The organism is Halobacillus sp. HZG1 (assembly GCF_035818575.1).
Lineage (GTDB): Bacteria > Bacillota > Bacilli > Bacillales > Halobacillaceae > Halobacillus > Halobacillus litoralis.
Genome location: NZ_JAYLVQ010000062.1, coordinates 115,343 through 173,013, shown reverse-complemented (window position 1 = coordinate 173,013; position 57,671 = coordinate 115,343). Strand labels below are relative to the sequence as shown.

At 43.7% G+C, this 57,671-nt stretch carries 58 protein-coding genes, 2 tRNA genes and 1 other annotated feature; of the genes, 27 read left to right on the top strand and 33 right to left on the bottom strand.

The genetic code is table 11. The annotated features are described in order from the left end of the window. Nucleotides 1–22: 22 nt before the first annotated feature. The gene (gene acsA, locus VKA52_RS11570) at nt 23–1,732 is read right to left on the bottom strand and encodes an acetate--CoA ligase (RefSeq protein ID WP_326315757.1); all 1,710 of its coding nucleotides are present in this window, start codon (nt 1,730–1,732) and stop codon (nt 23–25) included. Between the two features lie 367 nt (nt 1,733–2,099). Between acsA and queF the strand changes: the two genes are divergently transcribed. After that, nucleotides 2,100–2,594: a preQ(1) synthase gene (gene queF / locus VKA52_RS11565; protein WP_160910455.1), complete on the top strand. Its 495-nt coding sequence runs from the start codon at nt 2,100–2,102 to the stop codon at nt 2,592–2,594. A gap of 38 nt (nt 2,595–2,632) precedes the next feature. On the opposite strand, the gene aldA is transcribed toward queF, so the two are convergent. The 4 genes from aldA to VKA52_RS11545 all read right to left on the bottom strand — a co-directional run bounded on the left by aldA (nt 2,633) and on the right by VKA52_RS11545 (nt 5,797). Further along, a complete protein-coding gene (gene aldA, locus VKA52_RS11560; RefSeq protein ID WP_326315756.1) occupies nt 2,633–4,084 on the bottom strand; it encodes an aldehyde dehydrogenase in 1,452 nt (483 codons plus the stop codon). A 480-nt stretch (nt 4,085–4,564) separates the two neighbouring features. Beyond that, entirely contained in the window at nt 4,565–4,816 is a 252-nt protein-coding gene (locus tag VKA52_RS11555) for a hypothetical protein (protein ID WP_160910457.1), read from the bottom strand. A 109-nt stretch (nt 4,817–4,925) separates the two neighbouring features. Continuing rightward, a complete protein-coding gene (locus tag VKA52_RS11550) occupies nt 4,926–5,036 on the bottom strand; it encodes a YjcZ family sporulation protein (RefSeq protein ID WP_089650761.1) in 111 nt (36 codons plus the stop codon). Nucleotides 5,037–5,140: 104 nt separating this feature from the next. Further along, nucleotides 5,141–5,797: a M50 family metallopeptidase gene (locus VKA52_RS11545; protein WP_160910458.1), complete on the bottom strand. Its 657-nt coding sequence runs from the start codon at nt 5,795–5,797 to the stop codon at nt 5,141–5,143. A 95-nt stretch (nt 5,798–5,892) separates the two neighbouring features. Between VKA52_RS11545 and modA the strand changes: the two genes are divergently transcribed. Further along, complete coding sequence (modA, locus tag VKA52_RS11540; RefSeq protein ID WP_326315755.1) at nt 5,893–6,669, top strand: molybdate ABC transporter substrate-binding protein; 777 nt, start codon at nt 5,893–5,895, stop codon at nt 6,667–6,669. 4 nt (nt 6,670–6,673) lie between these two features. Next, nucleotides 6,674–7,348 (top strand): molybdate ABC transporter permease subunit, encoded by a 675-nt coding sequence (modB, locus tag VKA52_RS11535; protein WP_160910460.1) that lies wholly within the window; start codon nt 6,674–6,676, stop codon nt 7,346–7,348. A gap of 32 nt (nt 7,349–7,380) precedes the next feature. Here the strand turns inward: modB and VKA52_RS11530 are convergent. Next, a tRNA-Arg gene (locus VKA52_RS11530) sits at nt 7,381–7,453 on the bottom strand. Between the two features lie 194 nt (nt 7,454–7,647). Between VKA52_RS11530 and VKA52_RS11525 the strand changes: the two genes are divergently transcribed. Then, nucleotides 7,648–8,289 (top strand): deoxynucleoside kinase, encoded by a 642-nt coding sequence (locus VKA52_RS11525; RefSeq protein WP_160910467.1) that lies wholly within the window; start codon nt 7,648–7,650, stop codon nt 8,287–8,289. Then, the gene (locus VKA52_RS11520; protein ID WP_160910468.1) at nt 8,286–8,969 is read left to right on the top strand and encodes a deoxynucleoside kinase; all 684 of its coding nucleotides are present in this window, start codon (nt 8,286–8,288) and stop codon (nt 8,967–8,969) included. Before VKA52_RS11525 ends, VKA52_RS11520 begins: the two co-directional genes overlap by 4 nt. A 23-nt stretch (nt 8,970–8,992) precedes the next feature. Here the strand turns inward: VKA52_RS11520 and VKA52_RS11515 are convergent, their stop codons facing one another. Both VKA52_RS11515 and VKA52_RS11510 read right to left on the bottom strand, forming a co-directional pair. After that, nucleotides 8,993–9,457 (bottom strand): NUDIX hydrolase, encoded by a 465-nt coding sequence (locus tag VKA52_RS11515; RefSeq protein ID WP_160910469.1) that lies wholly within the window; start codon nt 9,455–9,457, stop codon nt 8,993–8,995. 78 nt (nt 9,458–9,535) lie between these two features. Continuing rightward, nucleotides 9,536–10,759, bottom strand: a complete 1,224-nt coding sequence (locus VKA52_RS11510) for an MFS transporter (protein WP_442788847.1) — start codon at nt 10,757–10,759, stop codon at nt 9,536–9,538. A gap of 259 nt (nt 10,760–11,018) precedes the next feature. On the opposite strand from VKA52_RS11510, the gene VKA52_RS11505 reads away from it, so the two are divergent. Beyond that, nucleotides 11,019–11,363, top strand: a complete 345-nt coding sequence (locus tag VKA52_RS11505) for a winged helix-turn-helix transcriptional regulator (RefSeq protein WP_160910471.1) — start codon at nt 11,019–11,021, stop codon at nt 11,361–11,363. Between the two features lie 149 nt (nt 11,364–11,512). On the opposite strand, the gene VKA52_RS11500 is transcribed toward VKA52_RS11505, so the two are convergent. From VKA52_RS11500 to guaB, 6 genes are all read right to left on the bottom strand, one after another. Further along, nucleotides 11,513–11,605, bottom strand: a tRNA-Ser gene (locus VKA52_RS11500). A 245-nt stretch (nt 11,606–11,850) separates the two neighbouring features. Next, nucleotides 11,851–13,125 carry a serine--tRNA ligase gene (gene serS / locus VKA52_RS11495; protein WP_326315753.1) on the bottom strand — a complete coding sequence of 425 codons (1,275 nt, stop codon included), beginning with the start codon at nt 13,123–13,125 and terminating at the stop codon, nt 11,851–11,853. Between the two features lie 67 nt (nt 13,126–13,192). Then, nucleotides 13,193–13,414, bottom strand: a binding site (T-box leader). A 37-nt stretch (nt 13,415–13,451) separates the two neighbouring features. Then, entirely contained in the window at nt 13,452–14,042 is a 591-nt protein-coding gene (gene pdxT, locus VKA52_RS11490) for a pyridoxal 5'-phosphate synthase glutaminase subunit PdxT (RefSeq protein ID WP_326315752.1), read from the bottom strand. 17 nt (nt 14,043–14,059) lie between these two features. Then, nucleotides 14,060–14,944, bottom strand: coding sequence for a pyridoxal 5'-phosphate synthase lyase subunit PdxS (gene pdxS / locus VKA52_RS11485; protein ID WP_160910474.1), 885 nt, complete (start codon nt 14,942–14,944; stop codon nt 14,060–14,062). 119 nt (nt 14,945–15,063) lie between these two features. Then, nucleotides 15,064–16,395 (bottom strand): serine hydrolase, encoded by a 1,332-nt coding sequence (locus tag VKA52_RS11480; RefSeq protein ID WP_442788846.1) that lies wholly within the window; start codon nt 16,393–16,395, stop codon nt 15,064–15,066. A 104-nt stretch (nt 16,396–16,499) separates the two neighbouring features. Further along, a complete protein-coding gene (gene guaB / locus VKA52_RS11475) occupies nt 16,500–17,969 on the bottom strand; it encodes an IMP dehydrogenase (protein ID WP_326315751.1) in 1,470 nt (489 codons plus the stop codon). Between the two features lie 173 nt (nt 17,970–18,142). On the opposite strand from guaB, the gene VKA52_RS11470 reads away from it, so the two are divergent. After that, a complete protein-coding gene (locus tag VKA52_RS11470) occupies nt 18,143–18,859 on the top strand; it encodes a YaaC family protein (RefSeq protein WP_326315750.1) in 717 nt (238 codons plus the stop codon). A gap of 17 nt (nt 18,860–18,876) precedes the next feature. Here the strand turns inward: VKA52_RS11470 and VKA52_RS11465 are convergent, their stop codons facing one another. The 8 genes from VKA52_RS11465 to dnaA all read right to left on the bottom strand — a co-directional run bounded on the left by VKA52_RS11465 (nt 18,877) and on the right by dnaA (nt 29,603). Beyond that, complete coding sequence (locus VKA52_RS11465) at nt 18,877–19,971, bottom strand: HD-GYP domain-containing protein (protein ID WP_326315749.1); 1,095 nt, start codon at nt 19,969–19,971, stop codon at nt 18,877–18,879. Between the two features lie 345 nt (nt 19,972–20,316). Continuing rightward, nucleotides 20,317–22,869 carry a DNA gyrase subunit A gene (gyrA, locus tag VKA52_RS11460; RefSeq protein ID WP_326315748.1) on the bottom strand — a complete coding sequence of 851 codons (2,553 nt, stop codon included), beginning with the start codon at nt 22,867–22,869 and terminating at the stop codon, nt 20,317–20,319. Between the two features lie 80 nt (nt 22,870–22,949). Continuing rightward, nucleotides 22,950–24,872, bottom strand: coding sequence for a DNA topoisomerase (ATP-hydrolyzing) subunit B (gene gyrB / locus VKA52_RS11455; RefSeq protein WP_160910479.1), 1,923 nt, complete (start codon nt 24,870–24,872; stop codon nt 22,950–22,952). Between the two features lie 65 nt (nt 24,873–24,937). Further along, entirely contained in the window at nt 24,938–25,222 is a 285-nt protein-coding gene (remB, locus tag VKA52_RS11450; RefSeq protein WP_089650744.1) for an extracellular matrix regulator RemB, read from the bottom strand. A 9-nt stretch (nt 25,223–25,231) separates the two neighbouring features. Next, nucleotides 25,232–26,350, bottom strand: coding sequence for a DNA replication/repair protein RecF (recF, locus tag VKA52_RS11445; RefSeq protein WP_326315747.1), 1,119 nt, complete (start codon nt 26,348–26,350; stop codon nt 25,232–25,234). A 9-nt stretch (nt 26,351–26,359) separates the two neighbouring features. Then, the gene (gene yaaA / locus VKA52_RS11440) at nt 26,360–26,581 is read right to left on the bottom strand and encodes a S4 domain-containing protein YaaA (protein ID WP_160910481.1); all 222 of its coding nucleotides are present in this window, start codon (nt 26,579–26,581) and stop codon (nt 26,360–26,362) included. A 351-nt stretch (nt 26,582–26,932) separates the two neighbouring features. After that, nucleotides 26,933–28,072: a DNA polymerase III subunit beta gene (gene dnaN / locus VKA52_RS11435; protein WP_326315746.1), complete on the bottom strand. Its 1,140-nt coding sequence runs from the start codon at nt 28,070–28,072 to the stop codon at nt 26,933–26,935. 175 nt (nt 28,073–28,247) lie between these two features. Next, complete coding sequence (dnaA, locus tag VKA52_RS11430) at nt 28,248–29,603, bottom strand: chromosomal replication initiator protein DnaA (protein WP_146814498.1); 1,356 nt, start codon at nt 29,601–29,603, stop codon at nt 28,248–28,250. A gap of 672 nt (nt 29,604–30,275) precedes the next feature. Here dnaA and rpmH point away from each other — a divergent pair. From rpmH to VKA52_RS11385, 9 genes are all read left to right on the top strand, one after another. Next, nucleotides 30,276–30,413, top strand: coding sequence for a 50S ribosomal protein L34 (gene rpmH / locus VKA52_RS11425; protein WP_160910483.1), 138 nt, complete (start codon nt 30,276–30,278; stop codon nt 30,411–30,413). Between the two features lie 264 nt (nt 30,414–30,677). After that, nucleotides 30,678–31,031, top strand: a complete 354-nt coding sequence (gene rnpA, locus VKA52_RS11420) for a ribonuclease P protein component (protein WP_326315745.1) — start codon at nt 30,678–30,680, stop codon at nt 31,029–31,031. A gap of 113 nt (nt 31,032–31,144) precedes the next feature. Continuing rightward, nucleotides 31,145–31,903: a YidC family membrane integrase SpoIIIJ gene (spoIIIJ, locus tag VKA52_RS11415; RefSeq protein ID WP_206946334.1), complete on the top strand. Its 759-nt coding sequence runs from the start codon at nt 31,145–31,147 to the stop codon at nt 31,901–31,903. Next, nucleotides 31,903–32,517: an RNA-binding cell elongation regulator Jag/EloR gene (gene jag, locus VKA52_RS11410; RefSeq protein ID WP_160910486.1), complete on the top strand. Its 615-nt coding sequence runs from the start codon at nt 31,903–31,905 to the stop codon at nt 32,515–32,517. Before spoIIIJ ends, jag begins: the two co-directional genes overlap by 1 nt. A gap of 372 nt (nt 32,518–32,889) precedes the next feature. After that, nucleotides 32,890–34,266: a tRNA uridine-5-carboxymethylaminomethyl(34) synthesis GTPase MnmE gene (gene mnmE, locus VKA52_RS11405; protein WP_326315744.1), complete on the top strand. Its 1,377-nt coding sequence runs from the start codon at nt 32,890–32,892 to the stop codon at nt 34,264–34,266. Between the two features lie 51 nt (nt 34,267–34,317). Then, the gene (gene mnmG, locus VKA52_RS11400; protein WP_206946336.1) at nt 34,318–36,207 is read left to right on the top strand and encodes a tRNA uridine-5-carboxymethylaminomethyl(34) synthesis enzyme MnmG; all 1,890 of its coding nucleotides are present in this window, start codon (nt 34,318–34,320) and stop codon (nt 36,205–36,207) included. A 17-nt stretch (nt 36,208–36,224) separates the two neighbouring features. Continuing rightward, nucleotides 36,225–36,941: a 16S rRNA (guanine(527)-N(7))-methyltransferase RsmG gene (gene rsmG, locus VKA52_RS11395; RefSeq protein WP_326315743.1), complete on the top strand. Its 717-nt coding sequence runs from the start codon at nt 36,225–36,227 to the stop codon at nt 36,939–36,941. 71 nt (nt 36,942–37,012) lie between these two features. Continuing rightward, on the top strand, nt 37,013–37,504 hold the full coding sequence (locus VKA52_RS11390) for a metallophosphoesterase family protein (RefSeq protein ID WP_326315742.1): 492 nt from the start codon (nt 37,013–37,015) through the stop codon (nt 37,502–37,504). Nucleotides 37,505–37,618: 114 nt separating this feature from the next. Beyond that, nucleotides 37,619–38,380, top strand: coding sequence for an SDR family oxidoreductase (locus tag VKA52_RS11385; RefSeq protein ID WP_160910490.1), 762 nt, complete (start codon nt 37,619–37,621; stop codon nt 38,378–38,380). Between the two features lie 17 nt (nt 38,381–38,397). Here VKA52_RS11385 and nei read toward each other — a convergent pair whose 3' ends face one another. The 5 genes from nei to VKA52_RS11360 form a co-directional block, all read right to left on the bottom strand. Further along, nucleotides 38,398–39,231, bottom strand: coding sequence for an endonuclease VIII (gene nei / locus VKA52_RS11380; RefSeq protein WP_326315741.1), 834 nt, complete (start codon nt 39,229–39,231; stop codon nt 38,398–38,400). An 18-nt stretch (nt 39,232–39,249) separates the two neighbouring features. After that, nucleotides 39,250–40,119, bottom strand: coding sequence for an SDR family oxidoreductase (locus tag VKA52_RS11375; RefSeq protein ID WP_326315740.1), 870 nt, complete (start codon nt 40,117–40,119; stop codon nt 39,250–39,252). A 94-nt stretch (nt 40,120–40,213) separates the two neighbouring features. Next, a complete protein-coding gene (locus VKA52_RS11370) occupies nt 40,214–40,681 on the bottom strand; it encodes a hypothetical protein (RefSeq protein WP_160910493.1) in 468 nt (155 codons plus the stop codon). A gap of 23 nt (nt 40,682–40,704) precedes the next feature. Next, complete coding sequence (locus tag VKA52_RS11365) at nt 40,705–41,691, bottom strand: DUF3231 family protein (RefSeq protein ID WP_326315739.1); 987 nt, start codon at nt 41,689–41,691, stop codon at nt 40,705–40,707. Beyond that, entirely contained in the window at nt 41,663–41,893 is a 231-nt protein-coding gene (locus VKA52_RS11360) for a hypothetical protein (RefSeq protein ID WP_326315738.1), read from the bottom strand. The genes VKA52_RS11365 and VKA52_RS11360 overlap by 29 nt, the downstream gene beginning before the upstream one ends. Before the next feature lie 106 nt (nt 41,894–41,999). Here VKA52_RS11360 and VKA52_RS11355 point away from each other — a divergent pair, with 106 nt between their 5' ends. The 3 genes from VKA52_RS11355 to VKA52_RS11345 are packed head-to-tail and all read left to right on the top strand — an operon-like array spanning nt 42,000 to nt 45,692. Then, nucleotides 42,000–43,511, top strand: a complete 1,512-nt coding sequence (locus VKA52_RS11355) for a spore germination protein (RefSeq protein WP_326315737.1) — start codon at nt 42,000–42,002, stop codon at nt 43,509–43,511. Beyond that, the gene (locus VKA52_RS11350) at nt 43,504–44,613 is read left to right on the top strand and encodes a GerAB/ArcD/ProY family transporter (protein WP_326315736.1); all 1,110 of its coding nucleotides are present in this window, start codon (nt 43,504–43,506) and stop codon (nt 44,611–44,613) included. The genes VKA52_RS11355 and VKA52_RS11350 overlap by 8 nt, the downstream gene beginning before the upstream one ends. Continuing rightward, entirely contained in the window at nt 44,610–45,692 is a 1,083-nt protein-coding gene (locus VKA52_RS11345) for a Ger(x)C family spore germination protein (protein ID WP_326315735.1), read from the top strand. The genes VKA52_RS11350 and VKA52_RS11345 overlap by 4 nt, the downstream gene beginning before the upstream one ends. 113 nt (nt 45,693–45,805) lie before the next feature. Here VKA52_RS11345 and VKA52_RS11340 read toward each other — a convergent pair whose 3' ends face one another. The 4 genes from VKA52_RS11340 to VKA52_RS11325 form a co-directional block, all read right to left on the bottom strand. After that, nucleotides 45,806–46,309: a hypothetical protein gene (locus VKA52_RS11340; protein WP_326315734.1), complete on the bottom strand. Its 504-nt coding sequence runs from the start codon at nt 46,307–46,309 to the stop codon at nt 45,806–45,808. Next, nucleotides 46,306–46,779 (bottom strand): hypothetical protein, encoded by a 474-nt coding sequence (locus tag VKA52_RS11335; RefSeq protein WP_326315733.1) that lies wholly within the window; start codon nt 46,777–46,779, stop codon nt 46,306–46,308. Before VKA52_RS11335 ends, VKA52_RS11340 begins: the two co-directional genes overlap by 4 nt. A gap of 151 nt (nt 46,780–46,930) precedes the next feature. After that, a complete protein-coding gene (gene splB / locus VKA52_RS11330; RefSeq protein ID WP_160910501.1) occupies nt 46,931–47,959 on the bottom strand; it encodes a spore photoproduct lyase in 1,029 nt (342 codons plus the stop codon). Then, a complete protein-coding gene (locus tag VKA52_RS11325) occupies nt 47,953–48,213 on the bottom strand; it encodes a transcriptional regulator SplA domain-containing protein (RefSeq protein WP_160910502.1) in 261 nt (86 codons plus the stop codon). Before VKA52_RS11325 ends, splB begins: the two co-directional genes overlap by 7 nt. 169 nt (nt 48,214–48,382) lie before the next feature. On the opposite strand from VKA52_RS11325, the gene VKA52_RS11320 reads away from it, so the two are divergent. Further along, entirely contained in the window at nt 48,383–48,907 is a 525-nt protein-coding gene (locus VKA52_RS11320) for a GNAT family N-acetyltransferase (RefSeq protein ID WP_326315732.1), read from the top strand. Between the two features lie 60 nt (nt 48,908–48,967). Here VKA52_RS11320 and VKA52_RS11315 read toward each other — a convergent pair whose 3' ends face one another. After that, on the bottom strand, nt 48,968–50,152 hold the full coding sequence (locus VKA52_RS11315) for an MFS transporter (protein WP_326315731.1): 1,185 nt from the start codon (nt 50,150–50,152) through the stop codon (nt 48,968–48,970). Between the two features lie 881 nt (nt 50,153–51,033). Here VKA52_RS11315 and noc point away from each other — a divergent pair. From noc to VKA52_RS11295, 4 genes are all read left to right on the top strand, one after another. Beyond that, the gene (noc, locus tag VKA52_RS11310) at nt 51,034–51,900 is read left to right on the top strand and encodes a nucleoid occlusion protein (RefSeq protein WP_206946352.1); all 867 of its coding nucleotides are present in this window, start codon (nt 51,034–51,036) and stop codon (nt 51,898–51,900) included. A gap of 117 nt (nt 51,901–52,017) precedes the next feature. Then, on the top strand, nt 52,018–52,791 hold the full coding sequence (locus VKA52_RS11305; RefSeq protein ID WP_326315730.1) for a ParA family protein: 774 nt from the start codon (nt 52,018–52,020) through the stop codon (nt 52,789–52,791). Then, nucleotides 52,772–53,620, top strand: a complete 849-nt coding sequence (locus tag VKA52_RS11300) for a ParB/RepB/Spo0J family partition protein (RefSeq protein WP_326315729.1) — start codon at nt 52,772–52,774, stop codon at nt 53,618–53,620. Before VKA52_RS11305 ends, VKA52_RS11300 begins: the two co-directional genes overlap by 20 nt. A gap of 76 nt (nt 53,621–53,696) precedes the next feature. Continuing rightward, nucleotides 53,697–54,401 carry a DUF554 domain-containing protein gene (locus VKA52_RS11295; protein ID WP_206946355.1) on the top strand — a complete coding sequence of 235 codons (705 nt, stop codon included), beginning with the start codon at nt 53,697–53,699 and terminating at the stop codon, nt 54,399–54,401. A 3-nt stretch (nt 54,402–54,404) separates the two neighbouring features. Here the strand turns inward: VKA52_RS11295 and yyaC are convergent, their stop codons facing one another. Then, nucleotides 54,405–55,031, bottom strand: coding sequence for a spore protease YyaC (gene yyaC, locus VKA52_RS11290; RefSeq protein WP_326315728.1), 627 nt, complete (start codon nt 55,029–55,031; stop codon nt 54,405–54,407). Between the two features lie 89 nt (nt 55,032–55,120). Between yyaC and VKA52_RS11285 the strand changes: the two genes are divergently transcribed. Genes VKA52_RS11285 through VKA52_RS11275 form a run of 3 tightly spaced genes read left to right on the top strand, consistent with a single transcriptional unit; the run spans nt 55,121 to nt 57,331 of the window. After that, on the top strand, nt 55,121–56,140 hold the full coding sequence (locus VKA52_RS11285) for a YkvI family membrane protein (RefSeq protein WP_326315727.1): 1,020 nt from the start codon (nt 55,121–55,123) through the stop codon (nt 56,138–56,140). A gap of 52 nt (nt 56,141–56,192) precedes the next feature. Then, on the top strand, nt 56,193–57,137 hold the full coding sequence (locus tag VKA52_RS11280; protein WP_442788845.1) for a mechanosensitive ion channel family protein: 945 nt from the start codon (nt 56,193–56,195) through the stop codon (nt 57,135–57,137). Further along, on the top strand, nt 57,137–57,331 hold the full coding sequence (locus VKA52_RS11275; protein ID WP_202412322.1) for a DUF951 domain-containing protein: 195 nt from the start codon (nt 57,137–57,139) through the stop codon (nt 57,329–57,331). Before VKA52_RS11280 ends, VKA52_RS11275 begins: the two co-directional genes overlap by 1 nt. The last annotated feature ends 340 nt before the right edge of the window (nt 57,332–57,671 follow it).

Sequence of the window (57,671 nt, the reverse complement as noted above, 5' to 3'; positions counted from 1 at the left end):
ATACGGGCTGTGCTTTCATCAATTACTCTTCGAGTGTAGAGGTATCCCCAGTCGGTAAACCAAGCTCCCAAGACTTCAGAAGACGTCTCATGATTTTACCACTACGGGTTTTAGGAATCGTGTCCTTGATTTCAATTTCTCTTGGAGCAGCGTGAGCGCTCAATCCCTTTTTAACGAATTGACGGATATCTTCAAGCAGTTCATCGGATTCTTCATGCCCTTCCCTGAGGGTAATGAATGCTTTAATGATCTCTCCTCGTTCAGGGTCCGGTTTACCGATGACTCCTGCTTCTGCTACCGCTTCATGTTCAATCAATTTACTCTCCACTTCAAATGGTCCAACACGTTCACCAGATGTGTTGATGACATCATCAAGACGTCCCTGGAACCAGAAATAACCGTCTTCATCCTGGTAAGCACTATCACCAGAAACATACCAGCCATTTAAGAAATAACTTTCATATTTCCCGGGGTTCTTCCATACCGCACGCATCATGGACGGCCATCCCTGTTTAATCGCAAGGTTCCCCATTTGATTAGCAGGGAGTTCATTCCCTTCATTATCGACAATAGCCGCTTCGATGCCAGGGAAAGGTTTACCCATTGATCCCGGACGCATATCCATCGCAGGATAGTTACAAATCAACATGCCGCCTGTTTCCGTCATCCACCATGTATCGTGGATACGCAAATCAAAGGCTGAAAGTCCCCATGTTACGACTTCAGGATTCAACGGCTCTCCTACACTTAATACGTGACGAAGTGAAGATAAGTCATGCTTTTTCGCAACTCCCTCTCCAGCGCTCAACAGTTTACGGAAAGCAGTCGGAGCGGAATACCAGACCGACACATTTTTCTCGGCAATCGTGCCATACCAGTCATCCGGACTAAATCGTCCTCCACGGATAACGTTCGTTACCCCGTTTAACCACGGAGCAAAGATGCCGTAACTTGTACCTGTCACCCAGCCTGGGTCTGCGGTGCACCAGTACACATCATCTTCTTTAAGATCCAGCACCCATTTACCTGTCTGGTAATGTTGAAGCATGGCATTATGGACGTGATAAACTCCTTTAGGCTTGCCGGTTGAACCAGATGTATAATGAAGAAGCATTCCGTCTTCAAGATCCACCCACTCGATTTCAAATTCATCCGAAGCCTTCTCCATTTCTTCATCATAAGAAATGTAGTTGCCTGGTGCATCGCCACCAACAAGTACGACCTGCTTCAAGTTCGGAAGGTCATCTGCAGGTACACGCTCAAGCAGTTCCGGTGTCGTAATGAGCATCGTTGCTTCACTATCTTCCAGGCGATCTCGTACGGCTTGTTCCATGAATGCCTCAAAAAGCGGGCCCGCAATTGCTCCTACCTTAAGAATACCAAGGAAGGCTGCATAAAACTCAGGGCTTCTTGGCATGAAGAGAAAGACACGGTCGCCTTTTTCTATATTATGTTTTTTCAGTACATTCGCGAATTGATTACTTTTCAATTTCAAATCCTCAAAAGTAAGGGTCTCTTCTCTATCCGGTGCAGAGTAGATCAGAGCTGCCTGATCTTTCTTATCAGGATTTTCTGCATGGCGATCGACAACTTCATAGGCAATGTTTACTTTGCCTGTCTCGTTCCATGAGAACTGCTCTTTCACTTCTTCCCACTGGAAATTCTCATACGCTTCTTTGTAGTTTTCCATGTTGTGATTGCCTGATCGAGCTGGAATTGGTTTCATGTCCATATTCATCATCACCTCATAAGAATGTTTTGTAAACGTTTTCCTTTTGTGGCTGAAGAAAGCTCTGATCCTTTCAGAGCCACGAACTGTATACTTTTCTGAAAATTTTATGAATTACTTCTATTGTAGGGGATTTTTTCTCATATTTAAAGTGTTATCTCCAAAGATTTACAGAATTAGGACAAGGGAACGAGGTAAATTGACAGCATTCCCCTCTGTTTATATAATGAAACGAGCATAAAAGCTTCTTAGTAGAGGTTTCTTAGCCAACCCCTCTATAAAAAACTAAGGACCACGTCTTATGATAAGCCGCAGCCCTTAGCCGCTGCGGCTTTTTTATTTAAATTACATTCACAAAGGAGCATGCCTCATGCCAGGACGCAACGACCAAGACCTTGATTTATCACTCCTTGGTAACCAAGGAAATTCCTACTCTTTCGAGTATGACCCGGAAGTCCTTGAAACGTTTGATAACCAACATCCGAACCGTGACTATTTCGTAAAATTCAACTGTCCAGAGTTTACTACCCTTTGCCCGAAGACGCGCCAACCTGATTTCGCAACCATCTATATCAGCTACATTCCAGACGTGAAAATGGTCGAGAGTAAGTCACTCAAACTCTATCTTTTCAGCTTCCGTAATCACGGAGATTTCCATGAGGATAGTGTGAATACAATCATGAATGACCTGATTGACTTAATGGACCCTCGATATATTGAAGTTTGGGGTAAATTCACCCCTCGTGGCGGGATTTCCATTGATCCATTCTGCAATTATGGAAAACCCGGCACGAAATTTGAGCAAATGGCGGACCACCGCCTGATGAATCACGACCTTTACCCTGAAAAAATCGATAACCGATAAAAAAAGAGCTGCGACAAAAATCGCAGCTCTTTTTCTTCTTATTTTTTATCATCTTTATATTGCATATAAACGACTTGTGTCACAAGGAAATCTTCCATTCCGTGTTTGCCGTCCGCTCCACCAAGTCCTGATTTTTTCATTCCTGCATGATAGCCCTGGACGGCTTCGAAGTTCTCGCGATTGACGAATGTTTCACCGAACTTCAGTTCATTCACGACACGCATCGCTTCATTCATGTCTTCAGTATAAACAGATGAGGATAATCCGTAATCTGTATCATTTCCTTTTTCAATCGCTTCATCTAAGGTTTTGAACGTTGTCACAGGGATCACAGGACCGAAAATCTCTTCCTGGATAATCTGCATATCATGGTTTACGTTTGTGAGAATCGTAGGTTTATAAAAATAACCTTTGTCTAAGTCGCCTCGTTCTCCTCCAATTTCAACCTTCGCCCCTGCTTCAATCGCTTCTTTCACCATGCTTTCCACTTCTTCAAGACGGTCTTTACTTACAAGCGGACCGACATCCGCTTCCTTATTTTCACGAGGGTCTCCCATCGTCACCGACTCAAATTTATGACGTAATTTAGCTAGAAGCTCATCCGCCACACTTTCATGCACATAGACACGTTCAGCATTCGTACAGGCTTGTCCATTGTTAGCGAGACGGGAAGTCGTTATGCTCTCAGCTGCAACATCAAGGTCCGCATTAGCGGTAACGATAGCGGGCGCTTTACCACCAAGTTCCAAATTCACCTTCGTAATATTTTGCGCTGCTGCTTCCATTACTTTCGTACCTGCAGGCACACTTCCTGTCATGGTTACCATGTGGACGTTCGGATGAGAGGCCAGTCTATTTCCAATTTCTGAACCTGTACCGGTTACCACGTTATACACACCTTTTGGAATTTCATCCATGGAATCGATGATTTTTGTAAATTCCATGGCTGTATTCGGTGTTTGCTGACTTGGTTTTAATACTAATGTATTGCCTGTCACCAGTGACGTCGCTACTTTTCGGGCCAAAATGAATACGGGGAAGTTCCAAGGTACGATTCCAGCCACCACACCGATTGGCTTTTTATAGATAAAGATATTCTCATTCTTACGATCACTTGGTACAATTTCGCCTTCGATTCTACGTGCCCACTCAGACATGTACCGGAAATAATCAATGGCAAGGTCGACTTCTCCACTGGCAAGCTCATAGTCTTTCCCTTGCTCTTCTTGTAATAAATCAATGAAAGTAGCACGGTTTTCTTCTATACGATCTCCGAGTTTCCTGACGATTTTTCCGCGTTCAATATTGGGCGTAAGCTCCCAGCCTTTTTGAGCTTCAAACGCTGCTTTCACCGCTCGATCCACATCGTCCTCGGTGCCTTTTGGTATTTGGGAAATGACCTCTTCAGTCGCTGGATTTAGGACATCAATCCATTCTGAACCGTTTGATTCTGTATAATCTCCATTAATGTAAAGTTTATGTTGCTGCATGAAAAATGACCTCCTGTTGGTATTTACCATTTAAATTCCCCGTGTGATTCAAAATAAACAAACCAGTATTCAACAATATGGCAGGTTTCTTGAAGACTCAGTTTCGAGACTTATGCTGAGTGGATGGGGGCTGCCAGAATTTAAGGCTTGATTTAAAGCGTTTTATGCCTACTTAGGATATAGGAATAAGAGACACTCACGCTCGGTATAGGGGTTCATTCCACTTCTCCAAAAATGGGGTGGTTGGGAAGCTGCGAGACTCCCGTGGGAGAAGGAGGTAGGCGAGATCCCGAAGGACGCAGTCCGAGGAAGCTCGGCGCTCCCCCACAGGAATGCGATTTGCTTCCCAGCCATCCCTAAGGCTTAACCAGGCAACAAACCCTGGAAACATCTCGAAACTGAGTCTCCCACTAAGGGGCCCTTATCTGCAATTGCTAAGTGTTCTTTTGGACACAAAAAAAGCCCTGTGGGGACAGGGCTTTACCATTCGAGGATGAAACCTTTGATCTTCTTACCATCCCCTGACTCTGATTGCTGCTCAGCTTCAAAATAAGGGTCCTCTTCCTTGAAATGATAAGAGATCGTATCAGGCTGGAGATAAAGCTTGTACTCTAAATCCGTCACCTTCGGAAGAGAAATGTCGGCAACTGTTGTCTGGTCGCCCTCTTCATCAATAAGAAGAATATCAATGTGATCATACCCGTTTGCAATTAAGTGTTCTTTTAAATCCATAAACGACTCCTCCGTCCAATTATTCTAGTCCCATGATACCCTTTTCCAAACTTCGAGAAACGTTTAATTTTATGTAACAGCGGGAAAAGATTCCCGCTTTCTTTATTTATTAGTATCCATAACCGTATCCACGGCCACCCATATAAGATGCACCGATGATGATCAAAAGGATGAACAAAACAACCAATAGCGCGAAACCGCCACCGTATCCTCCGCTCATTCCATTCCCCCCTCTCTTACTTACTTTACTACCTTATTCAGAAGGGATGAAGAAGGCAGGGCATGAGCGGAATTTAATCTTTTTTCTTCTTTTCATTCACACCTTCAGAAAGAGAAGACACGCTTAAGGGAAAGGAAGGCAAAGTACAGGGCCTGGACGAAAAAAGCCAATCCCCACAAAGGCGCGGGAATGAATTTTGTCGCTCTTGCCAAGTTTGCTGCGTCACCAGCTTGTCCTGGAGAAATAAAGCTGATCCACATCACTTCAAAAGCACTGGTTACAGACTCAACGAGAACGAGGGAAGCAAGAAACAATAACACATATTGAACCACCTGTTCATGACCGGTTCTCAGCAGCCATACAAACCCAGCTCCAAAGGTAAGGATCCAGAATAGACCATACACATTCCTTACCCAGAAAAGCAGATTGATGGCAAGGAACGCCATTAAAATATAAATCATCCAATTAAAATGCCCACGACTGACGAGGAAAAAGAAGACGAAGGCAAAGAAAGAAGCAAATACATACCCGGCCATGCTCGTTAATACTTGCCCGATCCATGAGTTATGCCCGGTCAAAGCAAAACCGGATGTATTCGGTAAAAGGGAAATTCTCCTTACTTCTCCCCCTGTAAGCAGCGCCATCAGGGAATGACCGCTCTCATGAATCATGGTGTTCAGAATAGCGAAGTACTTACCAACGACCGGCAGTTGTGTGAGCAGTAAAGCAAGAATAAGAGCTGAAAGAACTTGTAATTTCATATAACGCACTCCTTTCTTCGTGATCTTTTAATCGCTTTCTACTTACATATGACGTATCTTAAGAATAGAATCAATGGTAACAAAGGGGAATAGACATGCGAAAGTTAACATGGATAGGGAGTTCGATCATCGTACTATTTTTATGCAGTTGTGCCGCTCCATCAGAATCGAGTGAAACGAACATAAAAATTGCGGCTGCTTCAAGTTTAAAAGATGTCATGGAAGAGCTGACTCCTCTTTTTGAGGAGCAATACAATATAGAAATCGAAACCATATATGGAGGCTCAGGTAAACTGGCAAGACAAATCGAACAAGGAGCTCCTGTCGACGTATTCCTGTCTGCGGATCTTCGTTGGATCGAACTTCTTAAGAAAGAGAGCCTTGTCGAAAAAGATACATACATAGAGTTTGCTACCAACCAGATCGTTCTTATTGGTCACGATTCCACGAGTCATTTGAATACCATTCAAGAGCTGGAACTGACAAAAAATGAACAGCTTGCTGTCGGCAATCCAGAAAGCGTGCCTGCTGGTACTTATACGAAGCAAGCGTTGGAAAGGATTCAACTTTGGAGGGGATTAGAGGATCAGATGATTTTCGGAAGCGATGTTAGACAAGTCCTTGCTTATGTCGAATCCGGGCAAGTGGACTATGGTTTTGTCTATGCCAGTGATGCCCTGATTTCAGATCAGGTAAGAACCCTTACAAAAGTAGACCCTACACTCCACGATTCGATCGTCTATGCTGGCATCATTCTTTCAAAAAGCCGGACTAAGAAATCTGGAGAGCAATTTCTATCCTTCTTAAAGAGTGATCAAGCGACAGAAATTTACAAATCTTATGGATTCAATCCTAAGGAGGTGGAAAGATAGAACAATGAACGTCGAACCTCTTTTATTGTCTCTAAAGGTAGCGGCAATCGCTACTTTCATCGTATTTATTATCGGAACGATCAGCGCAAGAGTCATTTCTCGGAAATTATTTCCCGGGAAAAGTATTATAGAATCGATCCTTTTACTCCCTCTTGTCCTTCCTCCGACGGTCATAGGATTTGGCCTGCTTTATTTATTCGGCAAAAACGGCTGGATGGGACAATGGCTCATGGACTGGTTCGGTATTCAGGTGGTTTTTTCCTGGACAGGAGCAGTCATTGCGTCTGCCGTCGTCTCCTTTCCCCTTATGTATCAAAGTGCATCAGCGGCTTTTCAAAATTATGAACAAAACCTGGAGAATGCGGCTTTGACGATGGGGGCTTCGAAATTGAAAGTATTCTTCACCATATCGCTTCCTTTAGCATGGCCCGGATTGCTCGCTGGCTTAGTCATGACTTTTGCTCGTTCCCTCGGTGAGTTCGGAGCTACATTAATGATTGCAGGCTATATCCCTGGTGAAACAGACACCATTCCACTCGCCATCTATTTTGCTGTCGAATCCGGTCGAATGGAAGAAGCTCTCATGTGGGTGATTGTCATACTCTGTCTCGGTTTCAGTGCGGTATTATGGCTCAACACATGGAGCCGGAGGAAAATTATATTTGTAAGGAAAACATAAAAAAAGCTGAAGCTCCAATCAGCTTCAGCCAGCGCCCCCGGCAGGATTCGAACCTGCGGCACACGGTTTAGGAAACCGATGCTCTATCCCCTGAGCTACGGGGGCGTATGAACGTACGTGTAATATTATACAAAACAAACCAAAGATTGAAAAGGAAATGCACTTTAAAAATATTGCTCGGATGTTACTTCCAACGTATGTATATGATAAAATATTATTTGTCTGTCTAAAAGTATCGTATTTTGTAAGTGAGTGATGAGCACTCACGTTTTTGAATTGAGTTTGAAGGAGGAAAAGAGATGGGAGATTTACCTTTCATATCCGTTGAAGGGCCCATTGGGGTTGGGAAAACGTCTCTGTCTAAAAAGCTCGCCTCCCAGTTTGATTTTCATTTGCTGAAGGAAATCGTTGAGGAGAACCCGTTTTTAGGCAAGTTTTACGACAATATTGAAGAATGGAGCTTCCAAACGGAGATGTTCTTCTTGTGCAATCGTTTCAAGCAGCTCGAAGACATCGATCGCAAATTTTTGCAGTCGGGGAAGCCGGTGGTCGCCGATTACCATATATCGAAGAATATGATTTTCGCACGCCGCACGTTAAGAGAAGATCAATTTGACAAGTATGCACAGATTTTTGATATATTGACACACGATATGCCTAAACCGAATATGGTCGTCTATTTACATGCGAGTTTAGATACACTGCTCGAACGCATCCGCATGCGTAACCGTGATGTAGAGGCAAATATTCAACCCTCATATCTTGAACAACTCTCTCAAGACTACGAAGACTTCATGAGACATTTTGAGGCGACTCATCCCGAGATTCCTGTGATTCGTTTGAACGGGGATCATATAGACTTCGTAAAACATCAAGACGATTTGAATTATATTGTTGATCAAGTAGAGCAGCATTTAAATAAAGGAGAAGTTATCAAATGAATGCACGTGAACGCTATGGAATTCCACACGACAGCGTCATAACGATTGCAGGAACGGTCGGTGTTGGTAAGTCAACGATGACCAATGCTCTCGCTGATGCCCTCAACTTCCGTACCTCTTTTGAAAAAGTCGACACAAATCCTTATCTCGACAAATTCTATCAGGATTTTGAACGCTGGAGCTTCCATTTACAGATTTACTTTCTAGCGGAACGCTTCAAGGAACAAAAGAAGATTTTTGAATATGGCGGTGGTTTTATCCAGGACCGCTCCATCTATGAAGATACCGGCATTTTTGCCCGGATGCACTATGAAAAAGGGACGATGTCTGCAACCGATTATGAAACGTACCGAAACCTGTTTGATGCGATGGTGATGACACCATACTTCCCTCATCCCGATCTTTTAATATATTTGGAAGGGTCGTTCGATGATGTCGTTTCCCGAATCAAAGAACGTGGACGTCCAATGGAACAAGAAACTCCTATTGAATATTGGGAAGAGATGTTTACGCGTTATGACAATTGGATTGATAATTTCAACTCCTGCCCTGTCCTGCGCCTCAATATTGCCGACTATGATGTATTGAATGATAAAACAAGCATCGAACCTGTCCTTGAAAAAATCGGCCACTTCATCCAACAATCTCGTAAATGGCGCTCCAGCCATTTATTGACGTAAGCATAAAGATGAAACACCTGACGTCATTCAACGTCAGGTGTTTTTTTTCTATAATCTTCAATCATCATCCGGTGACTACCAACCATCTTCTCAGGCAAATCATGAAACTCGAAAAACTTCACCTGTACCGTTTCTGCAGGATCAAAAGCATAGTCCCCACTAAAATGTCTAGTGAAATAAGCTGTTGTCACAACGTAAAACTCATCTCCATTAGGAGCTCGGCTGAATTGATCTTCCCCAGAGTAAACATTCAATAACTGCAGATCTTTGACCTTTAATCCAGTCTCTTCGAATGCTTCACGTTTGGCGACTTGTTCCGTGCTCTCTCCAAGCTCCATCAAACCTCCCGGCAGTCCCCATACACCTTGAGGGGATGTTCGTTCCTGCAGTAAAATACGTCCTTTTTCATCCAGAATCATTACCACAGAGCCAACTAAAATAATGGGCCGATGACCGATAATTGCCCGTAAGTCCTCGACGTAACCCATAGCCTTCCTCCTCTCTCCATTATTCTATTATAACAAGAGAAAAGGACCCCTTTGAATAAAAGGAGTCCTTCTCGTAGATTAGCGTTCCATCGTATGCAACAGTTTTGTTAAGATGACAGCGCCCCCTACCATCACTGCACCAATCCATGGTGTATGAACAAGACCAATCGTATCAACGATGACCCCACCGACGGAGGATCCGATAGCAATACCGACGTTGAAAGCGGCAATATTCAAAGCAGAAGCTACATTAACCGCAGATGGAACATACTTCTCAGCTAATTGAACGACCAAGATCTGCAAAGCAGGGACGTTCATGAAAGCAAACAGTCCCATGAAAAACAATACAACTAAACTCAACACTTTAAATGGAATGACGAAAGCCAACAGGAGCAATACGATTGCCTGCAGTACAAACATCCAAAACAACGCTTTGATCGGATTTTTATTGGAAACTTTTCCACCAATCGTATTTCCGATCGCAACCGCAACTCCATAAATGAGCAGAATCACGCTGACAAACTTCGGATCGAAACCTGTCACTTCTTCCAGTAAAGGAGCAAGGTATGTGAAGGCCACAAACGTTCCGCCATATCCTAATCCTGTAATGACGAAAGAGAGCAGAATTCTTTTTTCAGTTAGTATTTTTAATTGGTCACGAAAGCTTGCAGGTGTTGCTTCTTCCAGGTTTTTCGGAACAAGCAAAGCACTTGCGATGATGCCGATTACGCCGAGCAAAGCTACACCGGCAAATGTCGCCCGCCAACCAAAAGTTTGTCCAATGAATGTTCCTAAAGGCACGCCTGTCACCGTCGCAACCGTCAATCCTGTAAACATAAAGGCAATGGCACTTGCCCGCTTATGCTCAGGGACTAAACTGGCAGCAATAGTCGATCCAATAGAGAAGAATATACCGTGAGAAAAAGCAGTGATGATTCTTGCAATTAATAGCAAGGTGAAGCTTGTCGAAACCGAAGCCACTAAATTACCAAGAATGAAAACAACCATCAGAGCCAGCAATAAACTTTTCCGGCTCAACTTATTGGTAAGAGCCGTCAAAACAGGTGCCCCCACAGCAACACCGACAGCATAACCGGAGATCAATACTCCCGCAAGTGTAATGGATATAGAAAGGTCATCGGCCATTGTGGATAATAAACCTACAGGTACAAATTCTGTCGTTCCTATACCGAACGCACTAATAGCAAGGGCCAACAAAGCAAACGGAAAACTTTTCGACTTATGATCAAGAGAATTTTCGTTGATATTCTCTGCGTGTGAACTCATCATTTTCCTCCTCATATATAAATAAGAATCATATCTGAAACCCATGTATCCAGGGCGCCTCTGGATGACAAACCTTATTATGAGGGCTGATCGAATACTTGAGAAGTACGCACTTCTGTGTGCTATAGGCACCTGTAAGTAACAATTGTATAGAATAGAGGGGTGTGAGGGTGTTCAGGCAAAATGTTTTTAACTTATGTTTCTTTCGTGTATAGTGAATTATCGGTTATACATGCTAAAAAGAAACATAGGAGCTCTAGAGGAGGTCAATCTCATGCCGAAATATAATATACCGGTGGAAGCAGCTCTGGAAGTCATCGGAGGCAAGTGGAAGGTCGTCATTCTGTGCCACTTAATAGAAAATAAACGACGGACAAGTGAGCTTAAACGATTAATGCCAGGAATCACACAAAAAATGTTGACCCAGCAGCTGAGGGAATTGGAAAGCGATGGAGTCATTACACGAATCGTTTATAATCAGGTACCCCCTAAAGTGGAGTATGAACTAACGGAATACGGCTGGACATTAAAAGGGGCATTGGACATGCTGTGTGCCTGGGGTGAGCAGCATATTGAAAAGACCTATCCCAATAAAGAAGAGGTATTATTGGATTCTTAATAAGATATAAAAATAGCCCTCACCGGTTATCCCGGTGAGGGCTTTACTCTTTATTCATTCAAGGAAAGCAAAATAAAAAATCGTTACGCGAAGTAACGATTTCTGTTCTATAAATCTCCAATATTTATGCGCTATTGTTGATAATAATATGGCGGAGGAGGAGGGATTCGAACCCCCGCGGGGCGTAAACCCCCTGGCGGTTTTCAAGACCGCTCCCTTCAGCCGGACTTGGGTACTCCTCCGTGTGACCGACAATAAATATAATATCATGGTTGTCCGTATCCGTCAACAAAACCCTGCAACTTTTTTAAAAAAGAGTTTGTTGTCGAACCATAACGAAAAATTGTCACTTCGTTATTATACAAATTCACTTCCTCAGAGTCAACAGCCCTCCGCGATCTCTGCTTTCAAATACGAATTCAATGAAATACGCCTGGAACCACAAAGGATCCAGGCGTATGTTCTGTTGACGCTCGATGTATTTGAGTTAGTTGATGACTTCTTTTCCACCCATGTATGGACGAAGAACCTCCGGGACGATGACGGTTCCATCTTCCTGCTGATAATTTTCAAGAATCGCTGCAACGGTACGACCGATGGCAAGACCAGAACCATTCAACGTGTGGACGAATTCAGGCTTACCCTTTTCTTCTCTACGGAAACGGATGCCTGCACGACGTGCCTGGAAATCTTCGAAGTTAGAGCAAGAGCTGATTTCACGATAAGTCTCCTGGCTTGGGATCCACACTTCGATGTCATACTTCTTCGCTGCTGTAAAGCCAAGGTCCCCCGTACACATGCTCATCACACGATAAGGAAGTTTCAACAGCTGAAGGACTTTTTCAGCATGACCTGTCAGTTCTTCCAAAACATCATAAGAATCTTCCGGCTTTGCCAGCTGGACAAGCTCCACTTTATTGAATTGGTGCTGACGAATCAATCCTCTTGTATCACGGCCGGCAGACCCTGCTTCGGAACGGAAATTCGTGCTGAAAGCTACAAATTTTTGTGGAAGGTCTTCAACAGATAGTATTTCTTCTCGATAGAAGTTTGTGACGGGAACCTCAGCTGTTGGTACAAGGAAGTAATCCCAGTCTTCAATTTTAAACGCGTCTTCTTCAAATTTAGGTAATTGCCCTGTACCTGTCATCGCTGTGCGATTGACCATTTGTGGTGGGAGCATTTCCTGATACCCGTGTTCATCCGCATGCAGATCCATCATGAAATTGAGCAATGCACGCTCTAAACGGGCACCAAGTCCTTTATAGAATACGAAACGGCTTCCGGTAACCTTTGATGCTCTTTCAAAATCAAGGATACCTAAATCTGTCGCTACATCCCAGTGAGGTTTAGCTTCGAAGTCAAATGTCGGGATCTCTCCTGCTTTGCGTGCTTCGATATTGTCTTCTTCATCGCCTCCGACGGGTACACTTTCATGAGGGATGTTCGGGATGGATAAGAGAAGCGTTTCAAGTTTCTCTTCCACATCTTTAAGCTCTGTATCCAGAGTTTTAATACGATCCCCGACTTCGCGCATTTCTTTGATTTTATCGTCCGCATCTTCCTTCGCTTTTTTCAGCTGGGAAATTTCTTTGGATACTTCATTCCGCTTGGCCTTCAGTTCTTCTGTTTCCTGAATCAGCTCACGGCGTTTGCTGTCCAAATCGCCGAAAGCATCCAAGTCAGAGAGGTCTTCTCCACGATTTTGCAGCTTCCCTTTTACTTCTTCAAAGTTCTGACGTAAGTATTTCATGTCCAACATGTTTATTTCCTCCTTTATTTACTCACTTCGATTAGTTGGAAGCTAAATAAAAAGCTCCCGTCCCTAAAGAAGGGACGAGAGCTTTGGTTTATGCTTCCCGCGATACCACCCAAGTTGAAGGTCTGTGTGACCTTCCGGCTTCACTCATAACGGTGAGTACCGGTCTGACCTACTTCATTCAGTCAGACACTCGAGGATGGATTCACATGGCTTCTCCATCAGTTCACACCAGCCACTGACTCTCTTTGAGAAGAAGGGACATGTTACTATTTCCTGTCATCGCGTTTATTTATAGTTTGTGTTACATAAGATTAGCGGATTCAGAATTATAATGCAAGTGTTTTTTTAGCTTCTTCTACCATTTTCACAAAATGCGTCGTTAAACGGTGGTCGTCCGTTAATTCTGGATGGAAGGAACAAGCTAAATAGTGACCTTCCTGAGCGGCTACAATATGACCGTCGTAGCGGGCCAGCACTTTCGTATTTTCCCCGACTCCTTCAATGTAAGGAGCACGGATGAATACGGCATTAAATTCTTCTGCCACACCTTCAATATTAAGATTCGCTTCAAAACTTTCACGTTGGCGTCCAAAAGCGTTACGACGAACTTTGATATCCATGACCCCTAGATGTACGTCATAAGAACCATCGATTTCTGAAGCGAGCAGGATAAGTCCGGCACACGTACCGAAGATCGGATTGCCGCTTTTTCCGAACTCACGGATCGGTTCTAAGAACTCGTACTTATCAATCAATCTACGGATGGTCGTACTCTCGCCACCAGGGATAATCAAGCCATCAATATCTTCCAGTTGTTCTGTCCTTTTGACGACGACGGCTTTGGCACCGGTCGCTTCGACAGAACGCACGTGCTCACGGAAAGCGCCTTGCAGGCCTAATACACCGATTGTAGTCATGCTGCATTCTCCTTTACTTACTGGCTGCGATCCTGCATACGCTGTTCAGGAGTAAGAGTAGACATTTCCATACCCTTCATGGCTGTTCCAAGACCCTTAGACAATTCACCAATCAGCTTGTAATCGTCATAGTGAGTCGTTGCTTCAACAATTGCACGGGCGAACTTTTCCGGGTTGTTGGATTTGAAGATACCAGACCCAACGAACACTCCGTCTGCTCCAAGCTGCATCATCAAGGAAGCATCTGCAGGGGTTGCAATACCGCCGGCAGCAAAGTTAACGACAGGCAGACGTCCTTCTTCACGAATCTCCATCAGTAGATCGAATGGAGCGCCGTTATCTTTCGCGTAGACCATCACTTCATCTTCTGAAAGTCCACGCAAATGACGGATCTGTGACTGGACCTGACGCATATGGCTGACAGCCTCTACAATGTTACCTGTTCCTGGTTCACCCTTTGTACGAAGCATGGATGCACCTTCACGGATGCGGCGTGTCGCTTCACCCAAGTTACGGCAGCCACATACGAATGGCACTGTGTAATCATCTTTTTTGATGTGATAGATTTCATCAGCTGGAGTAAGAACTTCACTCTCATCGATATAGTCAACGCCCATAGCTTCAAGAACGCGTGCTTCTGTAATATGCCCAATACGAGCTTTTGCCATAACTGGAATAGAAACGGCATTCATCACTTCTTCAACGATCGTAGGATCAGCCATACGAGCGACCCCGCCTGCTGCGCGAATGTCTGCAGGAACTCGTTCGAGAGCCATTACGGCTACCGCACCCGCTTCTTCAGCGATTTTTGCTTGTTCTGCGTTTACGACGTCCATGATGACGCCACCTTTTTGCATTTCTGCCATGCCGCGTTTTACGCGATCCGTACCTGTTTGTGCCATGTTGATTCCTCCCTAACAGCTCTATAGTTTAAACATTTTATTTCGAATCATAGATTCTTATCCTCTATTGTAACGCAATACTATATTAAATCCCACTGGTTATCTAGGGATTTTTTCACCTAGAACCAGCCTTTGACCATGTCGACGGCGCCTGTGAAGATATCACTGAAGAATTCTCCAATCGCACCAAGGGTCAGCATGAACCAGTTTGCTTTCTCCACACTGGAAGAAGTGACGATTTCGATGGTTGGTCCACCGTCAGCAAGAATATTTCCATAGTCCTCTTCTCCGTTGTAAACGAGCTTCGCTGTCCCGACTTTCTGCCCTTTTTCTACGGGGGCGACAAGGTTGCCGTTGTCATCCAACTGATCCTCAGAGATATTGAACTGAATCTCATATTGATCTTCTTCACCGTTTTTCACAAGTGTGCTCAATGCCGCACTCGTTTCGATCGCTACATCATCTTCTTTTCCTTTTGCGACAGGTAGTGTCGACTCTTCTTCAGGCGTCGCTCCTGCTGCGAAAAGTTCCTGACGTGAGAACTGATTGAATCCGTAGTCGAGCAATTGTTTCGTTTGATTAAAACGGGAAGCTCTGGATTCGGATTTCATAACAACGGAAATAAAACGCTGCCCATCTCGTTCTGCTGTTCCTGTAAACGTGTTCTGGGCAAGTTCTGTGTAACCTGTTTTCAATCCGTCCATTCCTTCATATTCGAACTGCGCCAAGTTCTGTCCCGGCATACCTGGAAGCATCCAGTTCCAGTTCGTTACGGTTTGTCCGGCAAAATCAAGTGTCGGTTTGCTTGAGATCTCAAGCGCTTCCGGATAATCATTCGTTAAGTGATAAGCAAGCAGTGCAGCAGACTTCGCTGAAAGCATGTTCGTCGCTTCAGGGTCTGTCCCTTCAGGATAATTGTCTCCCAAGTGGGAGTTGTTCAGTCCTGTTGCATTCACAAAATCATAATCAGGCAGCCCCATTTCAGCTGCTTTCTCGTTCATCATCTGAACAAATTCACCTTCACTGCCCGCAATCAATTCTGTAAGAGCAATGGTTGTCGCATTATCTGAGTTTATTGCCATCGCTTCATACAGTTCACGTACCGTGTATTGCTCGTCCAGCTTCAGGCCAACCCCTGAAAACTCAGGATTTGCCGATATATCAAAAGCATATTGACTAATTTGTGTTGTCGTATCCCAGCTGATCTGCCCTTCCTCAATTGCCTCCATGACAAGATATTCGGTCATCATCTTCGTCATACTGGCAGGAGGTAATGTCAAATCCGCCTCTTTTTCAAATATAATCTTCCCTGTCTCCGCGTCCACGAGTATTGCCGATTCTGCGCCAACATCTACGCTTGCGTATGTATGTCCAGGATTCATGGACACAGCAAAGAACCCCATAAGCAATGCCAACATCAAGGCCATAGATGTTTTTATTCTTTGTGTCACTTTCTCAACCTCCACCCTTAAAATATGCATCTTTGTTATTTTATCACATGCGTATATAAAAGAATAGACAGGGAAAAGTCCCTGTCTATCACTTTTTATACGGGTCAAACGGAGTAGTTTGGCGCTTCCTTTGTAATTTGTACATCATGTGGATGACTCTCTCTTAAGCCTGCTCCTGTAATTCTTGTAAATTGTGCGTCTGTACGTAAAGCCGTAATAGTTGGTGTTCCACAATACCCCATACCCGAACGAATACCACCGAGAAGCTGATGAATGGAGTCTGCCAATGGTCCTTTATATGGCATACGTCCTTCAATCCCTTCCGGTACAAGCTTTTTCGATTCTTGCTCGCTTTGGAAGTAGCGGTCTTTGGATCCGGATTCCATCGCACCGACAGATCCCATTCCGCGATAGACTTTGAAACGGCGGCCCTGGAAGATTTCTGTTTCGCCAGGACTCTCAGAGACACCGGCAAGCAAGCTTCCAAGCATGACAGCATGTCCACCTGCGGCAAGAGCCTTCACAATATCACCGGAGTATTTGATTCCTCCGTCGGCAATGACCGGCTTATTGTATTTCGCCGCTTCTTTCGCACAGTCATAGACGGCTGTAATTTGAGGAACGCCGACACCAGCAACGACACGTGTGGTACAAATGGAACCTGGCCCGATTCCGACTTTGACAACGTCCGCTCCTGCTTCGATCAATTCGCGTGTTGCATCTGCTGTCCCTACGTTGCCTGCAATGATATTCACTTTCGGATGACGGTCACGGATGCGCTTGACCTGTTCGATCACACCCTGAGAATGTCCATGAGCAGTATCAACAACAAGAGCATCGACACCTGCTTCTACTAGTTTATCAATACGTGTCATCGCATCTGCCGTGACACCAACAGCTGCAGCACACAGAAGACGTCCTTGCTCATCTTTTGCTGATAAAGGAAATTCGATCACTTTCTCTATATCCTTAATGGTGATCAATCCTTTGAGAATCCCATTGTTATCGACCATCGGAAGCTTTTCAATCTTATATTGCTGCAAGATTTTTTCTGCTTCATCGAGTGTCGTTCCTACAGGTGCTGTGACAAGGTTCTCGTGCGTCATGACGTCACTGATTTGGATCGAATAATCTTCTATAAAACGGAGGTCACGGTTGGTGATGATTCCGACAAGTTTCTGTTCTTCCACACTATTGACGATCGGCACACCGGAAATACGGAATTTCCCCATTAAATGTTCAGCATCAAAAACCTGGTGTTCGGGAGTCAAAAAGAACGGGTTGGTAATGACGCCGCTTTCGGAGCGTTTCACTCGGTCCACGTGTTCCGCCTGCTCTTCAATCGACATATTTTTATGAATGACGCCAAGTCCTCCCTGACGTGCCATACCAATCGCCATTTTCGCCTCCGTAACCGTATCCATTCCGGCACTGATGATCGGCATATTCAGACGTAACGTCGGAGACAACTCTGTTGCCAGCGAAACATCACGTGGCAATACATCGGACTTAGCAGGCAAAAGTAGTACATCGTCAAACGTTAAACCTTCTTTTGTAAACTTGTCTTCACGCATGCTTGACCTCTCCTTTTCTTCTTAAAATAGTTTGGGTGAAAGTGGGTAAAATAAGTGGTATATTCTCGTAACACCATTTCTTATTGTTATTTACAATACGACAATGGTCGGGCTTTTTCAACCATAAAAAAATGGGAGAGAATTCCTTTGATGTTAGAAAGGAGGAACTTTCTTTGCACTCCACCGATCCGATTCTTACTTACCTTCAAGTGACTGCACATACAAGACCCTTCTTGTTGTCTTGTTATGAAAAGATCAATCATTCACGAGCCGAACATCATGCATACAACAATGCAGAACGATTCATTCACGGTCTCAGCCTCGGGCAGGATTATTGGTCGACAGCTTTACATACACCTCTGAGTGTAAAGCCTCTTCTTTTTTATTATGGAATGAACCATTTCATTAAAAGCTGCCTGTTGACGGTTGATCCTGGATATCCTGCCACTGCAAAGGTTCTTGCCCACGGACTGTCGACACGTAAAAGAAAAAAACAGCATTATCGTTTTTTAGAGGATGATGTCCGTATCCAGCCGCATGGATTATTCCCCCATGCCGCTGAGCATTTGTTTCAATTTTCCTCACAAAAAACAAAGATATCCATGGATGAATTGCTCCGTCCGCTTCCTGGAATGGAAGAACTGTTTCTCTTAAAGAACCCGATTCCTATCACAATGGAAGAAGAATGGCCTGAACTGCTGGCCTATTTTGCAGTCCTTTATAACTTGAGTATGCTCGTCCGTTATGAAGGGGAGTGGTGGGGGGAAATGGAACAGATGAGAGATCGGGAGGATTATGTCTTCATCGTACACTTTTTACAATCAGCGTCGGGTCGCATACCGAAAATTCTCGCTTCCTGGCTGAATGACCAGTTTGCCTCTCTTTCCTGAAGCAAACTGGTCTCTTTTCATTCATATACTTCTTCAATATGAAGGTCCAGTTGTTCTTTCAACGCGAGAATCTGTCCGTCATCTATGATCCGTACAAGCGGCCTTGTCGGATTTGCCTCTTCCACGAAAATGACTTCTGCCTCACGATGATCAGACAAACGGATGTTGGTCCCTGTAGAATAACTGGTCATTTCCTTAACTAAAGCGCTGATTACTTTATGGTCATAGCGACCGAACTGTTCCTGGAGGATTTCTTCGAGCACTTTATAAGGGGACTGTTTCCTACGGTACATCCTCTCAGACGTCATAGCGTGGTACATATCACAAACAGCGATGATCTGACTGAACGGATGGATTTTATTCTGACTGACTCCTAAAGGGTACCCTGTCCCATCCAAACGTTCATGATGCTGTAAAATAGCAACCTTCGCGTGATTGCTCAAGGAAGAGATTTTTTCTACGTTGCGGTAACTGTAAGTCGGATGGTTTTTCACCCTCTCATATTCCTGCTCTGTTAAAGGGGAATCTTTCCATGTAATTCGTTCACTGATTTTAGCCATCCCACTATCTGCTAAAAGACCTGCTAAACCGACTTGAATCCACTCACCATAGTTGTATCCCATTTTCCGTGCAACATAGCTGGACAACAGCCCCATCGCTACACTGTGATGATAGATATAATCCTTACTGGATGTATAATGATGGAGCGAAAAAACCTCTCTCCCTGCGGAATCAGCCGCTCTCTCAAGGTGTGGGACCATCACTTTGCGGATCTCGTTAATATTTATAGGCGAGCCTCCCTGCCACGAAATGAACCATTTTTTATATTCCTGAACCGCAGCTAAGTAGGATTCAAAAAATGGAAGGGGCGTTTCCTCCAACCCCCGTTTCTGATGTAAATCTTCCTGGTCTGCGCTTCCAGAAGCTATAAAAAGCGAACCGTCCGACCGGCGATTGGAGATTTCCACAAGATCAATGTTGAATTTTTGCAGTACATCAATATGGACAGGCTGAAGGGTCGTATTTTTAGGAACAATCGGTCGATTCGTCCGTCCCATGACATCTTTCGTCAAGAGACACCCTGGTTCCAATTGAGATGTAGCCACCCTCATGGCAACGAACCACCTTTCACTAGTTTCTTATTATGTCAGAACCCTCATCTCACAGTCATTTCAGATAAGCGAGCTATCCTGAAAGAATAAACCGCGGCATTTAAATACTGCAGATCTCCCGTGAGGACGGCTTGCCGCCATGCCCTCATGAAAGCAAACGACAAACTAAATACTTATATAAAGGCCTTTTGTATGACTTCTAGTTCTATATTACCATGAATGATGTAATAAAATAGAAAATATTGAAAAATTAATGGATCACTTTTATTCTGTTATTCCTCCATCTATAAAAAAAGTCGCCTGTCGAATCATTCGACAGGCGACGGATCATGGAAGTTTGCTTATTTATGATTCATCTGATTCTTCCTCTGTTGAATCAGAGGGTGTTTCAGCATCTTCAGAAACCTCATCTTGAGATTCCGCTTCTTTTTCAAGCGCTTCTTCCAATAATTCCTCTTCTTCTTTTTCTGACTCGACACGGGCGACGGTAGCGACTTCTTCACCTTCTCCAAGACGAATCAAGCGTACCCCCTGTGTGTTACGTCCAGTTTCAGAAATACTTTCCATCGGCATACGGATCAAGACACCACTCTCTGTTATGATCATGATATCTTCTTCACCATTTATGGCTTTCGTAGCGACGACCTGACCATTCTTATCTGTCAGATTACACGTAATAATCCCTTTACCACCACGGTTGGTAATCCGGTATTCCTCGGCCGGTGTGCGCTTTCCATACCCTTTGCTTGTAACGGTGAGTACTTGCAGGGAATCATCAAGGATTTCCATGGATACGACTTTGTCGTCTTCCCGGAGGGAGATCCCTTTAACACCTGCGGCTGTACGTCCCATCGCTCGGATTTGATCTTCATTGAAACGGATCAAATAGCCGTTCTGTGTTCCGATCATGATATCTTTCGTTCCATCCGTCAGACGGACGGAGATCAGTTCATCATCTTCGCGTAAACCGAGAGCGATCAATCCGCCTTTTCGGATATTCGCAAATTGGGACAGTGTCGTACGCTTCGTGATTCCGTTCTTCGTTGTAAAGACCAGGTACCAGTCATCGACAAAGTCTTCAACCGAAATCACTGCATTGATCCATTCATCACGTTCCACGTTCAACATGTTGATGATTGGAATTCCTTTAGCCGTTCGGCTGAATTCTGGTACTTCGTAACCTTTAGCTTTATATACTTTCCCTTTGTTTGAGAAGAAAAGCAAAGTATTATGTGTCGACGTGGATAATAGGTGTTCAACGAAATCTTCTTCGTGTGTACCCATTCCCTGCACTCCTCGTCCACCTCTGCGCTGTGAACGATAAGTAGATGCAGGAAGACGTTTGACATAGCCCTGGTGAGTGACCGTGACAATGACCGTCTCTTCAGGAATCAAGTCCTCATCCTCAATGAAGTCTGTTCCGCCAAGGACGATTTCTGTACGGCGCTCATCATTGTAGCGTTCTTTCACATCCAGGAGTTCTTCACGGATAATTTCAAGGACCTTTTCATCGTCAGCAAGAATCGCTTTTAATTCTTGAATCAATTCCATGACTTCCTGATATTCATTCTCGATTTTCTCACGCTCTAAACCGGTCAGGCGCTGCAGACGCATATCAAGAATGGCTTGGGCCTGCTTTTCAGAAAGACCGAAGCGCTCCATCAAACCGGTACGTGCAATTTCAGTCGTTTGAGATTCACGAATCAGTGAAATCACTTCATCCAGGTGGTCAAGGGCAATACGCAGACCAGCAAGAATATGAGCGCGCGCTTCTGCTTTTCTAAGTTCGTATTCGGTACGGCGGCGAATGACGACTTTCTGGTGTTCCAAATAATGCTCAAGGCACTGCTTCAAGTTGAGCACTTTCGGGTGGCCGTTGACGAGTGCGAGCATGTTGATGCCGAACGTTGATTGCAGGGCCGTCATTTTGTATAGATTGTTGAGAAGCACGTTCGGATTTACATCCCGGCGCAACTCTATAACAATGCGCATACCATTACGGTCCGACTCATCACGTAGGTCTGTGATGCCGTCGATTTTCTTATCGCGGGCAAGATCGGCAATTTTTTCAACAAGTCGGGCTTTGTTCACCTGATAAGGAAGCTCGTTCACGATTAAACGGGCTTTGCCGTTGGCTTGTTCTTCAATTTCTACATCCGCACGGACGGTGATCGAGCCTTTCCCTGTTTCATAGGCTTTGCGAATGCCACTTAAGCCGAGAATTTTACCGGCTGTCGGGAAGTCCGGACCATAGATATGGTTTTCCATCAATTCCTGGATGGTAATCTCCGGATCTTTACTGAGCGCGAGCACCGCATCAATAACCTCACCCAGCTGGTGAGGGGGGATGTTTGTCGCCATTCCGACAGCAATTCCTGAACCACCGTTGACGAGCAAGTTCGGAAACTTGGATGGAAGCACTACAGGCTCCCGCTCTGTTCCATCGTAGTTATCGTTATAATCAATGGTATCTTTGTTGATATCACGCAGAATCTCCATGGAAATCTTGGACATACGTGCTTCCGTATAACGCATGGCGGCTGCAGCATCTCCGTCCACCGAACCGAAGTTTCCGTGTCCATCGACGAGCATGTATCGGTAGTTGAAGTCCTGTGCCATACGCACCATTGTGTCATAGACAGCAGAGTCCCCGTGCGGGTGGTACTTACCGATTACTTCCCCTACGATACGTGCAGACTTTTTGTAAGCTTTGTCCGCATGCATCCCAAGGTCATGCATCGCATATAATATCCTTCTGTGTACAGGTTTCAGGCCGTCTCTGACATCAGGAAGGGCACGGGCCACGATGACACTCATCGCATAATCCAGGAATGAGGTGCGCATTTCGTGACTGATGTTGACTTCCTGCACGCGCGGACGTTCGGGTTGATCCACCATTCTTTTACCTCCTAGTTACCTAAAAGGGGAAAGGATATGTTCGCCTCCCTTTCCCACTCTTTCATGACATTTGTTTTATATTAAACATCAAGGTTTTGTACGTATTGGGCGTTCTCTTGAATGAAGTTACGACGCGGTTCGACTTTGTCTCCCATAAGAATATCGAAGGTTTCATCCGCCCCCATCGCATCCTCTAAGCTGACCTGAAGCATCGTTCTCGTTTCAGGGTCCATTGTCGTTTCCCAAAGCTGTTCCGGGTTCATCTCTCCAAGACCCTTATAGCGCTGAACACCGGGCTTAGGTGAGTTGGACAGCTCGGCAAGCTTCGCATCCAGCTGCTTATCACTGTACGTGTAGTAGATCGCTTTTCCTTGCTGGATCTTGTAAAGCGGCGGCTGAGCGATATAGATATAGCCATGTTCAATCAATGGACGCATATAACGGTAGAAGAACGTCAATAGTAAAGTACGGATGTGTGCACCATCGACGTCGGCATCGGTCATGATGACAATCTTATGATAACGTGCCTTTGAAATATCGAATTCTTCACCGATTCCTGTACCAAGAGCGGTAATAATGGCACGTACTTCATTGTTGGAAAGGATTTTATCCAGGCGTGCTTTTTCAACATTGATGATTTTACCGCGCAATGGCAGAATCGCCTGAAAATGACGATCTCGTCCCTGCTTGGCAGATCCACCGGCAGAATCACCCTCAACGATGTAAAGTTCAGAGATATTCGCATCCTTGGACGAACAGTCCGCCAATTTACCTGGCAGGTTGGATACCTCTAGCGCATTTTTACGGCGCGTCAATTCACGAGCTTTCTTCGCGGCCATTCTTGCTCTTGAAGCCATCAATCCTTTTTCAACAATCGTTTTCGCCATGTTTGGATTTTCGAAAAGGAACTTTGTGAAGCTTTCTGAGAACAGAGAGTCCGTAACGGTACGGGCTTCACTATTTCCGAGCTTCGTCTTTGTTTGACCTTCGAACTGCGGGTCCGGATGTTTGATCGAAATGATCGCTGTCAAACCTTCCCTGACATCGTCGCCGGTCAAATTCGGATCCGTCTCCTTGAACATGTTGTTTTTACGTGCATAGTCGTTGATCACACGTGTCAAACCGGTTTTGAACCCGGATTCGTGTGTCCCGCCTTCATACGTATGGATGTTGTTGGCATAGGAATAAATGTTGCTTGCGAATCCATCGTTGTACTGCATGGCAATTTCTATGGAAATCTCGTCCTGCTCATCCTCAATGAAGAAGGCATCATGCAGGGTTTCGCGCGTGCGGTTCATATGTTCGACATAAGAAAGGATTCCGCCTTCGAAATAATAATTCACAGGCTCTTCATCTGTGCGTTTATCTTCGATAGTGATCGTAAGCCCCTTGTTGAGGAAAGCGAGCTCACGCAAACGATTAGCCAGAATTTCGAACTTATATTCCTCTGTTTCCGAGAAAATTTCAGGGTCTGGTTTGAATTGAATACGTGTTCCGGTCTGATCAGTCTCTCCGATCACCTTCAAGTCTTCTTCTGGAACACCACGGTGATAAGCCTGGTAATGGATATTTCCATCACGGTGGACGAACACTTCCAGTTTCGTAGATAAGGCGTTTACGACGGACGCCCCTACACCATGGAGTCCCCCGGATACTTTATATCCGCCCCCGCCGAACTTACCTCCGGCGTGAAGAACGGTCAATATGACTTCAACAGCGGGACGTCCTGTTTTCTCCTGAATCCCGACAGGAATACCACGGCCGTTATCGGTAACCGTAATGCTGTTGTCTTTTTCGATCGCGACTTGAATATGATCGCAAAAACCGGCCATCGCTTCATCAATACTGTTATCAACGATTTCCCATACGAGGTGGTGAAGGCCCTTTTCGTTGGTTGAACCAATATACATTCCTGGACGTTTTCTTACCGCTTCTAAACCTTCCAGTACCTGTATTTGACTCTCATCATATGCCTGCTGCTCTTCGATAATATCTTCCTTCATGGTACTCACCTACATTTCTCAAGTGGTTTATCTCTAATCCCTTACGTCTAATATCTATGGATATATTAAAAATCGGACTCTTCCGAGAAATCTTCCAGTTTGTTCAGTGTCGTCATCATGTTCGCCCGTTTCTTCAAAGTATAGACAGATAGTGGGCTGAAATAGATGACATCATTCGTAATTACAATGGCTTTCGCCTGGTGGTCTTCCGTTTCAATGACCTGCTTTTCCTTACGTTGGTTATGAATCATCTCTTCGATGATGGAAGAAGATGAAATCAAACTATGATCAATAATCGCCACGACATCCTTCGACTGGATGACGTGATCATCCCCGATATGAATGAACAATTCGCCACCTCATTTCTCTACGTCTATCGTTCCTTCTTTCACACGGAAAATTTCCGCTTGTTCCAGTGCTTCATGCTCAATTCCATCAATACTCGTCGTAGAAACGAACGTCTGCACTTTTCCTTGAATCGTATGAAGCAGATGCGATTGCCTGAAATCATCCAGTTCACTAAGTACATCATCGAGAAGCAAAATGGGGTATTCGCCTACTTCACTATGAATAAGCTCTATTTCAGCGAGTTTCAAAGACAAAGCTGTCGTCCGCTGCTGGCCCTGTGACCCATACGTTTGGACATCTTTTCCGTTCACGTAAAAAACCAAATCATCCCTATGTGGTCCTGCCAACGTCGTCCCGCGTTCCACTTCTTTTGATTCAATTTCTGTAAATTTTTCAGAGAATGTATTCTTTATTGTTTCCAAATTCATATCCTCTGATACTCGTACACTCGCATCATAAGCAATTTCGAGCTGCTCCAGCTGCCGACTGATTCCTTCGTGGATCGGTGTAGCCCATGATCTTAGGAGCTGCAGGAATTTAAACCGGCGTTCGACAATTGTCGTTGCATGTTCAATCAGCTGCTCTGTCAAAACACCGAGCATCGTCCGGTCCGCTCCCGGCTTACGCTGTAAATCTTTCAACAGATGATTTCGTTGTCTGAGAATCTTCTGGTACTGTCCTAAGTGATAAATATATGTGGGCTGGATCTGGCCGATTTCCATGTCAATAAACCGACGACGCACCTGAGGACTCCCCTTTACAAGATTGAGATCCTCAGGTGCAAACATCACCACGTTCAAAGCGCCGATATAGTCGCTCAGACGCTTTTGCTCAATATGATTCAACTTCGCTTTTTTCCCCTTTTTAGAAACGATGATTTCTAAAGGGAAGCGACGATTACGTTTAAAGATACTCCCTTTTATTTTACCATACTCTTCATCCCACTGTATCAGTTCTTTGTCTCTCGGAGTGCGATGGGATCTCGTAAAAGCGAGTACATAGATCGCTTCCATCAGATTGGTCTTTCCCTGGGCATTTTCACCAATGATGACATTGATCTTATGGTCGAACGTCAATGAGAGCTCATCATAGTTCCTGAATGAACGTAATGATAACTCATGGATATACATACGCCTGACCTAAGCTTCTTCGACGACAGTGAAGCTGCCGAATTCTTCCACTTCAACTGTATCGCCCACATACAGTTTGCGGCCACGACGATTGTCAGGTTCTCCATTTACCAAAACTTCAAATTCCGACAAGAAAATTTTCACCATTCCACCAGATTCGACAATATTGGCTAATTTTAAAAATTTCCCTAATGGAATATATTCTGTACTGATACCGATCTCTTCGTTCATATCATTTCACCCTATTTCATGAATTCACCTATTTTTCATTTTACTAAAGATAGGTGTGTAAAGAAAGTGTGAGAAGACGAAACAGGTCTGTATGCCTCTTTCATCCCCATACTATGGAGTTTTCAGCTTGTGTATTTTATCTATTCTTTCATCATTCACTCATATTCGATTTTTCACTGTCTCCCAAAAAAACTTAGCTACCTAAGTAATAAGTTCTTTGAAACGAACAGACATGAACAAAGTCACTTCTAATCCAATGTCTCTCCAAGTAAGCCACCAAAACTGCCCAATAAGAAAAGGTGCTCTATGCAAAACATAAAGCACCTTTTTACCTTTACCTTTTTCTAAGATTTAATAAGTTCTGACAGGGAGAATCAATTGTAAAATCTGGTCGTCATCGACAGGTCGGATCAAGAATGGACGCATAGCTCCTGTAAACTCGACTTTTACCTGGTCATAATCGACCGCTTTCAGTGCATCCATCATGTATTTGGCACTGAAGGAAATCTTCAAATCTTCTCCATCGACAGCAGTCGCCATCACTTCTTCGACAACATTCCCTACTTCCGGGGAGTTTCCTGTAATTTCAAGATGATTGTCTTCTTTTGTAATTAAACGAACAACATTGTTGCGATTCTCTTTCGCGAGAAGAGACGCACGATCTACTGATTGCAGCAATTCTTTTGTATCGATTTTGACAATGGTTTTGCTCTGTTCGGGAATTAAGCGGGAAGTTTCAGGATAATTTCCATCAAGCAGACGTGAAAGGAAATAAAGATGTTTCGTACGGAATAACACCTGATTTTCTGTCACACTCACTTCAATCGTGTCTTCGGAATCATCAAGAATTTTGTTTAATTCCGTCAAACTTTTACCAGGAATGACAACCGCCGGTAAAGATTTTCCATCCGGTTGTTCCAATGGAATTTTACGTGAGGCTAACCTGTGGCTGTCGGTTGCTATGAATTCCAGGCTCCCGTCTTCAAGTTTTACATGAACTCCCGTTAGAATTGGTCTTGTTTCAGAAGTAGATACAGCGAAAACTGTCTGCCGTATTAAATTTTTCAAAAGGTCAATCGGCAGTTCAAAGCTCTCTTCTGTATGAAGCTGAGGAAGTTGCGGGTATTCTTCTGGATCCTGTCCATTCAAATGGAATTCTGCATTCCCCGAACGTATCGTGACATTACGAGTATGGTCACTTTCTATTTCCACCGTATTTTGAGGAAGTTTACGTACAATATCAGGGAAATACTTAGCCTGAAGTACAATGCTTCCCGGTTCAATGTTTTCTACATAAACAATGCCGTCTTCTTCACTAGGAATGAAAGATTCAATCGAAATATCTGAATCACTACCTGTTAATTTGATTCCTTCTTCTGTTGCTTCGAGTTTCATTCCAGTAAGAATTGGAATCGTAGTTCTGGAAGAGATGGCTTTCATGACGTTTTGAACACTATTGATCAATTGATCCCTTTGGATAACAAATTTCATTTTGAATACACTCCTCCTAATTGAGCATATATTAATTATTTTTATTATAAAATGCAGTAATAGTACTAGTATGGGCTGTGGAAATGTGGATAACAAGGATAAACGTTGATTTACTAAGGTTATCCACATGTGGACAGAGTGTTGACGAACGTGCAATCACTATTCACATTATCCACTAGTGAGATTTCAACTGTTCTCTGATTTCATCCAACTCTTTTTGCAGCTGTTGATCATCTGCCACCATTTTTGAGATTTTCTCATGGGCATGAATGACCGTCGTATGATCACGGCCTCCAAATTCCTCACCAATTTTCGGCAACGAGAAATCTGTCAGTTCCCTTGAGAGATACATGGCGATCTGTCTTGGAAAGGCGACAGATTTTGTGCGTTTCTTCGCCGGGAAATCTTCCAATCTCACATTGTATTTTTCACCGACCATTTCCTGAATGGCTTCAATTGTAATGACCTTGGGTTTGGAGCTTGGAATGATATCTTTCAAAGCTTCCGCTGCAAGCGATGCGTTGATATCACTATTGATTAAAGAAGAATAAGCGACGACACGGATCAGTGCACCTTCCAGTTCACGGATGTTTGTATCGATTTGGTTCGCGATATAAAGCATCACTTCGTTCGGGATATCCAGCCCTTCTGCTTTTGCCTTTTTACGAAGGATGGCGATCCTTGTTTCTAAATCAGGAGGAGTAATGTCCGTGATTAATCCCCATTCAAATCGTGAGCGCAGGCGGTCTTCCAGTGTCGGGATTTCTTTAGGCGGACGGTCACTGGAAATGACAATCTGCTTGCTTTCTTCATGGAGTGTATTGAACGTATGGAAGAACTCTTCCTGTGTTTGTTCTTTTCCTGCAAGGAACTGTATATCATCTATTAAAAGCACGTCGACACTTCGATATTTGTTCCGGAAGTTGACGGCTTTGTTGTCTCTGATGGAATTGATGAATTCGTTCGTGAATTTTTCAGATGATAGATAAACCACTTTGGCATTAGGATTATGATCGAGTACATAGTGTCCGATCGCATGCATCAGGTGCGTTTTACCAAGCCCTACGCCACCATAGATAAACAAGGGATTATAGGCTTTGGCTGGTGCTTCTGCCACAGCTAAGGAAGCTGCATGAGCAAAACGGTTGCCTGAGCCGATGACAAAGGTATCGAAGGTATATTTGGAATTCAGCATGCTTTGCGGTGACTCTTCGTTTCCATTGTTTTTTACATTCGGTACTTTTTTAGATGATAGTTTCACATCTTCCAGGGAGTCGTCCTTGGATTCCGGAATAATAAACTTTGTATCAAGTTCCGCCCCAGTCACTTCATATAAAGTTTCCGTAATCAAGCTCTCATATTGATTTTCAAGCCAATCTCTGGCGAATTCATTCGGAGCAACGATCGTCAGCGTATTTTCATTTAAAGAATCTGCTTTAGTTGCTTTCAGCCATGTTTCGAAGCTCGGTTTGCTGATTTTTTCTTTAATCTGCTCGAGCGTATTGTTCCATAATTCATTGATGTTCTCCAAATTGTTTCACCCCTCTCTGTTTCAGTGGAAAACAAAAAAACCTTTCGTTCTCTTTTTCGAACGTAGCAAAAGGATCGAAAGGTAATCGTATAAGGTTTGTATAATAGATGTCGTTAAAAAACCTCTGATCGGATGTGGATGTCCGAGAGTTGATTTTACTAGAGTTCTAGAAAGTTATTTTCAATATCCACACTCTTGTGCATAACTGCATAAACAGTCGTGTTAATAACTGTCCACACGTTATCCACAATCTGTGGAAAAGATTTATGGTCTTCAGAAGTCATTCACGGTTAAACACAAATATAATACCAGATAAAAACGGCAGTTGCAATGGTTCACGCTAACTTATCCACAATTTCAACGCCTTGTAGACAAAAGTCATCCACAACACTATATTTTGTGATTTTCTTGTCGATATTTGTTGTGGACAGTAGAAAACGCAGGCTTAAATTATACACAGATCCTGTGAATGTTCGCCAGGGGGAGAGTTTGTTCGCTTATTTTAGACATATGCTTTCGTTTGTTATAGTACAGAGCTGTTATATAACGGGAGTGATCTTTAAGGATTCATCCTTAAAATAAAAGTTGACAAAAAGCAAGGGGATTTATTATACTAATCGGGACTGCCTTTTAGATGTATTATTGGAATTTTCCTCAGGAGGTGTATATATAATGAGTAAACGCACGTTTCAACCAAATAATCGTAAGCGCAAAAAAGTACACGGCTTCCGTGCACGTATGAGCAGTAAGAATGGTCGTCATGTTCTTGCACGTCGTCGTCGTAAAGGAAGAAAAGTTCTATCAGCATAGGCCACTGAAAACAATCAGTGGTCTTTTTTTCAGTATAATGGTCAAAAGAAGGGGCGGATCTTCGTCCCTCTTTTGTTTTTTATAGAAAAGAAGAACTTAGAATGCTTTTTTCATTCTTTATAGATGTTTAGTCACCAAAAAGGTGAGAGAAGGATAAAAAGAGATATTTTTCTACATAATGGTAAAAGATCTCTTGCTGGGTAAATAGTGGAAGGCAAAATGGTCTGCCCAAGCCACCTTGTATGTGATTTTGGAGGGTGTTCGATGAAAAAAGCTTATCGTATTAAAAAAAATGAAGAATTTCAAAAGGTTTTTCGTCGCGGGCAGTCGTTCGCCAATCGCCAGCTGGTCCTTTATTATATGAAAAAGGAAGAGCAATCCCATTTTCGAATCGGTTTATCTGTCAGTAAGAAAATCGGTCATGCGGTCATGCGGAACCAGATCAAGCGGTATCTCAGGCAAGCCTTTCATGAACTGGAGGAAGAGATCCCCCCGAATTATGACCTTGTCATCATTGCACGGAAACCGACCAATCAAATGGAATTTCATGAGATAAAGAAAAGCCTGACCCACGTATTATCACGGTCAAAGCTATTAAATAAAAAAATTCACACGTAATCATATAGAATTATGGTGTCAACTAATGCTAAACTTATGATTGTCGTATAGTCATTCATCGGTTTGTATTTAAAAAAAGATAGAAGAGCGATTTCATTAAGGAGGAAGGAACGTTGCGGAATAAATTACTCATCCTGGTCGCGATGACAGGTATGCTTACGTTCCTATCCGGGTGTATGGACGTCAACCAAGAGATCACCTCGGATAGTACAGGATTTTGGAATGAATATATTGTTTATCCATTATCACAAACATTGTTGTTTTTCGCTGATGCCACGAATGGAAGTTACGGATTGGCGATTATTATCGTTACAATCATTATCCGCGTCTTGCTTTTGCCATTGAACGTCAAACAACTGAAAAGTTCAAAAGCGATGCAGGATATTCAACCGGAATTGAAAGAATTGAGAGAGAAGTATTCTTCTAAAGATGCTCAGACTCAACAGAAGCTTCAACAAGAAACAATGCAGCTTTTCCAGAAAAACGGCGTCAATCCACTAGCTGGGTGTTTGCCGATTATCGTACAGATGCCGATCCTGATTGGTTTCTACCATGCGATTATGAGAACGCAGGAAGTTCAAACCCATAATTTCCTATGGCTTGAGCTTGGACAATCAGATCCATTTCTAGCGATTCTGACAGCGGGAACTACGTTCCTTCAGCAGAAATTGATGATGGCCGGAGGCGCGGCTGCACAGAATCCACAAATGCAAATGATGCTATATATTATGCCATTGATGATTGGTACATTCGCATTCTTCTTCCCATCTGCCCTTGCGTTGTACTGGATTGTCGGTAACGTTGTCATGATTCTTCAAACCATTTTCATTCGTAGACCAATGATGAAAGATGAGACAGGAGGAGCAAACTAGTGAAGCAATGGACTGCTACGGGAACTACAGTTGATGAGGCGATCCAAACAGCACTAGAGCAATTACGCACATCAAGAGATCAAGTCGATGTTGAGATCATTGATGAAGGTAAAAAAGGATTTCTCGGTTTTGGTACGAAACCAGCGATTGTAAAAGTAACGATCAAGAAAAATCCAGTGCAGGACGTTGAAACATTCATCTATGAAGTAGCAGAACAAATGGGCGCTCCTGTCCAGGTAAGAACCGAGCTCCGTCAGCGCGACATTTACATGGAGCTTGAAGGTGAAAAGATTGCGATGCTGATTGGCAAACGTGGCCAAACATTGAATTCCCTTCAATATTTGGCTCAACTTGTCGTGAATCGCGAGTCCGATGTTTTCTATACCGTCATGTTAGACGCTGAGGGATATCGTGGTCGCAGAAAAGAAACCTTAGAAAACCTGGCGCATCGATTGGCTGAGAAGGCGATACGGACAAATCAGGAAGTGAAGCTTGAGCCTATGCCTTCGTATGAAAGAAAAATCATACACAGCGCATTGCAAAACCATAAAAAAATCGAGACCGATTCTGACGGGAACGATCCCCGCAGGCACGTCGTCATTCGACCTCAATAATGTGTTACTCATGCTTCTGTTCATCTTTCATGAACAGGAGCATTTTTTATGGATTCGAATGGGTGGTTGGGAAGTTGCGAGACTCCGCTCAACATGGCAACGAACCTCGAGGCATCTCGAAACTGAGTCCTCAACAATCCTGCCAGTTCGTTCAATAAATAGCTGGTAGTCGTATTGTTCCCTGGTATGGTGGAGAAAATGATAGGAAGAGTTATGCACATGTGGATAACTAAAAGGGGCGGAATGAGGGAATATACGTGTTGATATCTTTTCAAAACACGTGGCGGTGTGGTAAGCTAGTTTGTTAGTGACATTAATAATATTCCTATTGTGGATAAATATAAATCAAAAATTTTCAGGAGGTGAGTGCGTGTGGAAACAGATACAATAACCGCCATTTCGACCCCGATGGGAGAAGGGGCGATTGCCATTGTCCGCTTAAGTGGACCTGAGGCCGTGGCGATTGCTGCCAGCCTTTTCAAGGGGAAGGATTTGAATGAAGTCGATTCCCACACGATGCATTACGGAAAAATTATTGACCCTGAGACGGGCGAAATGGCCGAGGAAGTGATGGTATCTGTCATGCGTGCCCCGAAGACTTTTACGAGAGAAGATATTGTCGAGATCAACTGCCATGGCGGCCTCGTTTCGGTCAACCGATTGCTGGAGATTGTGCTGGCGAGTGGCGCCAGATTGGCTGAGCCCGGTGAATTTACGAAACGCGCGTTTTTGAATGGTCGTATCGATCTTTCCCAAGCGGAAGCAGTCATGGACTTGATTCGTGCAAAAACGGACCGGGCTATGGATGTCGCTTTAAAGCAGATGGATGGGCGATTATCGAACTTGATTCAGGATTTAAGACAAAAACTTCTGGAAACGCTCGCCCATGTGGAAGTGAATATCGACTATCCAGAGTATGATGACGTTGAAGAGATGTCGCATGAAATGATGGAAGAGAAAACAAAAGAAGTACACGAAGAAGTCACCCGCATCCTGGAAACAGCGAAGCAAGGGAAGATATTAAGAGAGGGACTGGGAACGGCCATTATCGGCCGTCCTAACGTCGGCAAATCTTCATTGATGAACGCTCTTGTCCATGAAAATAAAGCGATTGTGACGGAAGTTCCAGGAACGACCCGTGATGTAATTGAGGAGTATGTCAATGTTCGCGGTGTTCCACTTCGTCTAGTAGATACAGCGGGGATCAGGGAGACAGAAGACATCGTGGAAAAAATCGGTGTTGAACGTTCGAGGCAAGTACTGAAAGAAGCTGACCTGATCCTGTTTGTGTTAAACTATGGGGATGAGCTGAGCGAAGAGGATCAAAAACTTTTCGAAGCCATCCGCGATATGAATATTATCGTGATTGTTAATAAAATGGATCTGGAACAACGCTTAGACCTTAATCAAGTGAAGGAATTGGCCGGGGATCACCCTGTGATTACAACATCCTTGATCCGTGAAGAAGGGATTGACCAATTGGAACAGGCGATTGGCGATACATTCTTTGAAGGAGATCTTGATGCTGGTGATATGACGTATGTTTCGAATGTCCGTCATGTTCAGTTATTAAAACAGGCGAAACAAGCCCTCGAAGATGCCCAAAATGGTATGGAGATGGGAGTTCCGCTTGATGTCGTCCAGATCGATGTCACAAGAACGTGGGAGATTCTCGGGGAAATCGTCGGGGATACCGTTCACGAGAGCTTGATCGATCAATTATTCTCGCAATTCTGCTTAGGAAAATAAACGTTCTGTTTAAACGCTATTCATTATGATAAAAAAAGGAGAGTCATCCGAATGACATATGATGCAGGGCATTATGATGTAATTGTTATTGGTGCTGGTCATGCCGGAGTAGAAGCAGGTCTTGCTGCCGCGCGCCGCGGAGCGAAAACGTTAATGCTGACTTTGAACCTCGACCTCGTTGCCTTTATGCCGTGTAACCCGTCCATTGGTGGTCCCGCAAAAGGGATTGTTGTACGTGAAGTTGATGCATTAGGCGGAGCTATGGGTCGAGTTATTGATAAAACCCACATCCAAATGCGACTTTTGAACACAAGAAAAGGCCCTGCTGTGCGTGCGTTGCGTGCACAAGCAGACAAACCGTTGTATATCAAAGAAATGAAGCGGGTTCTTGAGAATCAGGAGAACTTGACGCTTCGCCAGGCGATGGTTGAAAAAGTACTGGTAGAAGATAATCAGGTCAAAGGTGTCGTAACAGAAACGAAAGCAGCCTACTATGCTCCAACTGTCATTGTGACGACAGGTACATTCATGCGGGGACGCGTCATCATTGGCGACTTGTCGTATGAAAGTGGCCCAAACAACCAACGTTCAACGGTTTCACTTTCTGAACAGCTGGAGGAAATGGGCATTGAAATGGTCCGTTTCAAAACCGGAACGCCGATGCGTGTCAACAGTCACACGATCGACTATTCCAAAACAGAAATTCAGCCGGGAGAAGAAGAACCACGCTCCTTTTCCTATGAAACGACAGAGTTCATCACCGATCAAATTCCGTGCTGGCTGACGTACACGAATGAAGATACACACAAAATCATTAACGATAACTTAGGGTTATCTGCGATGTATTCAGGAGCAATCAAAGGGACAGGGCCGCGATATTGTCCATCCATCGAAGATAAAATCGTTCGTTTCAATGACAAACCGCGTCACCAGATTTTCCTTGAGCCTGAAGGAAGAGATACAGAAGAAGTGTATGTCCAAGGTCTTTCCACTTCTCTTCCAGAATACGTGCAGAATGAAATGATGCGTACCGTTCCAGGTCTTGAAAAAGCGGAAATCATGCGTGCAGGGTATGCCATCGAGTATGATTCCGTTGTGCCGACACAGTTATGGCCGACACTTGAAACGAAGCAGATCGAAGGCCTGTTCACAGCTGGACAGCTTAACGGAACTTCCGGATACGAAGAAGCTGCCGGGCAAGGCTTGATGGCAGGAATCAACGCCGCTGCGAAAGCGCTCGACCTTGAACCATTAATCCTTGACCGTTCTCAAGGTTACATTGGCGTTATGATTGATGACCTTGTCACTAAGGGAACGGGTGAACCATATCGCCTTCTTACGTCACGCGCGGAATTCCGCTTGATGCTTCGTCACGATAATGCGGATCTTCGTCTCACAGAAATCGGCTATCAACTTGGTTTAATTCCTGAAGATCGTTATGAGCGTTTCAAGGAGAAGAAGCGCTTGATCGAAGAAGAGAAAAAGCGTCTCGACAAAGTCATTTTGAAAGAGACGGAAGAGGTTCAAGCTGTCATTGAAGAAGCGGGTGGATCGAAACTGAAAGACGCCATTCGTGCAACAGACTTACTGAAACGTCCGGAAATGAATTACAGTCACTTGGAACGCTTGACCCCAAGCGATGCTTCCCTGCCTGATGATGTTAAAGAGCAGGTGGAGATCCAGGTGAAATACAGCGGCTATATTAAAAAAGCTCTGGAACAAATCGACCGCATGAAAAAGATGGAGACGAAGAAAATTCCTGAGGATATCGATTATGATGCGATTCATGGTCTTGCGACAGAAGCCCGTGATCGTCTGAAATCCGTGCGACCTCTATCTGTCGGGCAGGCCTCTCGTGTTTCAGGGGTCAATCCCGCGGACGTTTCCATCCTGCTTGTTTATATTGAACAAGGGAAAATCGCCCGCGTATCCGGGGAATAATTTGAAAGGATGGACTTATGAATATCAATACCTTTCTTAAAGCATTAGATGAACATGGCATAGAGCTTAACGATCACCAGCAGCGCCAGTTCGAGAAGTATTTTGAGATTCTCGTCGAGTGGAATGAAAAAATGAATCTTACGGCAATCACCGATCAGGAAGGCGTCTATTTGAAACACTTTTATGATTCTTTGACGGCAGCCTTCTACTATGACTTCAATCAACCGCTCCGTATTTGTGATGTCGGAGCGGGGGCCGGTTTTCCGAGCTTACCTTTGAAAATCGTCTTCCCACAGTTGAAAGTGACGATTGTCGATTCTTTGAAAAAACGAATCACATTTTTGAACCACTTAGCCCACGAATTGGAGCTGGATGATGTCGCATTTTATCATGATCGTGCCGAGAATTTCGGGAAAAATGCGAATTTCCGTGAAAGTTATGACCTTGTGATGGCACGCGCCGTTGCGCGAATGTCCGTCCTTAGTGAGTTATGTTTGCCCTTGGCTGCGAAAGGCGGCAGATTCATGGCGATGAAAGGTCCGAACTTGAAAGATGAAATGGAAGACGCTAAAGCTGCTATTCAAATTGTCGGTGGGGAAGTTCTTGATGTTCACACGTTTGAATTGCCCGAAGAGGGCAGTGAGCGAAACATCGCCATCATTGAAAAAAGAAGAAAAACACCGAAGAAATACCCGAGAAAAGCGGGAACACCGAATAAAACACCGATTCAATAACTTGTTTGCCTCTCTGCCTAAGGGTAGAGAGGTTATTTTTTTAGGGAATAAGAGAAAGAGGAGGGGTAAGAATGGAAATCCTTGTGCTGTCAGATACTCATATGCCGAAAAAAGCAAAACAGCTTCCAAAGCGTTTTATAAAAGAATTGAAGGACGTGGATGCCCTCATTCATGCGGGAGATTGGCAGACTTTAGAGCTTTATGAAATGTTGAAAGACTATGCTCCCGTGTTTGGAGTGTATGGCAATGTGGACGGAGAAGATATTCAAGACAAATTTCCAGCAAAACAAACACTGGAATGGAAAGGGTACCAGATTGGAATTGTCCATGGCCACGGAGATAAAAAGACGACGGAAAAGCGTGTGCTGGAAGCTTTCCAAGAGGATCCCCCGGATGTGTTGATCTACGGACATTCTCATATCCCAGTTCTTCGTTATTTTAAAAAAACACTGCTTTTCAACCCTGGATCTCTGACGGATAAAAGGCGGTCACCTATGTATTCATTCGGAAGGCTCACCTTAACAGAGGACGGCATCCATGCAGAACATATTTTCTTTCGTTAATTTATGAAAATAAATTTCATGAGTTAATTTAAAATAATGAAAGGAATTTCCCTGTTATTATAGAATGGTATATAAGAGAATGTAAACGCTATTGTAGCGTGAAAGGGGATTGGAATGTCAGAGAATTTATTTCGTTTAGATGGAAAAGTAGCGGCTGTAACCGGTGGAACTAGAGGGATTGGGCGTGCTGTGGCTATAGGCCTGGCTGAGGCTGGTGCCGATATTGCTTTGCTACAGAGGAACACCTCACAAGTAGACGTTAAGGAAGAAATTGAAGATCAGGGGCGAACTTGTCACATCATTCCGTGTGATTTAAATGATAAAGAGCAAGTGAAAGAGGCGATACCTCTCGTTGTGGAAGCATTTGGCCATGTAGATATTCTGGTGAATGCAGCAGGAATCCAGAGACGTTCGGATGCTGTTGATTTTTCTGAAGAGGACTGGGACGATGTTCTGAATATCAATCTGAAAACGACTTGGACCCTTTGTCAACAAGCGGGGCGCTATATGGTACCGAACAGAAGCGGGAAAATCATCAATTTTGCTTCCTTGTTGTCCTATCAGGGAGGGATTCGCGTACCCGCCTATGCGGCTTCTAAAGGTGGTGTTTCCCAGTTGACGAAAGCTCTATCGAATGAATGGGCGAAAGAAGGAGTCAATGTCAACAGTGTCGTCCCTGGCTACATCGCAACTGATATGAATACTGCGCTCATTCAGGATGAAGACCGGAACAAGCAAATTCTTGATCGTATTCCAGCTGGTGACTGGGGCAAACCCGAAGACTTCATCGGTGCCGCTGTTTTTCTCGCTTCTGATGCTTCTCGTTATGTACACGGCCATCAGTTGGCGATTGATGGTGGCTGGTTAGGAAGATAAGAAAAATCCCGCTCCTATTAAGAAGGAGCGGGATTTTTTTGGCAGGTTGGACAGTAGTAACAGCGCCGGGAAGCAGCACGGAACTTAATGATTTCCGTCCCATCAATGCGGCAGGGATTACCTTCCCTGTTGAAGACCCAATGTCGATACTCGTAGCGCTTTTTGCCTTCTTTTTTTAACTTTTCTGCAAGGGCTGGATCGTTGGTGATGCCTTTGTTCTCATACGAACGCCACATCAAGTCGATACAAGCTTTTGCAGCACGATAAAGTTGGTCATCTGTACAATCGATCGGTCTTACAAATGGGGAAATACCAGCAACAAATAGAATTTCACTGCGTAAGTAATTACCGATCCCTCCGATAAAGGATTGATCGAGTAATAAAGACGTCCATTTCCTTCGTTGGAATCTCTTTTCCTGAAAACGTGCAAAAAGATCGTCAGGATTCACCTCTTCACTTAAGAGATCAGGTCCTACTTTTGAAAGAAAAGGGTGATCTTCCTCTTCGCCGTCTTTGAGCACTTCAATATCGGAAGCACTGTAAAGGAGTGCTGACTTCTTTTCATTATGAATGGCCATCCGCAATTGCCGGTTCGTTTTCGGGTAGTTATAAGCGTTTCTAATGTACCACTTTCCGTATAATTGGTTGTGTGAATAAATAACCAGGTCATTGTTGAAGCGGATAAGCATCGCTTTTCCCTTAGTGTCGACGCTTGTTACCGTGGCCCCGCGCAAAATTTCTTGATACCCTTGTAAATCCTCAAAGGCAAAATGGATATCGAGGACGGTTTTGTTCTTTAATGCTCTTTCTACGGCATCTGCTGCACGTCTGATTTCTGGTCCTTCTGGCATCTGTTTCTTTCCTTTCGATCAGCTGGATGTAAACATTCCACCATTGATATGGATAACCTGGCCTGTCATATAGGTGGAATCGTCGGAGGCAAGCAGAACATAGCTTCCAACGTGCTCTACCGGTTGTCCCGGACGTCCCATCGGTGTGTTAGTACCGAATTCTTCGACTTTATCTTCTGGGAATGTAGCTGGAATGAGCGGGGTCCAAATCGGACCTGGAGCAATTCCATTCACACGGATCCCCTTGTTCACTAATTGCTTGGCTATGGAGCGGGTAAACGCGACAACTGCTCCTTTTGTTGCTGTGTAATCGACAAGTTCAGGGTTCCCGACATAGGGATTGACCGAAGCAGTATTGATAATCGCACTTCCTTGTCTCAAATGAGGAATGGCCGCTTTTGTAAGATGGAACATAGAGAAAATGTTCGTCCGGAAGGTACTCTCTAATTGTTCGGTTGATATATTTAACAAATCATCCGTCGGGTGCTGTTCAGCAGCATTATTGACGAGAATATCTAATTGACCGAGCTCATTCACCGTGCGTTCAACCGCTGTTTTACATATTTCTTCATCCCCTACGTCTCCAGGAATCAAGATGGCACGGCGTCCTTCCTCTTCAATTTTCTTTTTCGTATATTCAGCATCTTCATGCTCCTCTAAGTAGGAAATCGCAACATCGGCACCTTCTTTTGCATAGCCAATGGCTACCGATCTTCCAATGCCGCTGTCCCCACCTGTAATTAATGCGACTTTTCCAACTAATTTATTTCCACTCTTGTAGTCCTCGTCCGCTTGTAAGGGAGAGGGATGCATCTCTTTCTCCTTGCCCGGTTGTATGGATTGTTCTTGTCCTGGTTGACCATCTGTTTGGCGTTGTTCTCTATTCATAAATGAAGTCCTCCTCAAATCATGTTTGTTTGATGTCATTCCACCATTTTGGAAAAATCAAACAAACATAACAAAAACCCCTTCATGGTAAGAGTTATGAGGGGGTTCTGGAAGAGCGTAATAATAATGATCTTACGAAGAGTCCAAGGATAATTCCTGGCAGCAGGAATAGAATGGGCAGCCAAACTGGTCCAATTAAAACCCCTCCCACCTTAAATAGAGGGGAATAGATCAGCCCAACGGTTACGGAATAGGCACAAAACGCAAAAGGGACAAAAGAATATGGGGGACACTCCCCGTCTGCCTGGCGATAAGCGTCCCAGACTGCGAACATGTACACACACGGGTAGAACATGAGCCATTGATAGTCCGTCACTTCAATGGCTTTTTCTATATTTCCGTGAAAACTATGGACAATGGCCATGTTGAAAGAGCTGTTCACGTTGAGAATCACTTCTAAAAGGATGAAGGATAACCCCTTGATGACCTGCCCGTTCAATAGCTGACCGAATCCCGGAAAGGCAATGCTCCATAATAAAATTTCCAGTCGTTTTTCTTTCATATCGATTCCTCTTCCGCTAAAAATTATTGGATGAGTTTCTCTCTGTCTGGAGCTTGAGGGGGTTCTTCAAACCATCCATTGTGAATCATGATATCCAGACCGTCTTTAGAATAGATCGCTGTATCTAAGATCAACCTCTGATAGGTAAATACGATATCGTAGCGGAGGCTGACAGATGAACTGGTGGCGTAATTTCCTTGTCCAGCTGAAGCAAGAACGCTGATTATATACATCATCAGTCGGTCAGAAAAGACAGGGTCTGTGTGGGTGGTCAAGAAGTTCGCAGATACCATTGGTGTCATGATGCCGGACTGGTCCAAAAGGTCTGAGAATAATTTGCGATGTTTAATCGACATCTTCTTCCCTTGTTTCATGTGTTCTTTGACCGTTTTGTTTTTACTTGTCTGAGCAAATCCTTGACATAACACTTCCCCGATTGTGTTATTTTTTATGTTTTCATACAAGTGGGTGATTTCCATTGCGTTCAAAGAACGTTTACTGAAAGGGTGATAGTAGCTTTTCGATTCAATGTACTCGGTTTCATTTTTAATAGCAATTTGAGGGGGCCTTGTATAAATACCTTTATCAAGTCCGATGTTCACACACTCGTGAAAAAGATGGTCCTGCTTGCGTATTCGTTCACTGAAGAAATTCCGAACATCTTCTCTGGAAGAGGCTCCTAAAGAAAAACCATCGGAAGTAAGCCCTGCCTGCCCCATATGTTCTAAAAAGGTTAACATGAATGAATCCGTAAAAAGTTTTGGTGCATTCGGATTCAGGTCATCCATAGAATAACCGTTGGGAATGGGAAGTTCTGCTTCCTCAAAGAAACGATGGCAATCGTTCACTCCCTGTTCCGCAATTTCCCTTGCCAGACTAATTAAAGGTTGGATTTCTTCATCCCTGTGGGTGAGTTGAAAATGTTCCAGAACAGGGATGGCCATACTGTTCTGAATATATTGTGTCCATAATAGTCCGATTTCATTGGCTGTCAGTGTTTTTTGGGACATATTGATTCCCCTCCTGTGATGATGGTGGCGGTTCTAGTTTACTTTCTTTTACTTCTTCCTTGTACAGCAGATACCCCGGTAAACAAACCAGGTTCACAAGGAAGATGTAAATCAGCAATTTAGCTAACCAGTCGATGACGAACAACGTTGATATAAACACTAAGGCAACGATGAATAATGGCGATATATATGCGTAAATCATGGTTCGTCCTCCTTGTCTCTTTTATACTTTCCGTCCGGGTATAAATTATTACGAAAAGAGGATGATAGGAGAAAGTAGTCAGATTTTGATTAAAAGGGAGTTCGTTATGTGGAAATGGAAGCGGAAAAATAAAAAGGAGCCACAAAATCAACAAAACCAAAAAAAGCAGAACGGTACTCTTTCTGAATTTCTTCAAGCAATGCAACAATCGGAGGATTTTGTCCATTACCAGTTAAGTGGAAATACGAGATGCACAATTTCGTATTTGAAAACGATGTGTGATTCGAAGGTATTGAATCGAAGTGTGTTAACGACATTGAATGAAGAGTCCTTGCACACATTAGAAGAGATGAAGGAAAGAATTCCAGTGGAGAACGTTCGAGTGACATCTAAACTCGATCTAATACAAGAGAAAGTCATGTTTGGTTACATCATGATTCAGATGCATGAAACCGATGAGGAAGTAGTTCTTATTCCCTCCATTTCTTTAGAATCAAGAGATGTCAGCATACCTGAAGTTGAATTCAGTGTGGTAGGACCTAAAGAGGCGTTTGTAGAGACGCTGAACACGAACATTAATCTCATTAGAAAACGTCTACCTTTACCGCAGTTAACGATAAAAGAAATGAATATTGGCAAAGTATCAAAAACGCGTGTATGTGTGATCTATATTGATGGGATTGTAAACCAGGACAATGTAGAAACCGTTGAACAGAGGTTGAAAGGAATTGAAATTGATCACTTGACGGATAGTTCCTTTATAACCCAGATCATTGCTGATAATTCCAATTCCCCTTTCCCTCAGTTGCTGGATACTGAGAGGCCTGATAGGGTTGTTTCGAACTTAGTTGAAGGAAAAGTTGCCATTCTTGTCGAAGGCTCCCCCCATGCTTTAACCTGTCCGACAACGGTTGTCGAATTCTTTGGGGCGTCTGATGACTATTTCCTCCCCTGGCACTTAGCAACCGCTTTCCGTTTGATTCGTTTATTTGCTGTCATTTTTTCCGTTTTAAGTACACCTTTATATGTAGCGGTCCTCACGTACCATCACGAAATGATACCAGCTGCACTCATGGCAACAATCGTTTCGTCCCGTTCGGATATTCCGTTTCCACCGATACTGGAAGTGATTGTTCTTGAATTGACAATTGAATTATTACGTGAAGCAGGAGCCAGACTTCCGACGAAAATCGGTCAAACGATCGGTATCGTAGGAGGTATCGTTATTGGTACAGCAGCAGTAGACGCGGGACTTACGAGTAATGTGCTATTGATTATCGTCGCCCTTAGTGCCCTGGCTTCCTTTACGACCCCTGTTTACCAAATTGGTAACACCATTCGGTTGATCCGCTTTCCATTTATCATTGGTGCACAGCTATGGGGGCTTATAGGGGTTTCGATGTGTATGGTCTTTTTTATTGGTCATCTCATTAAATTACAATCCATCGGGCGTCCTTTTTTCGAACCGCTTTATCCGCTTAGAATCAAAGATTTGAAGGATGCTTTTATCCGTCTGCCTTTCAACAAGCAGACGGAGCGGCCGGTTCTCATGAGGACAGAAGATCCACAACGGATGAATCCATCACGAGTGAACGCGAAGAGGGATATCGATGAATAAGTTGAACAACAGCCAAGGATTAAATATACCTGAGAATTACTTAGTCACACCTGCCTATGTCTTCTTTCTGATTCATAGCATGCAGGTGGGTGTCGGAATTCTCGGTTTTGAAAAGTACTTAGTAGAAAAAGCAGGATTTGATGCATGGGTTGCTGTATTGATTGCGGGTGGTATCTTACATGTGATCCTTTGGATGATCTATCGACTTCTTCAAAATGGAGGAGGCGATATTGTCGAAATCCATAAGAAGATTTTTGGTAAATACGTAGGAGGTTTTTTAAGCCTCCTCTTTTGTGCTTATTTCACTCTGCTCGCCTTCACCGTGCTGATCACATTCATAGAGGTCATAAAAGTCTGGGTATTTCCCGGGCTGCATGTTTGGGTGTTCGCTTTCGTCCTCCTGCTTCTAGTGTACTATCTGGTCAGTGGTGGTTTCCGGGTGATTACAGGAGTCTGCTTAATCAGCGTCATTATTGGACTGCCCATTCTGCTGCTTAAATATTTCCCTGTAGAAGCTGGTCACACCATGAACATCTATCCAGTGATCAGTCATAGTGTTCCAGACATATTAGCTGCAACGAAAAATAGTATTCTCAGCTTTATAGGCCTGGAATTCCTCTTGATTTACTATCCTTTTATCAAAGAACCGCAAAAATCCAAGAAATGGGCTCATTATGGAGTATTTTACACGACGATGATTTATTTAATCAGTGTCCTTGTGACGTTCGTTTATTATAGTGAAGAGCAATTGAAGCAAGTGGTATGGGGTACGATTTCCGCGTGGAAAATTGTCGAATTTCCTTTTATTGAACGGTTTGAATTCGTAGGGATAGCCATGTGGCTTTATGTCGTACTTCCGAATATATGTCTGGGATTATGGGGAGCTACCAGAATTCCAAAGCGAGTATTCAATGTGAAGCAGAAATATTTGGTCATTATTTTCTGTATCGCCCTCTATTTCCCTGCTGTCCTAATCGATGCGCGGCCGATGATTGATTCTGTGAATAACTGGGCGGGACAACTTGGTTTATACGTCCTGCTATATATCCCTGTGTTATTAATTCTCAAGACGATTACAGATAAAGTGAGGAAACGGACATGAAAAAACAATGGCTTTTTCTTATGATGGTGTCTGTTGTACTTTTGAACGGGTGTATGCCAAGCAGGAGCGTGGAGGAGAACGCGATTGTTCAAATTGTCGGATACGATGCAGGAGAGGAAGAACGACTTCAGGGGACAGTATCCATTCCTCAATACGGAAAGAGCGAAGATAAGCAGGCAGCTTCGGAACTCTATTTAACGGTTCAAGCTGATTCAACCAAAGATGTAGAAGTAGAAATACAGAAGCAATCTTCAAGACCTATTTCAATCGGGAAACTGGCAGTAACATTATATAGCAAAGAACTAGCAGAAAATGATCTAGATGATTTTATCGATGTCCTTAGTCGAGATCCCAGGCTAAGCAGAAATATGTTCTTAGGAGTTGTGGAAGGCTCTTCTAAGGACTTAATTGAAGGTGGGTACACTCAGGATGAGACGACCGCGAAGCATTTGCAGGGGCTCATTGAAAATAACACCCTCTATAATTTTCCATCGACAAGCCTGCATGATTTCTTGTATGCCTACTATGCGCAAGGAATGGATCCATTCCTTCCACTATTGAAAAAACACGAAACCTTTGTCGAACTATCCGGAGTCGGCTTCTTTAAAAGAGGAGTACTTGTCGCTGAGATACCCGATTCTGCTATTTTCACATTTAAAATGTTAAAAGAAAATTTTATAAAAGGGATGCAGGAAATTCCGTTTGACGGGGGCGTGATCATGATGGAAAACATCGGATCAAATGTTGACTACAGTCTATCAGGCCCCACCGACAATCCGCAGTTTGATATCAAAGTCAAGTTAAAAGCCGAAGTTAATGAAATATCCGGGCTTAAACGCGATGCGTCTCCCGAATTAGCGAGAGAAATGGAAGAGAAATTCGCTGAGTTTTTTAACAAGGAAGGAAATGAATTGATTTCTTTGTTTAAGGAAAAAGGGGTGGACCCGCTGGGACTTGGGAATTTTGCCAAAACAAGGAGGGGGGATTTCGACCTTACGCAATGGCGGGATAACTATTCGGAGCTTGAGGTTAATGTGAAAGTGGATGTAGAAATTACTGAATACGGTATCTTCTCCTGAGGCTGTCTTCTCATAGAGAAAAAAGAAAGGTCACCCTTAAAAAGAAGGGTGACCTTTCGTGTTGAGAAAAGGGAAAAAACAATTACTCGCCTTGGAGAGTAAATTCAGGGGGTTCAGCCTCTTTTCAAAACCTGAACGCCTGATCGGATAAGCTCATAATAGAGCGCTGTAAACGTCTGAGTCGTTAAAAAGACAGCGAAAGAAAAGCTGATTCTATAGCCGTTTTGGAATTCAACGATGCCAAGCTTTGTAAACACCCACTGCATACTGACTCCAACGATGACCCAGAGAAGAATATAGAAAATAAACGTTTTTTTATGGATGTTGAACATGTCATAGAAATAAATGAAAAAATAACTGAATGGTGCGAAAATCAAGTAATAGCATAAGTCGAACAATTCATAGTGATTCGTATCATTCAATGTGAAAAAATCAATGAGTCCTCCACCTATGGTAAAGTCGAAGAACACCCCAATTGTAAAACCCAGCAACATTAACAGCCAGGTGATCTCCCGTTTGAATTTAAAAGGGAGGATAAAAAAGAGGGTGTAGGCAAGAGTGAGGAGTATTAAAATGGTTATTTCATTTTTATCGAAGGTCTGCCAAAGGAAGTTCACGAGTGCTTCACCTCATTGTGGGTTGTTTTCCTGATTAATTTCCATACACCGATGCTGAAAAAGTGGAGGAATACATAGTAAATAGCATCAAAACCCAGACTCCATTCTTTGTAAGTAGAAATATCAAGGACCCTGGATAGAATGGTAAGTAAAAGTAAGCAAATCACGGAAGCAGTGAAAATTACTCCCTTTTTCATCGCAGATGATTGATGATCGTATAAATTCAGTTGAACCATCAAAAGAGTAGGGATAATTATACTTCGAAAAATTAAAAAGCCGGCGTAATTTGCAGGGTCCTCTGTAATTTTCACATACTTTAGCTCTTCGTTAATGATCCACGTCCAGTTAATGCTGATGACACTTGTGGTTAAAAATATAAATGAATTTTCTATGATCGTTAATCGCTTCGGGATGATCGTGAAGATACTTATAATCAGCCACGCAGACACGAAAAAAACGGTAAAAGCCATACGAACCCTCCTTTTCATCTCCCTCTATTGTTTGTGTTCTGCACTGAAAATATTCCCTGGGAATGGCACCTCTTACAAGTTTTAAAGAAAGGTCAGGAATAGGGAGTATTTTGAGAAATGAAAAACTCAGAGCCATGCTCTGAGTTTTGTTTCACGTGAAATATTCGAGACTTGCCTCAGGAAAGTATTGATTGATGTATCCGCCTAGTACGTTCTTCATTTCTTCTTGTTCATCTTTTTGATAAACGTACTTTCCTATCCCATATTTGCCCCACTTGTATTTACGTTTTTCCTCATCCATTTCCAATTTTGTCATCGGATAATTCTTTTGAATGACGCGCTTCGCCGGTTTTGTAAAGCGGTGTTGAATCAATTCAAAGGTTAAATCCTTCGTAGCATAGTCCGGCAATTTGTCCTGAAGCTTTTCAAAAAGGATACGGTATCCTTCTTTCCAATCCTCGTACAAATAAATTGGTGCAATGATAAACCCAAGAGGGTAGCCGGCTTTTGCGACTTTCGCAGCAGCCTCAATCCGCTCATCTAAACGGGACGTGCCAGGTTCTAAGTATTTGATGACATAATCTGCATTCATGCTGAAACGAAATCTTGTTCTTCCGTTGTGTTTGGCGTCGAGCAGATGGTCGACATGCGCGAATTTCGTTACAAATCGAAGTCGTCCGTGTTCTGATTCTCCAAAGTATTCAATCGCCCGCTTCAACGAGTGGGTTAAGTGATCGACTCCAACGATATCGGATGTACAGGAGGCCTCAAAACGGGTCTCTTCCGGCGCACGCTCCTTCATATATTGTTCAGCCGCATCAAACACTTCCTCGACATTCACATACGTACGAATATAAGGCTTGCTGCCCATCGTGGTTTGCAGATAACAATAGTGGCAATGCCCCATACACCCTGTTGCAAGAGGAATGGCATACTCCGCAGAGGGTTTCGATGTATCGAATTTAAGCGTTTTTCTTACCCCGACCACAAGTGTGGATTTCGCCATCCGGTATTTTTGAAAATCATTTTCCCCGGGAAGGTTGCGCACCTGATTGTGCGAGGTGGTCTCCCTTATTTCAATTCCCATCCCTTCGAACTTTTCCTTTAATTCACGACCTAATGGGTATTCAAGAGCTCTTGGTTCGATATAGACAAGTTCTGGCATGAATGGTTTTACCACAGCTCACCCTCCGATTCTACTCCCCCACCAAAGGCATCGTAGTACGCGCGTTCCGCTTCCCCTTCGGAGGCATATATTGCGATATTTTCATCCAGCGGAAAATAGGTTTCATATAAAAACAAAGCCAATTCTCCTGGTTGTTCAGGGTTATTTACAACAGCAGCTTCTTGCACATTGGCTACATCATACGTGTGTGGGTTTCTGTAAACCACGTAAACGATGTCGCCTGCTTTATAGTTTTGTTGTAGATCCATCTGATCACCTGCTTTTCATATTTTTGGCTTCCATTTGTCCCTTTTATTTTTTTATCTAATCGTGCTCATTTTTCCACAAATGTCGACTTTTATTACGACTTTATTTGTAAAAAAGGATTATCCCATATGAAACTAGAAGTACATTCTATATCCAAAGAGGAGGGTGGAAATGGAGCTGCATACAGAGAGACTTTGTTTGAGACCTTACACGAATGATTTAGCAGAACGGGTGGTTGAATTAGCAGGAGATGAAGCCGTGGCGGCGACCACTTTTGTTCCCCATCCTTATACGCTTGAAGTGGCTGAAGAATGGATAGCCCTACATAAGGATTGGATTGAAAAAGGAACGGCGTATCCTTTGGCAATGATCGTAAAGGAGTCCAATGTGCTTGTGGGTACGATGACTTTAAGAATCGACGGAAAACACCACAAAGGGGAACTTGCTTACTGGGTTGGGAAACCTTATTGGAACCAGGGGTATGCGACAGAAGCGGCCATCCGGGTAGTGGACTTCGGTTTTGGAGAATTGAAGTTGAATCGAATATGGTCGGCAGCCATCACTTCCAACCCGGGCTCGACCAAAGTCATGCAAAAAGCCGGGCTGAGCTATGAGGGAACGTTAAAGCAGGACATCTATCATTGGGGAGAATACAAAGACCTTGATGTGTATGGAAGAATCAATAATAAAGGATAGGTTTCATGTGAAACAAAGCCCGCCCGATTGTATCGGACGGGCTTGTTAATTTTTAAAAAGTTATGTTGAAGCTTGTCGAATTGGAATCAACGTTCCTATCAATGCAATGCCTGCACAAACGAAAAACATGGGCATAAAACCGAAGGGGGCAATTCCGCTTACGGTCATAAAAATTACCAAGTCAAACAAAGAGTCCAGGATGGAAAGCAAAGAAATGGTTGTCGCTCTCACATTTGAAGGAATAATGTCGTTGGCCAACTGTGAATAAACGGGATATCGTATGGCGCTCACAAGTTTCAAAAAAATGAGTGCTAAAAGAACCATCCAAAGATGAGTGTGCAGTAAAGCAGTGGCTGTAAGTGAGAGCACGGCAAGGATACCTGTGATGAACAAAAGCTGTAACCGTGTCACCCACTTTGTCATCCAACCAATCGATCGCGCCGCAACAAAGCCGAAGATTGCGGTAACTGCATACACCACCCCGATTCCGTAAACCGGGAGTCCGGCATCTACCAACAATTTTTGATCGAATTTCTCAAAAATAGCGACAGCTGGAATGAAAACCAGGGAGATGTTAATGAACATCCAGAGCACTTGCGGCGTTTTGCGGATGGCCCGATATCCTTCTATTACTTGTTTCACCATTGGCGTCCGTATCCCACCTTGATTCGAAGGGTTCTTAACGAACAAGAGCACGACGAATTGGATGACCATGAAAAAGACACCAAGCATGAGGAGAAGGCGGAATTGACTTTCATCCAGGTCCCTGGCTAGGAAGGCCCCTATGATGACCACGAATATAGACACGATAAAACGGGCGGATCCAATCTGCCCCATCGCCCGGTCCATAAGATTTTCTTCATTACTTTCTTTTAATGACTCATAGACGAGCGCTTCATCTGCCCCACTGAAAAATGTTGCAGCGAAGCCCGTAAGAAAGCTGCTTGCGAAAAACACCCATGGATCGAAAGCAAAAATTAATATAGCGTGGGAAAAGATGCTGAGAACAGAACCGATAAGAAAAGCCTGTTTGGCACCAAAACGATCGGCAATGACCCCTGTAGGAATCTCCCCAAATAGTACGCCTATACTGAAGAAGGTCATGACGAAGAGAATCATTGTTTCATCAAGACCTCTTGCGAAATAAAACAACGTAAGGACAGGCTGAATAAAACGGAAGTTTCCAAAGATTTCTGCCCAAAATAAAAGTTGAATGTTATAAGATGCTAACGTATTCTTTTTCAAGATGTTTCCTCCTGCAAAGTAAAATCTGATGCAAGCAGGAGATTAAGCGTAAGTGAAAATTAAGAAGCTCTCCCCCCTGCTGATTGAGTGATTCGTTCTGTGGAATTTTTTTGCATATCTATATCCTCCTAAAAATTAGTCCAATTCTATATATTATTCATCCTCACCCAATATTCCTCCCAAACCTCTAACACAATAGCTCCCTATTCTTGAAGACTCAGTTTCGAGATGTTTCCAGGGTTGTTGCCTGGTTAAGCGTTAGGGGCGGCTGGGAAGCCACTCCCTTTCCTGTGGGGGAGCGCCGAGCTTCCCAACCACCCCATTTCATATGAGGGAGAAACGAACCCCCTATACCGAGATGGAGTGTCCCCACTCTCCCATCTAGAGTGGGGATAAGCTTCTGTATCAAGCTTTCACTTTCTGAATGCCCACTGGGGCAGAATTAATATTATCCTTTTCCCAAAACCATATAAGCTGAGTTTTAAGTAGTGGTTTCGAGAATCTTCCGTTGCCCCCATCCACTCAATCAAAGCCTCGAAACTGAGTCTTCCACAATACTGCCATATTGCTTAAGAACTTTTGGCATTGAGAAAATATATCGACTTGTTTTGTCAGGAAAAGTCATGAAAGGGAGGCGGTCAAATGGCGGAAAAACACGTTTCACATGAGAAAATTGTGCGTTTTCGACAAAGACGACGATCATTTCTTCAATCTTGAAGATACTTTTCATAGATTAAATGTGATAAAATGAATAGAGAAATGAAAAACGGCATACGTACGCGCAGCAGCTGAGTAGCCTGCGGCGCTTTTTATGTTTCAAAATATAGGGTATATACAATAAAAACAGCGTATGCTCGATCGTATAAAGGTGGTGTCTGATCGTGTTACATCCTTTTGGTCGTTTGTTCGGGCTAGGGGACAAACCGGATTCGGATAATGACAACAATGAAGAAGAAGGCTACAACCCCGACGAGGTTGTACAAGTTCCAGTCGAACGCGTGCAGCCCAACCGTTACCAACCTCGAGCGATTTTCAACAACGAGAAGATTAGCGAACTCGCCCAGACGATACATACGCATGGGATGATTCAGCCGATCGTTCTCCGTCGGTTAAATGAAGAAGAGTATGAATTAATCGCCGGTGAACGTAGGTGGCGTGCCGTTCAGTCTCTGGGCTGGGAAACGGTCCCTGCGATTATCCGCGAGATGAATGATTCACAAACAGCTTCTGTTGCTCTTATAGAAAACTTGCAACGGGAAGAGCTTACCGTAATTGAAGAAGCAGTCGCGTATGCGAAGCTTCTGGAACTGCATCAGATTACGCAGGAAGCCTTAGCGCAACGGCTGGGAAAAAGTCAATCGACCATTGCCAATAAATTGCGTCTTTTGAAGTTGCCGGAGTCTGTTCAGCAGGCCGTTATGGATAAAAAGATTACGGAACGGCATGCACGGGCTCTCATTGCTCTGAAAGAAGAGGAACAACAGGAAAAGATTTTGGCAGAAATCATTGAAAAGCAGTTGAACGTGAAGCAGACAGAAGAACGGATTGCTAAATTAAATGACCCGTCACCAAAGAAAAAGAAACCGAAGATGAAGGGCGTCAATAAGGATATGCGTATCGCCATGAATACGATTCGCCAATCCTTGACAATGGTGACGGATACTGGGATCGACTTAGAAACGGACGAAGAAGATCATGACGATTATTATCAGATCACAATCAAGATCCCAAAAGGTAAGAAAAAATAATAAGCCTGAACGACCCATCTTGACTTATGTGGAGATGGGGCTTTTTTTAAGCCATTTTACCTAATTCTTTCAATAAAATGGTAGAATGATAAAAAAGACAGTGAGGCAGGTGACATCATGGGGAAAGTGATTTCAATCGCCAATCAAAAAGGCGGGGTTGGGAAAACAACAACAGCCGTCAATTTAAGTGCATGTCTTGCGCACTTGAATTATAAAGTCCTTTTGGTGGATATTGATCCCCAGGGGAATGCAACGAGTGGAATAGGCGTAGAAAAAGGAGATATGGAGCGGTGTGTCTATGACGTGCTCGTGGATAATGTAAAAGCGAAGGATGTCAAGACAAGTACGATTGTAAGCAACCTTGATGCCATTCCAGCAACGATTCAATTGGCTGGCGCGGAAATAGAATTAGTACCGATTATTTCCCGGGAAGTAAAATTGAAAAAAGCGCTGGATGAGATCAAAAGTGATTATGAGTATATTATTATCGACTGCCCCCCTTCTCTCGGACTTCTAACATTGAATGCTTTGACCGCCTCCGATTCTGTTTTAATTCCTGTACAATGTGAATATTATGCCCTGGAAGGTTTGAGCCAGCTTTTGAATACGGTACGGCTCGTTCAGAAGCATATGAACCATGATTTAATGATTGAGGGTGTACTTATGACCATGCTGGATGCCCGTACAAATCTGGGAATCCAGGTGATAGAAGAAGTAAAGAAATACTTCAGGGATCGTGTTTATCGATCGATTATCCCGCGGAATGTACGTTTAAGCGAAGCGCCCAGCCACGGAAGACCAGCAATTCTTTATGATGCCAAATCACGTGGCGCAGAAGTATATTTAGATTTAGCAAAGGAAGTGATTGTGAATGGCGAAAGGGTTAGGTAGCAAAGGCCATGAGGCTTTAGGCGCTTTTTTCAACAACCAGACATCAACAGAAGAAATTCAACACGTAGCGATTAAAGACTGTCGTCCGAACCCTTACCAACCCCGCAAACAGTTTGAGCCAGAAGCATTGGAAGAGTTGAAACAATCCATTGCCGAACACGGCATCCTTCAACCCTTGATTGTGAGAAAAAGCATCAAAGGATATGAAATTGTTGTCGGGGAGCGTCGTTTTCGCGCAGCACAAAAAGCCGGTCTCACGCATGTACCTGCAATTGCCAGGGATATGACGGATGAACAAATGATGGAGATTGCTCTGCTTGAGAACTTACAAAGAGAAGACCTCTCTCCTATTGAAGAGGCAAAATCTTACGAACAACTGATTGAAGATCTCGGAGTAACCCAGGATGAGTTATCCAAACGCTTAGGGAAAAGCCGTTCCCATATTGCCAACCTTATCCGTCTCTTAGCTTTACCTAAAGCAGTGACAGATAAAATCAATGAAGGCAGTCTATCCATGGGCCATGGTCGTGCCCTGTTAGGTGTGAAGGATCAGGATTTACAATTGGACCTGGTTAAAAAAATTGAAGCAGAGGCTCTGAATGTTCGGCAGGTGGAACGGTTGATCCATGAGCTGACGAACCGTCCTTCGAAAAAGAAAGACAAGAAACCCCGGGATATTTTTTTACAGGAACGTGAGAAGAACTTGAAAGAGCGCCTGGGTACAGGTGTGAAGATTCATAAGGGGAAACGTAAAGGCAAAATCGAAATTGAGTTCACGAATAATGAAGATTTAGAACGGATTATCGATTTGTTTGCCGATAAAGAATAAAAAGCTGGAGATTTGAGTGATCTCTGGTTCTTTCTTTTTTTAAGGAGCAAAAAGAAAAGGTAATGGAGAGAGTGCAATGGTTTTATTTGGAGCGTTAGTGAATGGTTTATGTATATTTGTCGGTACATTGTTAGGGCTTTTTTTCACGAAAATTCCGGAGCGGTTCAAAGAAACGGTCATGAGCGGTGTGGGACTTGTTGTACTTTTAATCGGTTTGCAAATGGCGTTGGAAACGGAAAACATCGTTATTGTCCTGCTCAGCCTGCTTTCGGGTGCAATGATCGGTGAGGCAGTACATCTGGAAGATAAGCTTGAATACATCGGTCGTTGGATTGAAAGGAAATTTACAAAACCCGATCAAACCTCAAGCGTGGCTCAGGGCTTTATTACTGCTTCGCTTATTTTTGTCATCGGTGCTCTCGCCGTAATCGGGGCTCTTGACAGTGGACTACGTAATGACCATGAAGTGCTGGTTACCAAAGCGATTATTGATGGGTTTGTTTCTCTTGTGTTGACTTCAACACTTGGGATTGGAGTGATTTTTTCCGTTATTCCGGTCGTTCTCTATGAAGGATCCATTGCTCTTTTAGCGACACAAATTAATAACTGGATCCCCCAGCATATGCTCGATCTGTTTATTATTGAAATGACGGCAACAGGCGGCCTGATGATCGTAGCGATCGGACTGAATTTATTAAAAATAACTAAAATACGTGTCGCGAATTTATTACCAGCCTTACTTACGGTGGGCCTCATTTTAACAATCGCTGAGTGGTTTTAATCGTTATTGAATGCTCTTTTTGAATTTTGCAGAAGAGGTGGTGAAGGTGTGGAAAGGCTTGGCTTCCATATGAACCTGCTTCCTCTTTGCTTCTGTTAACTGGATGGCTGCCGCTACTTTTGCTGCCATCTGCATGACAACATGCAGTCTTGTATTCTGTAAGACCACATGCTCCATAAATCCACTGACATTGACCATTCCGCTAATGTGTAGTTGACCTACAGGCGGAAGGTCTTTTTTTAATGCCGATCCCGGGTTTAATGAACCTTTTCCAAGAACGACAGAACCGACGGATGAAGATTTGCCAAGGCAGGCATCAACCGCAAGAATGTAAGGATTCGGATGATTTTTTCTGATGGAAGCTAACCTTTCCTTTAGATTTAATGCATGTAAAGGTTCTTCAAGTGTTCCATATATATGGAACGTTTCTAATGCATGATCGTGGAGCATCGAACCGACTAAAGGGCCGAACGAATCACCTGTAGATCTGTCGGTGCCGATACAGGCGATCACGATATTTTTGGAAGGTGGAAGCCATTCTTGCAAGTAAGTGCTCAATGTATCGCTCATGGCTGGATCGTCCGTGTTTACGCGTTTTTCCTCTTTTGAAAACTTGTCCTTGAAATTCATAGCTTCTCCTCCAGACACATAGTAGTAACAGTATATAAGGTTGTCCACGGTTCTATACGTGACAAATACATAGATGTGGAGGAACGGCCATGTTAAAAGCAGGGTTCAAGTGGATGTTTTTAATCATAGGGACTATGATCGGTGCCGGATATGCTTCTGGAAGGGAACTTTGGCAGTTTTTTGGACATGATAGCAGCCTTGCGATCCTATTGTTCTCACTCATGTTCATCATTTCATGTAAAGCCATACTGGATATCAGCTACAAGAAACAGAGCGGCCATTATTTGCCGGTTCTCCGGGCAGTAGTCGGGAAACATCTGACCGGCGTCTATGACTGGATGATCATCATTTACCTTTTTACAACGACTGTGATCATGCTGGCAGGAAGCGGTGCCACGTGGCAGGCCTTCAATTTTTCTTATCGCATCGGTGTTCTGGCGATTGTCATTCCTTTGATTCTTTTGTTCGTATGGGATGTGAAAGGGATTGTTATTGTAAACAGCTTTGTTCTCCCCCTGCTCATTTCAGGTCTTCTGTTCGTTTTGATTTTGTTTATCAGGGATCAGGAACTGTCGCTTTTTGGACATGTCCATGAGATGAGCAACTGGATGTCGGCTTTTCCGTTTACGGCGTTGAATATTCTGCCCCTAATCGCTGTTCTCGGGGCCATTGGGAACCAGGTGAGAAACAAAGGGGAAATCTGGATTGCAAGCATTGGCAGTGGAGTTATTCTGGGGTCAGTCTCTTACCTATACAACAACAGCCTGATTCAAATTTCGGAAGACATCATTTTGTATGAAATCCCCCTTTTCGCGATTTTAAAACATTATCCGTATGAGATGATGATCTTCATGTCCGTTATGCTTTGGATCGCAATTTTCACTACGGCTGCCTCAGGGACACTGGGGCTTGTAACAAGGTTCAGAGAATACCTCAGACAACCGCTTTGGATTCTGGCTATGGCAGTCATCGCTCTGATGCTTCCTTTTACATCATTCGGATTCTCAACGCTCATTGAATACTTGTATCCGTTATACGGCATCCTGAACCTGTATGTTTTAGTATCCCTTCTTTTATACCCGATTCTTTCCCGATTCAAAATTCGCTAGAAACCTGTTAAAATAGATTTCATATTCATAGTCGGAAACAGGAGGGAAAGTGGTGGCCGAGCCTAATGTGGTAGAGGATGCTAAAACAGCGGTAGAAGACGCAAAAACACAGTGGGATGAAATTGTGGCCTATGTAACCGGGCCTGACCTTTGGATAACCATAGCGCTTGGGGCAATACGAATTGCTCTCATATTATTGGTTTCCTTTGTAATCATTCGAGTTGGAAGGAGACTCATCACGCAGTTTTTTGCCAACAAAAGGCGCGGTCCTTTTCGGATTACGGAACGAAGGGAAGCCACGCTCAATAAATTGGTTTTGAACACCATGTCTTATGTTGTGTACTTTATGGCCTTCATCATGATTCTTGAAACGTTCAACTTTGAAGTCGGTGCATTGCTTGCCGGTGCTGGTGTGGCAGGGCTTGCCATCGGTTTCGGGGCGCAAAACCTTGTCCGTGATATCATTTCCGGTTTCTTCATCATCTTTGAAGATCAGTTTTCTGTCGGAGATTATATCCAGACGTCTGGTGTGGAGGGTTTTGTTGAAGAAGTAGGCCTCCGTACGACAAAAGTGAAGGCATGGACAGGTGAAGTTCATATCCTTCCTAACGGCAATGTCACACAGGTGACGAACTTTTCCATCCATAACAGCATTGCCGTTGTTGATGTAAGTATCGCTTACGAGGAAGACATTGAAGCCGCAGAAAAAGTGATTCAGGAATTGTTGAAAGAAATGCCGGAACGTTATGAATCGATATTAAATGTCCCTGAATTGTTGGGCGTTCAGACGCTTGGCGCATCGGATGTCGTTATGCGTATCATTTGTGAAGTGAACCCGATGGAGCACTGGGCAATGGCAAGAGTCCTCCGCAAAGAAGTGAAGAATAGACTCGATGCGGAAGGAATCGAGATTCCATTCCCTCGTATGGTGATGTATTCACGTGACGAAGAGCCGAATGATCCCATTAATTACGGAGAAAAAGGAGGAGTTTCCTGATGGCGGATAAATCCTATGAGTTGAATGATGTTGTTCAGATGAAAAAACCTCACCCCTGCGGAGAGAATCGTTGGAAAATCATCCGTATGGGTGCAGACATCCGAATTAAATGTGAGGGGTGCGGCCACAGCGTTCTCGTTCCTCGCAAAAAATTTGAAACGAAGTTGAAAAAGGTGCTAGAGACAAGTGAATGACTCCCTCCCCCTTCTGAAATTCAGAGGGGGATTTTCTTATGCAGCTTTCTTGTGAACTTATGAACAGAAAGCCTGGTACACGATCCCCGCTTGGCGGTGTCAGGCACCGGATCTTCTTTTTTGGTGCCAGGCACCAAATATGAGGCACCCAAATGGATGAACAACAGTATGAAAAAGTTTTTGCGAACCTCATTGAAAAGATTGTTCTTCCTCTCTTTTTCAATAAATATTGAATTTGTTACTGTAGAAAAAGGAGTTTTTTAGGAGAAACGACCGAAGCTTTCCCGTTTTTGCATAGGTTGTTATTTTCAAGTACAGAATCTATAATTAAGTGGACTAA

Bases quoted from the DNA above. Each gene is read 5' to 3' on its own strand.
- acsA (WP_326315757.1), bottom strand. From the start codon at position 1,732: ATGGACATGAAACCAATTCCAGCTCGATCAGGCAATCACAACATGGAA.
- queF (WP_160910455.1), top strand. From the start codon at position 2,100: ATGCCAGGACGCAACGACCAAGACCTTGATTTATCACTCCTTGGTAAC.
- aldA (WP_326315756.1), bottom strand. From the start codon at position 4,084: ATGCAGCAACATAAACTTTACATTAATGGAGATTATACAGAATCAAAC.
- VKA52_RS11555 (WP_160910457.1), bottom strand. From the start codon at position 4,816: ATGGATTTAAAAGAACACTTAATTGCAAACGGGTATGATCACATTGAT.
- VKA52_RS11550 (WP_089650761.1), bottom strand. From the start codon at position 5,036: ATGAGCGGAGGATACGGTGGCGGTTTCGCGCTATTGGTTGTTTTGTTC.
- VKA52_RS11545 (WP_160910458.1), bottom strand. From the start codon at position 5,797: ATGAAATTACAAGTTCTTTCAGCTCTTATTCTTGCTTTACTGCTCACA.
- modA (WP_326315755.1), top strand. From the start codon at position 5,893: ATGCGAAAGTTAACATGGATAGGGAGTTCGATCATCGTACTATTTTTA.
- modB (WP_160910460.1), top strand. From the start codon at position 6,674: ATGAACGTCGAACCTCTTTTATTGTCTCTAAAGGTAGCGGCAATCGCT.
- VKA52_RS11525 (WP_160910467.1), top strand. From the start codon at position 7,648: ATGGGAGATTTACCTTTCATATCCGTTGAAGGGCCCATTGGGGTTGGG.
- VKA52_RS11520 (WP_160910468.1), top strand. From the start codon at position 8,286: ATGAATGCACGTGAACGCTATGGAATTCCACACGACAGCGTCATAACG.
- VKA52_RS11515 (WP_160910469.1), bottom strand. From the start codon at position 9,457: ATGGGTTACGTCGAGGACTTACGGGCAATTATCGGTCATCGGCCCATT.
- VKA52_RS11510 (WP_442788847.1), bottom strand. From the start codon at position 10,759: ATGAGGAGGAAAATGATGAGTTCACACGCAGAGAATATCAACGAAAAT.
- VKA52_RS11505 (WP_160910471.1), top strand. From the start codon at position 11,019: ATGCCGAAATATAATATACCGGTGGAAGCAGCTCTGGAAGTCATCGGA.
- serS (WP_326315753.1), bottom strand. From the start codon at position 13,125: ATGTTGGACATGAAATACTTACGTCAGAACTTTGAAGAAGTAAAAGGG.
- pdxT (WP_326315752.1), bottom strand. From the start codon at position 14,042: ATGACTACAATCGGTGTATTAGGCCTGCAAGGCGCTTTCCGTGAGCAC.
- pdxS (WP_160910474.1), bottom strand. From the start codon at position 14,944: ATGGCACAAACAGGTACGGATCGCGTAAAACGCGGCATGGCAGAAATG.
- guaB (WP_326315751.1), bottom strand. From the start codon at position 17,969: ATGCGTGAAGACAAGTTTACAAAAGAAGGTTTAACGTTTGACGATGTA.
- VKA52_RS11465 (WP_326315749.1), bottom strand. From the start codon at position 19,971: ATGAGGGTGGCTACATCTCAATTGGAACCAGGGTGTCTCTTGACGAAA.
- gyrA (WP_326315748.1), bottom strand. From the start codon at position 22,869: ATGGTGGATCAACCCGAACGTCCGCGCGTGCAGGAAGTCAACATCAGT.
- gyrB (WP_160910479.1), bottom strand. From the start codon at position 24,872: ATGAAGGAAGATATTATCGAAGAGCAGCAGGCATATGATGAGAGTCAA.
- recF (WP_326315747.1), bottom strand. From the start codon at position 26,350: ATGTATATCCATGAGTTATCATTACGTTCATTCAGGAACTATGATGAG.
- yaaA (WP_160910481.1), bottom strand. From the start codon at position 26,581: ATGAACGAAGAGATCGGTATCAGTACAGAATATATTCCATTAGGGAAA.
- dnaN (WP_326315746.1), bottom strand. From the start codon at position 28,072: ATGAAATTTGTTATCCAAAGGGATCAATTGATCAATAGTGTTCAAAAC.
- rpmH (WP_160910483.1), top strand. From the start codon at position 30,276: ATGAGTAAACGCACGTTTCAACCAAATAATCGTAAGCGCAAAAAAGTA.
- rnpA (WP_326315745.1), top strand. From the start codon at position 30,678: ATGAAAAAAGCTTATCGTATTAAAAAAAATGAAGAATTTCAAAAGGTT.
- mnmG (WP_206946336.1), top strand. From the start codon at position 34,318: ATGACATATGATGCAGGGCATTATGATGTAATTGTTATTGGTGCTGGT.
- rsmG (WP_326315743.1), top strand. From the start codon at position 36,225: ATGAATATCAATACCTTTCTTAAAGCATTAGATGAACATGGCATAGAG.
- VKA52_RS11390 (WP_326315742.1), top strand. From the start codon at position 37,013: ATGGAAATCCTTGTGCTGTCAGATACTCATATGCCGAAAAAAGCAAAA.
- VKA52_RS11385 (WP_160910490.1), top strand. From the start codon at position 37,619: ATGTCAGAGAATTTATTTCGTTTAGATGGAAAAGTAGCGGCTGTAACC.
- nei (WP_326315741.1), bottom strand. From the start codon at position 39,231: ATGCCAGAAGGACCAGAAATCAGACGTGCAGCAGATGCCGTAGAAAGA.
- VKA52_RS11375 (WP_326315740.1), bottom strand. From the start codon at position 40,119: ATGAATAGAGAACAACGCCAAACAGATGGTCAACCAGGACAAGAACAA.
- VKA52_RS11370 (WP_160910493.1), bottom strand. From the start codon at position 40,681: ATGAAAGAAAAACGACTGGAAATTTTATTATGGAGCATTGCCTTTCCG.
- VKA52_RS11365 (WP_326315739.1), bottom strand. From the start codon at position 41,691: ATGTCCCAAAAAACACTGACAGCCAATGAAATCGGACTATTATGGACA.
- VKA52_RS11360 (WP_326315738.1), bottom strand. From the start codon at position 41,893: ATGATTTACGCATATATATCGCCATTATTCATCGTTGCCTTAGTGTTT.
- VKA52_RS11355 (WP_326315737.1), top strand. From the start codon at position 42,000: ATGTGGAAATGGAAGCGGAAAAATAAAAAGGAGCCACAAAATCAACAA.
- VKA52_RS11350 (WP_326315736.1), top strand. From the start codon at position 43,504: ATGAATAAGTTGAACAACAGCCAAGGATTAAATATACCTGAGAATTAC.
- VKA52_RS11345 (WP_326315735.1), top strand. From the start codon at position 44,610: ATGAAAAAACAATGGCTTTTTCTTATGATGGTGTCTGTTGTACTTTTG.
- VKA52_RS11335 (WP_326315733.1), bottom strand. From the start codon at position 46,779: ATGGCTTTTACCGTTTTTTTCGTGTCTGCGTGGCTGATTATAAGTATC.
- VKA52_RS11325 (WP_160910502.1), bottom strand. From the start codon at position 48,213: ATGGATCTACAACAAAACTATAAAGCAGGCGACATCGTTTACGTGGTT.
- VKA52_RS11320 (WP_326315732.1), top strand. From the start codon at position 48,383: ATGGAGCTGCATACAGAGAGACTTTGTTTGAGACCTTACACGAATGAT.
- VKA52_RS11305 (WP_326315730.1), top strand. From the start codon at position 52,018: ATGGGGAAAGTGATTTCAATCGCCAATCAAAAAGGCGGGGTTGGGAAA.
- VKA52_RS11300 (WP_326315729.1), top strand. From the start codon at position 52,772: ATGGCGAAAGGGTTAGGTAGCAAAGGCCATGAGGCTTTAGGCGCTTTT.
- VKA52_RS11295 (WP_206946355.1), top strand. From the start codon at position 53,697: ATGGTTTTATTTGGAGCGTTAGTGAATGGTTTATGTATATTTGTCGGT.
- yyaC (WP_326315728.1), bottom strand. From the start codon at position 55,031: ATGAATTTCAAGGACAAGTTTTCAAAAGAGGAAAAACGCGTAAACACG.
- VKA52_RS11285 (WP_326315727.1), top strand. From the start codon at position 55,121: ATGTTAAAAGCAGGGTTCAAGTGGATGTTTTTAATCATAGGGACTATG.
- VKA52_RS11275 (WP_202412322.1), top strand. From the start codon at position 57,137: ATGGCGGATAAATCCTATGAGTTGAATGATGTTGTTCAGATGAAAAAA.